Origin of the sequence: Pseudomonas sp. B1(2018), from assembly GCF_003097365.1 — a bacterium.
In the GTDB taxonomy this organism is placed as follows: domain Bacteria; phylum Pseudomonadota; class Gammaproteobacteria; order Pseudomonadales; family Pseudomonadaceae; genus Aquipseudomonas; species Aquipseudomonas laurylsulfatiphila.
In genome coordinates this window covers 114,370-172,040 of sequence record NZ_PYUK01000009.1, presented here as the reverse complement: position 1 = coordinate 172,040, position 57,671 = coordinate 114,370, and the positions used below count along the sequence as shown (strand labels likewise).

At 60.1% G+C, this 57,671-nt stretch carries 51 protein-coding genes (2 of these 51 only partly in view); 28 read left to right on the top strand and 23 right to left on the bottom strand.

Annotated elements, in window-relative coordinates:
- The 7 genes from nuoM to C9422_RS16320 form a co-directional block, all read left to right on the top strand.
- Positions 1-347, top strand: partial view of an NADH-quinone oxidoreductase subunit M gene (gene nuoM, locus C9422_RS16350; RefSeq protein ID WP_104447789.1) — the 3' end only. 1,186 nt of this gene lie to the left of the window's left edge; only the last 347 of its 1,533 coding nucleotides appear in the window; its start codon lies beyond the left edge, outside the window; it ends in the stop codon at positions 345-347.
- A 7-nt stretch (positions 348-354) separates the two neighbouring features.
- Positions 355-1,818: an NADH-quinone oxidoreductase subunit NuoN gene (gene nuoN / locus C9422_RS16345; protein ID WP_116581349.1), complete on the top strand. Its 1,464-nt coding sequence runs from the start codon at positions 355-357 to the stop codon at positions 1,816-1,818.
- 262 nt (positions 1,819-2,080) lie between these two features.
- Positions 2,081-2,404, top strand: a complete 324-nt coding sequence (locus tag C9422_RS16340) for a type II toxin-antitoxin system Phd/YefM family antitoxin (protein WP_371924780.1) — start codon at positions 2,081-2,083, stop codon at positions 2,402-2,404.
- On the top strand, positions 2,401-2,778 hold the full coding sequence (locus tag C9422_RS16335) for a type II toxin-antitoxin system VapC family toxin (RefSeq protein WP_116581348.1): 378 nt from the start codon (positions 2,401-2,403) through the stop codon (positions 2,776-2,778). Before C9422_RS16340 ends, C9422_RS16335 begins: the two co-directional genes overlap by 4 nt.
- A 543-nt stretch (positions 2,779-3,321) precedes the next feature.
- Positions 3,322-4,020 (top strand): glutamine amidotransferase, encoded by a 699-nt coding sequence (locus tag C9422_RS16330; protein ID WP_116581347.1) that lies wholly within the window; start codon positions 3,322-3,324, stop codon positions 4,018-4,020.
- A gap of 43 nt (positions 4,021-4,063) precedes the next feature.
- On the top strand, positions 4,064-4,975 hold the full coding sequence (locus tag C9422_RS16325) for a diiron oxygenase (protein WP_116581346.1): 912 nt from the start codon (positions 4,064-4,066) through the stop codon (positions 4,973-4,975).
- 63 nt (positions 4,976-5,038) lie between these two features.
- Complete coding sequence (locus tag C9422_RS16320) at positions 5,039-6,073, top strand: 2Fe-2S iron-sulfur cluster-binding protein (RefSeq protein WP_165824783.1); 1,035 nt, start codon at positions 5,039-5,041, stop codon at positions 6,071-6,073.
- Between the two features lie 90 nt (positions 6,074-6,163).
- On the opposite strand, the gene C9422_RS16315 is transcribed toward C9422_RS16320, so the two are convergent.
- The 6 genes from C9422_RS16315 to C9422_RS16290 are packed head-to-tail and all read right to left on the bottom strand — an operon-like array spanning position 6,164 to position 12,120.
- On the bottom strand, positions 6,164-7,906 hold the full coding sequence (locus tag C9422_RS16315) for an ABC transporter substrate-binding protein (RefSeq protein ID WP_116581344.1): 1,743 nt from the start codon (positions 7,904-7,906) through the stop codon (positions 6,164-6,166).
- Positions 7,907-7,953: 47 nt separating this feature from the next.
- Entirely contained in the window at positions 7,954-8,226 is a 273-nt protein-coding gene (locus C9422_RS16310; RefSeq protein WP_007970457.1) for a DUF2160 domain-containing protein, read from the bottom strand.
- Between the two features lie 10 nt (positions 8,227-8,236).
- A complete protein-coding gene (locus tag C9422_RS16305; protein WP_007970460.1) occupies positions 8,237-9,037 on the bottom strand; it encodes a carbohydrate ABC transporter permease in 801 nt (266 codons plus the stop codon).
- A 10-nt stretch (positions 9,038-9,047) separates the two neighbouring features.
- Positions 9,048-9,914, bottom strand: coding sequence for a carbohydrate ABC transporter permease (locus C9422_RS16300; protein WP_007970461.1), 867 nt, complete (start codon positions 9,912-9,914; stop codon positions 9,048-9,050).
- A complete protein-coding gene (locus C9422_RS16295; protein ID WP_116581343.1) occupies positions 9,911-11,026 on the bottom strand; it encodes an ABC transporter ATP-binding protein in 1,116 nt (371 codons plus the stop codon). The genes C9422_RS16300 and C9422_RS16295 overlap by 4 nt, the downstream gene beginning before the upstream one ends.
- Positions 11,026-12,120, bottom strand: a complete 1,095-nt coding sequence (locus tag C9422_RS16290; protein WP_116581342.1) for an ABC transporter ATP-binding protein — start codon at positions 12,118-12,120, stop codon at positions 11,026-11,028. The genes C9422_RS16295 and C9422_RS16290 overlap by 1 nt, the downstream gene beginning before the upstream one ends.
- A 359-nt stretch (positions 12,121-12,479) precedes the next feature.
- Here C9422_RS16290 and C9422_RS16280 point away from each other — a divergent pair, with 359 nt between their 5' ends.
- Positions 12,480-14,315, top strand: coding sequence for a sigma-54-dependent Fis family transcriptional regulator (locus C9422_RS16280; RefSeq protein ID WP_116581437.1), 1,836 nt, complete (start codon positions 12,480-12,482; stop codon positions 14,313-14,315).
- 135 nt (positions 14,316-14,450) lie between these two features.
- On the opposite strand, the gene cysS is transcribed toward C9422_RS16280, so the two are convergent.
- Both cysS and C9422_RS16270 read right to left on the bottom strand, forming a co-directional pair.
- The gene (gene cysS, locus C9422_RS16275; protein WP_007970481.1) at positions 14,451-15,833 is read right to left on the bottom strand and encodes a cysteine--tRNA ligase; all 1,383 of its coding nucleotides are present in this window, start codon (positions 15,831-15,833) and stop codon (positions 14,451-14,453) included.
- Positions 15,834-15,848: 15 nt separating this feature from the next.
- Positions 15,849-17,546, bottom strand: coding sequence for a glutamine--tRNA ligase/YqeY domain fusion protein (locus C9422_RS16270; RefSeq protein WP_104447796.1), 1,698 nt, complete (start codon positions 17,544-17,546; stop codon positions 15,849-15,851).
- A 251-nt stretch (positions 17,547-17,797) separates the two neighbouring features.
- On the opposite strand from C9422_RS16270, the gene C9422_RS16265 reads away from it, so the two are divergent.
- Positions 17,798-18,301 (top strand): peptidylprolyl isomerase, encoded by a 504-nt coding sequence (locus C9422_RS16265; RefSeq protein WP_007970485.1) that lies wholly within the window; start codon positions 17,798-17,800, stop codon positions 18,299-18,301.
- Positions 18,298-19,026, top strand: coding sequence for a UDP-2,3-diacylglucosamine diphosphatase (gene lpxH / locus C9422_RS16260; protein ID WP_116581341.1), 729 nt, complete (start codon positions 18,298-18,300; stop codon positions 19,024-19,026). Before C9422_RS16265 ends, lpxH begins: the two co-directional genes overlap by 4 nt.
- 83 nt (positions 19,027-19,109) lie before the next feature.
- Here the strand turns inward: lpxH and C9422_RS16255 are convergent, their stop codons facing one another.
- The 7 genes from C9422_RS16255 to C9422_RS16225 all read right to left on the bottom strand — a co-directional run bounded on the left by C9422_RS16255 (position 19,110) and on the right by C9422_RS16225 (position 30,301).
- Positions 19,110-20,642, bottom strand: a complete 1,533-nt coding sequence (locus tag C9422_RS16255; RefSeq protein WP_116581340.1) for a DHA2 family efflux MFS transporter permease subunit — start codon at positions 20,640-20,642, stop codon at positions 19,110-19,112.
- 164 nt (positions 20,643-20,806) lie between these two features.
- On the bottom strand, positions 20,807-22,009 hold the full coding sequence (locus tag C9422_RS16250; protein WP_116581339.1) for an efflux RND transporter periplasmic adaptor subunit: 1,203 nt from the start codon (positions 22,007-22,009) through the stop codon (positions 20,807-20,809).
- 15 nt (positions 22,010-22,024) lie between these two features.
- Positions 22,025-23,494, bottom strand: a complete 1,470-nt coding sequence (locus C9422_RS16245; RefSeq protein ID WP_116581338.1) for an efflux transporter outer membrane subunit — start codon at positions 23,492-23,494, stop codon at positions 22,025-22,027.
- A complete protein-coding gene (locus C9422_RS16240) occupies positions 23,491-23,964 on the bottom strand; it encodes a MarR family winged helix-turn-helix transcriptional regulator (protein WP_007970494.1) in 474 nt (157 codons plus the stop codon). The genes C9422_RS16245 and C9422_RS16240 overlap by 4 nt, the downstream gene beginning before the upstream one ends.
- A gap of 212 nt (positions 23,965-24,176) precedes the next feature.
- Positions 24,177-27,848: a translocation/assembly module TamB domain-containing protein gene (locus C9422_RS16235; protein WP_116581337.1), complete on the bottom strand. Its 3,672-nt coding sequence runs from the start codon at positions 27,846-27,848 to the stop codon at positions 24,177-24,179.
- Complete coding sequence (locus tag C9422_RS16230) at positions 27,845-29,572, bottom strand: autotransporter assembly complex family protein (protein ID WP_116581336.1); 1,728 nt, start codon at positions 29,570-29,572, stop codon at positions 27,845-27,847. Before C9422_RS16230 ends, C9422_RS16235 begins: the two co-directional genes overlap by 4 nt.
- A 78-nt stretch (positions 29,573-29,650) precedes the next feature.
- Positions 29,651-30,301: an N-acetyltransferase gene (locus C9422_RS16225; RefSeq protein WP_104447805.1), complete on the bottom strand. Its 651-nt coding sequence runs from the start codon at positions 30,299-30,301 to the stop codon at positions 29,651-29,653.
- Positions 30,302-30,597: 296 nt separating this feature from the next.
- On the opposite strand from C9422_RS16225, the gene xthA reads away from it, so the two are divergent.
- Positions 30,598-31,410, top strand: a complete 813-nt coding sequence (gene xthA / locus C9422_RS16215; RefSeq protein WP_007970500.1) for an exodeoxyribonuclease III — start codon at positions 30,598-30,600, stop codon at positions 31,408-31,410.
- 197 nt (positions 31,411-31,607) lie between these two features.
- A complete protein-coding gene (locus C9422_RS16205) occupies positions 31,608-32,948 on the top strand; it encodes a substrate-binding domain-containing protein (protein WP_116581333.1) in 1,341 nt (446 codons plus the stop codon).
- A 113-nt stretch (positions 32,949-33,061) separates the two neighbouring features.
- Here C9422_RS16205 and C9422_RS16200 read toward each other — a convergent pair whose 3' ends face one another.
- On the bottom strand, positions 33,062-34,291 hold the full coding sequence (locus C9422_RS16200; protein WP_095966522.1) for an acyl-CoA dehydrogenase: 1,230 nt from the start codon (positions 34,289-34,291) through the stop codon (positions 33,062-33,064).
- Positions 34,292-34,456: 165 nt separating this feature from the next.
- Here C9422_RS16200 and C9422_RS16195 point away from each other — a divergent pair, with 165 nt between their 5' ends.
- From C9422_RS16195 to C9422_RS16185, 3 genes are all read left to right on the top strand, one after another.
- Positions 34,457-35,392: a LysR family transcriptional regulator gene (locus C9422_RS16195; RefSeq protein WP_116581332.1), complete on the top strand. Its 936-nt coding sequence runs from the start codon at positions 34,457-34,459 to the stop codon at positions 35,390-35,392.
- Positions 35,393-35,541: 149 nt separating this feature from the next.
- Positions 35,542-35,943 carry a MerR family DNA-binding transcriptional regulator gene (locus tag C9422_RS16190; protein WP_007980992.1) on the top strand — a complete coding sequence of 134 codons (402 nt, stop codon included), beginning with the start codon at positions 35,542-35,544 and terminating at the stop codon, positions 35,941-35,943.
- A gap of 149 nt (positions 35,944-36,092) precedes the next feature.
- On the top strand, positions 36,093-36,992 hold the full coding sequence (locus tag C9422_RS16185; protein WP_116581331.1) for a hydroxymethylglutaryl-CoA lyase: 900 nt from the start codon (positions 36,093-36,095) through the stop codon (positions 36,990-36,992).
- Positions 36,993-37,616: 624 nt separating this feature from the next.
- On the opposite strand, the gene C9422_RS32400 is transcribed toward C9422_RS16185, so the two are convergent.
- The 3 genes from C9422_RS32400 to C9422_RS16170 all read right to left on the bottom strand — a co-directional run bounded on the left by C9422_RS32400 (position 37,617) and on the right by C9422_RS16170 (position 40,354).
- Complete coding sequence (locus C9422_RS32400; RefSeq protein WP_218279151.1) at positions 37,617-38,108, bottom strand: M15 family metallopeptidase; 492 nt, start codon at positions 38,106-38,108, stop codon at positions 37,617-37,619.
- A gap of 10 nt (positions 38,109-38,118) precedes the next feature.
- Positions 38,119-38,451 (bottom strand): hypothetical protein, encoded by a 333-nt coding sequence (locus tag C9422_RS32395; protein WP_218279150.1) that lies wholly within the window; start codon positions 38,449-38,451, stop codon positions 38,119-38,121.
- A gap of 208 nt (positions 38,452-38,659) precedes the next feature.
- Positions 38,660-40,354 carry an AMP-binding protein gene (locus tag C9422_RS16170; RefSeq protein WP_116581330.1) on the bottom strand — a complete coding sequence of 565 codons (1,695 nt, stop codon included), beginning with the start codon at positions 40,352-40,354 and terminating at the stop codon, positions 38,660-38,662.
- 294 nt (positions 40,355-40,648) lie between these two features.
- On the opposite strand from C9422_RS16170, the gene C9422_RS16165 reads away from it, so the two are divergent.
- The 4 genes from C9422_RS16165 (at position 40,649) to C9422_RS16150 (ending at position 46,399) form a co-directional block, all read left to right on the top strand.
- Positions 40,649-41,812 (top strand): isovaleryl-CoA dehydrogenase, encoded by a 1,164-nt coding sequence (locus C9422_RS16165; RefSeq protein ID WP_102674656.1) that lies wholly within the window; start codon positions 40,649-40,651, stop codon positions 41,810-41,812.
- A 97-nt stretch (positions 41,813-41,909) separates the two neighbouring features.
- Positions 41,910-43,514, top strand: a complete 1,605-nt coding sequence (locus C9422_RS16160; protein WP_116581329.1) for a carboxyl transferase domain-containing protein — start codon at positions 41,910-41,912, stop codon at positions 43,512-43,514.
- A gap of 117 nt (positions 43,515-43,631) precedes the next feature.
- Complete coding sequence (locus C9422_RS16155; protein WP_116581328.1) at positions 43,632-44,444, top strand: gamma-carboxygeranoyl-CoA hydratase; 813 nt, start codon at positions 43,632-43,634, stop codon at positions 44,442-44,444.
- A complete protein-coding gene (locus C9422_RS16150) occupies positions 44,444-46,399 on the top strand; it encodes an acetyl/propionyl/methylcrotonyl-CoA carboxylase subunit alpha (RefSeq protein ID WP_116581327.1) in 1,956 nt (651 codons plus the stop codon). The genes C9422_RS16155 and C9422_RS16150 overlap by 1 nt, the downstream gene beginning before the upstream one ends.
- A 39-nt stretch (positions 46,400-46,438) precedes the next feature.
- Here the strand turns inward: C9422_RS16150 and C9422_RS16145 are convergent, their stop codons facing one another.
- Positions 46,439-47,086 carry a LexA family transcriptional regulator gene (locus C9422_RS16145; protein ID WP_116581326.1) on the bottom strand — a complete coding sequence of 216 codons (648 nt, stop codon included), beginning with the start codon at positions 47,084-47,086 and terminating at the stop codon, positions 46,439-46,441.
- A 129-nt stretch (positions 47,087-47,215) separates the two neighbouring features.
- Here C9422_RS16145 and C9422_RS16140 point away from each other — a divergent pair, with 129 nt between their 5' ends.
- On the top strand, positions 47,216-47,557 hold the full coding sequence (locus C9422_RS16140; RefSeq protein WP_007981011.1) for a DUF6124 family protein: 342 nt from the start codon (positions 47,216-47,218) through the stop codon (positions 47,555-47,557).
- Between the two features lie 486 nt (positions 47,558-48,043).
- Entirely contained in the window at positions 48,044-49,195 is a 1,152-nt protein-coding gene (locus C9422_RS16135; protein ID WP_116581325.1) for a M14-type cytosolic carboxypeptidase, read from the top strand.
- 102 nt (positions 49,196-49,297) lie between these two features.
- Here C9422_RS16135 and C9422_RS16130 read toward each other — a convergent pair whose 3' ends face one another.
- Both C9422_RS16130 and C9422_RS16125 read right to left on the bottom strand, forming a co-directional pair.
- Entirely contained in the window at positions 49,298-49,843 is a 546-nt protein-coding gene (locus C9422_RS16130) for a cytochrome b (protein ID WP_116581324.1), read from the bottom strand.
- Entirely contained in the window at positions 49,840-50,925 is a 1,086-nt protein-coding gene (locus tag C9422_RS16125) for a catalase family peroxidase (protein WP_116581323.1), read from the bottom strand. Before C9422_RS16125 ends, C9422_RS16130 begins: the two co-directional genes overlap by 4 nt.
- Positions 50,926-51,083: 158 nt before the next feature.
- Here C9422_RS16125 and C9422_RS16120 point away from each other — a divergent pair, with 158 nt between their 5' ends.
- Both C9422_RS16120 and C9422_RS16115 read left to right on the top strand, forming a co-directional pair.
- Entirely contained in the window at positions 51,084-51,590 is a 507-nt protein-coding gene (locus tag C9422_RS16120; RefSeq protein WP_116581322.1) for a sigma-70 family RNA polymerase sigma factor, read from the top strand.
- Positions 51,587-52,339, top strand: a complete 753-nt coding sequence (locus C9422_RS16115) for an anti-sigma factor (protein WP_116581321.1) — start codon at positions 51,587-51,589, stop codon at positions 52,337-52,339. Before C9422_RS16120 ends, C9422_RS16115 begins: the two co-directional genes overlap by 4 nt.
- A gap of 80 nt (positions 52,340-52,419) precedes the next feature.
- On the opposite strand, the gene C9422_RS16110 is transcribed toward C9422_RS16115, so the two are convergent.
- Positions 52,420-53,256 carry an IclR family transcriptional regulator gene (locus tag C9422_RS16110; protein WP_116581320.1) on the bottom strand — a complete coding sequence of 279 codons (837 nt, stop codon included), beginning with the start codon at positions 53,254-53,256 and terminating at the stop codon, positions 52,420-52,422.
- A 247-nt stretch (positions 53,257-53,503) separates the two neighbouring features.
- Between C9422_RS16110 and C9422_RS16100 the strand changes: the two genes are divergently transcribed.
- From C9422_RS16100 to C9422_RS16080, 5 genes are all read left to right on the top strand, one after another.
- Positions 53,504-54,529: an ABC transporter ATP-binding protein gene (locus C9422_RS16100; RefSeq protein WP_116581318.1), complete on the top strand. Its 1,026-nt coding sequence runs from the start codon at positions 53,504-53,506 to the stop codon at positions 54,527-54,529.
- Entirely contained in the window at positions 54,526-55,395 is an 870-nt protein-coding gene (locus C9422_RS16095; protein WP_007992817.1) for an ABC transporter permease, read from the top strand. The genes C9422_RS16100 and C9422_RS16095 overlap by 4 nt, the downstream gene beginning before the upstream one ends.
- A 6-nt stretch (positions 55,396-55,401) precedes the next feature.
- Complete coding sequence (locus C9422_RS16090) at positions 55,402-56,196, top strand: ABC transporter permease (RefSeq protein ID WP_116581317.1); 795 nt, start codon at positions 55,402-55,404, stop codon at positions 56,194-56,196.
- A gap of 7 nt (positions 56,197-56,203) precedes the next feature.
- On the top strand, positions 56,204-56,494 hold the full coding sequence (locus C9422_RS16085; protein ID WP_116581316.1) for a (2Fe-2S)-binding protein: 291 nt from the start codon (positions 56,204-56,206) through the stop codon (positions 56,492-56,494).
- Positions 56,495-56,639: 145 nt separating this feature from the next.
- Positions 56,640-57,671, top strand: partial view of an NAD(P)/FAD-dependent oxidoreductase gene (locus tag C9422_RS16080; protein WP_116581315.1) — the 5' portion only. 324 nt of this gene lie beyond the right edge of the window; only the first 1,032 of its 1,356 coding nucleotides appear in the window; it begins with the start codon at positions 56,640-56,642; its stop codon lies beyond the right edge, outside the window.

Here is a 57,671-nt window from a genome sequence, read left to right as displayed (position 1 = left end):
CGTCCCTGGGCTTGCCGGGTACCGGTAACTTCGTCGGTGAGTTCCTGATCCTGATCGGCACCTTCCCGATCGCCCCATGGGTCACCATCATCGCGACGTCCGGCCTGGTGTTCGGTTCGGTCTATTCGCTGATCATGATCCATCGCGCCTACTTCGGCCCGGCCAAATCGGACGCGGTGCTGCATGGCATGGACGGTCGCGAAATGATCATGGTGGTCGGTCTGGCTGCACTGCTGATCTACATCGGCGTGTACCCACAACCGTTCCTCGATACCTCTGCCGCTACGATGCATGGCGTGCAGCAGTGGCTCGGTACCGCCTTCACTCAACTCGCTTCGGCCCGGTAAGAGCGCTATGGAATTCACGACTCAACACTTTATCGCGCTAGCGCCGCTGTTGATTACCAGCGCCACGATCATCGTGGTGATGCTGGCGATCGCCTGGCGCCGCAACCACTCCCAGACCTTCCTGCTGTCGGTGGCCGGTCTGAACCTGGCATTGCTGTCGATCCTGCCTGCCTTGAAAGTCGCGCCCCTGGCCGTGACCCCATTGCTGCAGATCGACACCTTCGCCTGCCTGTACATGGCGCTGATCCTGGTCGCCACCCTCGCCTGTGTGACCCTCGCCCACGCCTACCTTGGCGATGGCGGTTCGGGTTACCCGGGCAACCGTGAAGAACTGTACCTGCTGATCCTGATGGCCGCCGCCGGTGGCCTGGTGCTGGTCAGCGCGCAGCACCTGGCCGGGTTGTTCATCGGTCTGGAACTGCTGTCGGTGCCGGTCTACGGTCTGGTGGCCTATGCCTTCTTCAACAAGCGCTCGCTGGAAGCCGGCATCAAGTACATGGTGCTGTCGGCAGCCGGTTCCGCGTTCCTGTTGTTCGGTATGGCCCTGCTCTACGCTGACGCCGGTTCCCTGAGCTTTGTCGGAATCGGCCAGGCGCTGGCGGCTACTGGCCTGCCAAGTTCGCTGGCGCAACTGGGCCTGGGCATGATGCTGATCGGCCTGGCGTTCAAACTGTCGCTGGTACCCTTCCACCTCTGGACCCCGGACGTCTACGAAGGTGCTCCGGCACCGGTTGCAGCATTCCTGGCCACCGCGTCGAAAGTGGCGGTGTTCGCAGTGATGGTGCGTCTGTTCCAGATCTCGCCAGCGGCGAGCAGCGGCGTGCTGAGCAACGTGCTGACCATCATCGCCATCGCGTCGATCCTGTTCGGTAACCTGCTGGCTCTGACCCAGAGCAACCTCAAGCGTCTGCTGGGTTACTCGTCCATCGCCCACTTCGGCTACCTGCTGATCGCCCTGGTGGCGAGCAAGGGCCTGGCCGTGGAAGCCATCGGCGTGTACCTGGTCACCTACGTGATCACCAGCCTCGGCGCCTTCGGCGTGATCACCCTGATGTCCTCGCCGTACAACGGCCGTGACGCGGATGCCCTGTACGAATACCGCGGCCTGTTCTGGCGCCGTCCGTACCTGACTGCCGTACTGACCGTGATGATGCTGTCCCTGGCCGGTATCCCGCTGACCGCCGGCTTCATCGGCAAGTTCTACATCATCGCCACCGGCGTCGAGTCGCATCAGTGGTGGCTGGTCGCCTCCCTGGTACTGGGCAGCGCCATCGGCGTGTTCTACTACCTGCGTGTGATGGTCACCCTGTACCTGATCGAACCGAACCTGCGTCGCCACGATGCGCAACTGCACTGGGAACAACGTGCAGGCGGCGTAATGCTGCTGGCCATCGCGGTATTGGCCTTCTTCCTCGGCCTGTACCCACAACCGCTGCTGAACCTGGTTCAACAGTCGGGTCTGGCGGGTTGATCGCTTAGGCGACTCTCGGCAACAAACAGAAACGGCACCTTCGGGTGCCGTTTTTGCGTTTTTGGGGGGGCAAAGTCAAAAGATCGCAGCCTGCGGCAGCTCCTACGCGCCTGTGGGCGCCGCCGCAGGCTGCGATCTTTTAATCATCATTGCGATCAGCAATTGATGACATCCGGCGATTGCTCCCGAACACTAATGTGAGCGACGGGCTTACAGGAGTATTCAAATGAAACAAGAACCGATGGTGATGATGTGCAATGAAATGGCGAAACCGACCTATGGTTCGCTTGCCTTTGCCGCCCCGAAAAATCTGGCTATTTTTTTTCCAGAATATGGGAGAGAAATCATGATCGTCGTTCCGTTGGCCGAAGCAAAAAACAATCTGTCCAAACTCGTCGATGATGCGGCGGCGGGCCAGATCATAACGATTGCCAAGCATGGTCGAGCCTTGGCCCGCCTTGTTCCCGTAGGAAAAACCAGCGGAAAGCGTATCGGTGCGATGAAAGGCAAACTGGTTCTGGCTGAAGACTTCGATGCACTACTGCCGGACGACATGCTGGATGCTTTTGCAGGAACCCACGAATAAGGGTTCTACTGGACACTCATGTTTTGCTTTGGGCTCTCAGCGATGACCCCAAACTATCCGGCAAGGCCAGAAAACTCATTGAATGCGCTGCCGACATATACATCAGCGCAGCGACATTCTGGGAAATGGCGATCAAGGTCGGGTTGGGAAAGCTGAATGTTGATCTGGAAGAAATCCGCCAATACTGCCTCGAAAGCAGTTTCTTTGAATTGCCTGTGACCTCAGAACACGCCATTGCCGTGAGAGACCTCGAACATCACCATCGTGACCCGTTCGACCGTTTAATTATTGCAACGGCCATTACAGAACCCATGAAACTCCTCAGCGCCGACTCCGTGATTGCCCAGTACACGGATTTGGCTATTTGGGTCTGATTGATACAAGGAAATTGACGGTTTGCCTATAAGGGCCTCTTCGTCGGGTCGCGTTTTTTCAAAGTATGCCAAATAGCTGCCCCCCCCTGTTGGGGCTGCCATTAGCGTCAATGATGACTCAGTCGGCTTGACGTTATCCAAGACCGCCTGTTTCACCACCAACTCCCCCAGCATGACCATTTACTCGATGCGCAGCAGGGGCTCGCGGTGCGCGCCTTCCAACAGCGCGGCAAAATCACCGAGCATGACTGTGGCTGAGGCCAGGGATTCACAAGTAACCACTGATTCAGGTGTCCGAAGAGACGCTTCCCTACGTGAACGCAGACTCTTGTCACATATGTTCAATCTTTATTCCATGTTTGCATCACACCTCATAAATACCGCAGCAAAAAACCTTGAATTCATAGTGAGTTGAAGCCGGCACCGGGTAAAAAACCGGACAAACAATAATGTCATTGCATATTTCTTACACTTTGCGATTCGACAGCACTTGAGTACCGAGCTTAATTTATCGCCCAGACCAACTACAAGAAACGGCCTACGATGAAAAATGCACTCGTAATTCGACATTTGAACTTTGAAGATCTCGGCACACTCGAACAGCTGTTGCTTCACCGCAGTTACAATATTCATATTGTCGATGCCACTTCTGAAGAGCTGCACACAATTGATCCCATAACACCTGATCTGATGGTGATATTGGGAGGACCGATCGGTGCCTATGATGAAAAAAAATACCCATTTATAGAAGGTGAAATTTCTCTTATCAGCACACGCCTGCAAAACAATAAGAAAACGTTGGGAATTTGCCTGGGCGCACAACTGATAGCGAGGGTGTTGGGAGCCTCCGTTTATCCAATGGGGCACCTGGAAATTGGCTTCAGCCCTTTGCAACTGAGTGATGACGCACGCCATTCCTGCCTTGACCTGTTGAACGATGATATCGGTGTGTTGCACTGGCACGGAGATCAATTCGATATTCCCAAGGGGGCTGATCATCTGGCCAGCAGCGAATTTTGTGCCAATCAGGCGTTTAGTGTCGGCAATAACATACTGGCTCTGCAGTTCCATCTGGAAGTTGACCCTGACCGCATTGAACAATGGCTGGTCGGTCACGCAGCGGAATTGAACATGGCCTCAATTGACCCTCGCGATTTGCGTCGACAGGCATACTTACATGGCAAGTCATTGAAAGCCATTGCACCGAAAATCATTTCAAGCTGGCTCGACCTGCCACTCTAACAAAGCTCATTGCGCAGACTACTTAGAATAAAAGGTAACTACCATGAACACTCACGACATTCAAACTTACTCGGTTGCACAGATGCTCGAAAAGCTTTCCCTGCTTTGGAGTACACGAGCCGCTGTCAACAACAAACAACCTTCTTATTCGGAGCTGGCGTTCGACCCCGGCAAAAATGACTTCTGTGAGAGCTTGCTCCCGTTCAGAAATCATCCTGCCTGGATTGAAGCCTCACCCGAAATGAAATCAACCTGCCTGTCCTATGCATGGATTATCTACAACCTTAAAACCATTTACATCGAATGCGACATTGTCACGCCGGCCTGCGAGGACATCATCAAAACGCCACCCAGCGCTACCAGGAATCGAGCATTGCTTCAGGAGTCCATTTCCGAAGCACTGCTGGATGAGGCACTGCACACCAAGATGTCAGTCACTGCCTGCAACTACATCTATCACCACCGAGATCTTGCACACCTGAATTTCACAGACTTCAACTTGATCAAATGGAAAAATTGGGTGCTATCGTCCTGTTCTGCCGAATGGGAGCGCAGACTCACTCGCTTCGGTATCGCCTGCGCCAGTGAAACGCTGATTACGGACTATCTTAAAACGCTGGCGGAAGACAGTTCCGTTCAAAGCATATGTCATCAAGTCACCAAGACCCATGCTATGGATGAATGGAGCCACTCCAGTGTGTTCAGCTATGTAGCAGCAGATCTCATATCGACGCTATCTCAACGTGAAAAAACGCATTTAAAGACCATCATTAAAAAAACAGTATCAATGTTTGCGAACAATGAGATGGGAGCGTGGGAAATGGCTTTCTCTCATGCTCGCCTGCCTCGCTATGCAGACATCATTCATGACACGGCGACACTCGGCGAAGTAAACGTCTATACCGAATCGGTCGAAAAATTGCTGAACCGAATAGGGCTCGAAGAAACTCACTGATAGCTGACGCCCCTGAACAATTTATAAAAACGTACTTCTCTCTTTACCATGAAGGGGACAACCATGGAACGGCTTGCGTTCTTGAGTTGCGAGAAAACCTCAGATGCGGCAACCCACACGAAGACTTACCTGCTGCGATTACCCCAATGCATTGCAACCGACGAACTAAAACCGGGACGTTATATTGTGATCAATCACCCCGACCGTTTTGGTACGGCGCAACAACGTAATTACTCGATTACGGCGTTGAGGGATAACAATCAGATTGAAATCACGGTCAAGAGCACGGGTAACAAAGGAGTGTCGGATAGTTTGTATTCGAACGTCAGCTGTGGATCACTCCTTTGTGTTTCCCAAGTAGGTGGAAATATCACTTCGGACAGTATTATCGCCTATCGACATGTCTTGATGCTGGCAGGCGGTATCGGCATCACGTTGCCGGTAGCGCTGATCCGTAGCCTTGTCGAGCTTGAAAAAAAAGATAAAACCATCCCCCGAGTCACGCTCCTGGTGAGTTCCCCTACGATTGCAAGCATCCCGTTCCTCGCGGAACTCCTCGCATTGGCGTTCCGATCGGACTGGTTCAACGTTCGTTTCTTTATTACTCGAGAAGCAGTCAAAACGCACTCTCAGCACTTTACCGGGGGACGCCTGGATAAACTTTCCTTACTGGATTCAGTCCCCGTCGACGCGGCGGTCATTTGCGGTAGTCATGGTTTTTCCGTTGCCCAGCAGGTGCTGGTCAAGGAGCTGAATCACAACATCCCCTGTTACATCGAAGCGTTCAGCAGCTTGGAACCGTCAGAACCGACAGCCGAACACAGCCCACTGACCACGGTCTGCGCTCGATCAAACCAGAACGACTACCGCTTCCAGGTCAGCACAGGAAAAACGTTGCTTGATGCATTGGAAGCCAACCAGGTCCCCATCCGCAGTCAGTGCCGCTCAGGCATTTGCGGCAGTTGCAGAATCAAGGTTATTTCCGGGGCATGCAAAAGAGCACCTGATTTCTCGCTCAGCACTGCGGAACGGGAGTCGGGCTATGCGTTGGCTTGCTGCACCTATGCCGAGGGTGGTGAGCTCTCAATTGAAGTCTGACCGTGCATGCAGGGACTGAGCGTTAAGGAGTACGCTCACGACGAAAAACGGCACCTTTCGGTGCCGTTCGCCTTTCACACTCCCAAACACTTACTTACGCGCATCCGCCCACGATTTCAGCAGCTCGCTGTAGCTCACGGTTTCGCCTTTCGGCTTCTCGTTTTCCAGTTTCGGCTTCGGCGCGCCCGGCTGATCGAACCAGTACTGAGCATCGCGCTCAGGGTTCATTTTCGGTGCGCAGGTGGCTTGTGCCTTAGAACGCTCCAGGCGGGTCATGATCGCGTCCTGATCCTTGGCCAGGCCGTCGAGTGCCTGTTGCGGGGTTTTGTCGCCGCTGGCCGCTTCGGCGATGTGGCTCCACCACAACTGCGCGAGGCGAGGATAATCAGGCACGTTGGTCCCGGTCGGGGTCCATTGCACGCGGGCCGGGCTGCGGTAGAACTCCACCAGGCCGCCGAGTTTCGGTGCCAGGTCGGTCATCGCCTGCGAGTTGATGTCCGATTCGCGGATTGGCGTCAGGCCGACGATGGTTTTCTTCAGCGACACGGTTTTCGAGGTCACGAACTGCGCATAGAGCCAGGCCGCCAGTTTCTGCTTCTCAGGCGTGGACTTCATGAAGGTCCAGGACCCCACGTCCTGATAGCCCAGCTTCATGCCCTCCTCCCAGTACGGTCCCCGCGGTGACGGCGCCATGCGCCATTTCGGCGTGCCATCGGCGTTCATCACCGCCAGGCCTGGCTTGGTCATGTCGGCGGTGAAGGCGGTGTACCAGAAAATCTGCTGGGCGATGCTGCCCTGGGACGGCACCGGGCCGGATTCGGAAAAGGTCATGCCCGCCGCTTCCGGTGGCGCGTATTTTTTCAGCCAGTCGACGTACTTGGTGGTGGCGAACACCGCCGCCGGGCCGTTGGTGTCGCCGCCGCGGGTCACGCTGGAACCCACCGGGTGGCAGTCCTCGACACGAATGCCCCACTCGTCCACCGGCAAGCCATTGGGGATGCCCTTGTCGCCGCCACCGGCCATGGAGAACCAGGCATCGGTGAAACGCCAGCCCAGGGACGGGTCCTTCTTGCCGTAGTCCATGTGCCCGTAGACGCGTTTGCCGTCGATTTCCTTGACGTCTTCGCTGAAGAACTTGGCAATGTCTTCATAGGCGGACCAGTTCACCGGGACGCCCAGCTCGTAACCGTACTTTTCCTTGAACTTGGCCTTGAGGTCCGCGCGTTCGAACCAGTCGGCGCGGAACCAGTACAGGTTGGCGAACTGCTGGTCAGGCAACTGGTAGATCTTGCCGTCCGGAGCGGTGGTGAAGGAAATGCCGATGAAGTCCTTGAGGTCGAGGGTCGGCGAGGTGAAGTCCTTGCCTTCGTTCGCCATCAGGTCGGTGATCGATTCGGTCTTGCCGTACCGAAAGTGCGTACCGATCAAGTCCGAGTCGTTGACCCAGCCGTCATAGATGCTCTTGTCCGATTGCATCACGGTCTGCAGCTTTTCCACCACGTCGCCTTCCTGCAGCAGGTCGTGGGTCAGCTTGATTCCGGTGATCTCGGTAAAGGCCTTGGCCAGCACCTTGGACTCGTACTCGTGGGTGGCGATGGTTTCCGACACCACCTTGATGCTCATTCCGCGGAAGGGCTCCGCCGCCTTGATGAACCACTTCAATTCTTCCAGCTGCTGATCGGCCGTCAGTGTGGATGGCTTGAATTCACTGCCGATCCATTTTTTTGCGGCATCTTCGTAGGCATCGGCCCAGGCCGAAGCGCTCAAACCGCTGAGTGCCAGCATGGCTGCCAATGAAATGCTATGTCGCAGCTTATTGTTTTTGTCGAACATAGAGACCTCCTTATTGAGTTTCGGAGCAACAGTGCCGAGCAATTCGACTAGCCCCAACGCATCACAGCCAACAGCCACACCAGGGACAACGCGAACGCCACCCAGATGCTCCAGTCGGTGACGCCGATTACCAGCAAATGCAGGTAGGCGCTGCCGAGAAGACCGATGAACAAGCGATCGCCACGGGTGGTGGCAATCGGTAGCAAACCTCGCCGAAGCACGCTCGGCGAACGCAACTCCCAGGTGGTCATGCCCACCAGGATCAAGGCAATGACGCCGAAGAACGCCGCCGTAGGGACGGTCCAACTCATCCATTCCATCATCAGCTCCTCATACCCGGCCCAGGGCAAAGCCCTTGGCCACGTGGTTGCGAACAAACCAGATCACCAGCATGCCCGGCAGGATGGTCAACACCCCCGCCGCCGCCAGTACGCCCCAGTCGATACCGGATGCCGAAACCGTACGCGTCATCACCGCCGCGATGGGTTTGGCGTTCACCGAGGTGAGGGTTCGTGCCAGCAGCAGTTCGACCCAGGAAAACATGAAGCAGAAGAACGCCGTTACGCCGATGCCGGAGCCGATCAGCGGGATGAAAATCTTCACGAAGAACTTGGGGAAACTGTAGCCATCGATGTAGGCGGTTTCGTCAATTTCCTTGGGTACGCCGGACATGAACCCTTCGAGAATCCACACCGCCAGCGGCACGTTGAACAGGCAGTGAGCCAGGGCCACGGCAATATGGGTGTCGAACAACCCGATCGACGAATACAGCTGGAAAAATGGCAACAGGAACACCGCCGGCGGCGCCATGCGGTTGGTCAGCAGCCAGAAGAACAGGTGCTTGTCGCCCAGGAAGCGATAGCGCGAGAAGGCATAGGCCGCCGGCAGTGCCACGGTCAGGGAAATGATCGTGTTCAGGCTCACGTAATACGCAGAGTTGATGTAGCCGGTATACCAGCTTGGGTCGGTGAAGATCACCTTGTAGTTGGCCAGGGTGAAATCCTGCGGAAACAGCGTCAGGCCGCCGAGGATTTCGCTGTTGCTCTTGAAGGACATGTTCAGCAGCCAGTAGATCGGCACCAGCAGGAACAGGATGTAGAGCAGCAAAGGGATAAGCTTTCTTTTGCTCATGGCGCGGGCCTCAACGGTTGGCGTCAGAGTGAGTCATGGCGGTGTAGAACAGCCAGGACACCAACAGGATGATCAGGAAGTACACCAGCGAGAACGCCGCGGCCGGCCCTAGGTCAAATTGCCCTACGGCCATCTGCGTCAGGGTCTGGCTGAGGAACGTCGTGGCATTGCCCGGGCCGCCGCCGGTGAGCACGAAGGGCTCGGTGTAGATCATGAAACTGTCCATGAAGCGCAGCATCACGGCGATCAACAGCACGCTCTTGAGCTTGGGCAACTGGATATGGCGAAACACCGCCCAGGCCGAGGCACGGTCGATCCGCGCCGCCTGGTAATACACATCCGGAATCGCCCGCAACCCGGAAAAGCACAACAGCGCCACCAGCGAGGTCCAGTGCCAGACGTCCATCACCAGCACGGTGACCCAGGCGTCCGCGGTGTTCGCTGCATAGTTGTAGCTGATGCCCATGGCATTGAGGCTCGAACCGAGCAGGCCGATGTCGGCGCGGCCGAAGATCTGCCAGATGGTGCCGACCACGTTCCACGGGATCAGTAGGGGGATCGCCAACACGATCAGCACCACCGACGACCAACGGCCCTTGGTCGGCATGGTCAGGGCGATGGCGATGCCCAGCGGAATTTCGATCAGCAGCACGCAGGCGGAATAGATGAACTGGCGCAACAGCGAGTCGTGCAGCCGAGGGTCGAGCAGTACCTGCTTGTACCAATCGGCACCGACGAAATAGCGGCTGGACTGGTCGAAAATGTCCTGCACCGAATAGTTGACCACGGTCATCATCGGGATCACCGCACTGAACGCCACCAGCAGGAACACCGGCAGCACCAGCCACCAGGCCTTGTTGTTCTGCACCTTGTTCATGGCTGCGCCTCCTGGTTGGCATGGGCTTCGAGCAGGAAATCATCGGCGTACACCATCAACCACTGCGCCGGAAAGCTGATGTAGGCCGTGCCTTGCGGCACCGGTTTGTCTTCGGCCAGGCGCACTTTCAGGGTCGCGCCGTCGAGGTTGAGAGTCATGATCTTGTAGGTGCCCAGGTCCTCGACGTGTACGACCTGTGCCCGCAGCGCGTCATCAAAGGCTTCGTCCCACACATGGACGAACTCCGGGCGAATGCCGACCTTGAGGGTTTTCCATTCGGATTCAGCGATGCGTTGCTGCATGGCCTCGGACAGCGGCAGGTGGGTCGAGGCGAACCCGACGCCACCCGGTTGCGGCTGCACCTCGATCAGGTTCATCCCCGGGCTGCCGATGAAGTAGCCGACAAAGGTGTGGCTCGGGCGCTCGAACAATTCCCGTGGTGTGCCGAATTGCACGATCTGCCCGCCGTACATCACCGCAATCTTGTCGGCGAAGGTCGAGGCCTCCAGTTGATCGTGGGTGACGTAAACCATGGTGATGTTGAACTGTTCGTGGATCTGCTTGAGCTTGCGTCGCAGCTTCCACTTCAGGTGCGGGTCGATCACTGTCAGCGGCTCGTCGAACAGGATCGCCGACACATCGTCGCGCACCAGCCCGCGGCCCATGGAGACTTTCTGTTTTTCGTCGGCGGTGAGGTTGCGCGCCTTTTTGTTCAGCAGGTTCTGCAGGTCGAGGACTTCGGCGATTTCCTGCACCTTGGTATGAATTCTTGCCTCGGCCATGCCCTGGTTGCGCAGCGGGAAGGCCAGGTTGTCGAACACCGTCATGGTGTCGTAGACCACCGGGAACTGGAAAACCTGGGCGATGTTGCGCTTCTCCGGCGTCAGGTCGTTGACCGCTTTGCCGTCGAACAAGACATGCCCCTGGGACGGGCTGAGCAGCCCGGAAATAATGTTGAGCAAGGTTGATTTGCCACAGCCCGACGGACCGAGCAACGCATAGGCGCCGCCCTGCTCCCAGATGTGGTCCATCTCGCGGATCGCGTAGTCCTCGGGTCCCACCGGGGTTTTGGTGTAGCTGTGGGCGAGGTTCTGCAAACGGATTTCGGCCATCAGGCTACCCTCGCGACACGCTGGCCCGGCGCCTGCACCAGCCGGCCCTGCGTATCGAACACAAACAGTTTATGGGTCGGGATGTAGATACGGATCGGCGCGTCGACGTCGTACTCGTGAACACCCGGCAAGTGCAGCACCAGCAGGAAATGCTCGTTGCGCACGTGCAGGAAAGTTTCCGAGCCACTGATCTCGGCCACCTCGACGGTCACCGCCAGTTCGAGGTCATCGTCATTGCTCGGCACCAGCGAGATATGGCTGGGTCGCACGCCGAAACGGAACTCGCCCTCGCCCACCGGGCGCAAATCGACGTTCAGCGGAAAGTGCACGAAGTTGGCGAAACTCACTTCGTTGCCGGCAATGCGCCCCGGCATCAGGTTGATCGGCGGCTCGGAGAACAGCTCCGCCGCCAGCACGGTTTGCGGCTGGTGATAGACCGAGGACGACTGGCCGCTCTGGATCACCCGGCCTTCATGAAGAATGGTGGCGGTACCGCCCAGGGCCAGGGCTTCGTTGGGTTCGGTGGTGGCATAAATCGCGATGGTATGGCGCGCCTTGAACAGCTCGCGCATTTCCTGGCGCAGTTCCTCGCGCAACTTGTAGTCGAGGTTGACCAGCGGCTCGTCGAACAGGATCAACTCGGCATCCTTGACCAGCGCCCGGGCCATGGCCGTGCGTTGTTGCTGGCCACCGGAAAGCTCCAGTGGATAACGCTTCAGAAACTTTTCGATGCGCAGCATCTTCGCGGTTTCCAGCACCTTGCTCTGGATCAGCTCGCTGGATACACCGGCCTGGCGCAGCGGCGAGGCGATGTTGTCGAACACCGTCATGGTCGGGTAATTGATGAACTGCTGATAGACCATCGACACATTGCGCAAGCGCACCGGCCGTTGGGTAACGTCGACGCCGTTCATCAGGATGCGGCCGCTGTCGGGCTTGTCCAGACCGGCCATCAGGCGCATCAGGCTGGTTTTGCCGGACAGGGTGCGCCCCAGCAAGACGTTGAAGGAACCGGGTTCAAAACTCAGGTTGGCATCGTCGATCCAGGTCTGGCCCTCGACGGTGCGGCTGACGTGCTCCAGGGTGAGTGACATGGCTCGGCCTTTTATTATTGGAGTCAAGCGACCGGAGCGATAAAGCGACATCCGTGCCAAAAATCCCAAGCCATTGATTCAGCTAGAAATGAGTGAAAACCACAGCCCGTCGACGTTCGTTGCTGAACACAAATGAACAATCTGAAATGAACAATTGAACAGTTCACCCATTGACAGTGAACAATAGTGAACAACACTCTACGGACTGTTCACGGCCCCTGTAGGAGCTGCCGAAGGCTGCGATCTCTTGATCTTGCTCTTCAAAGACAAGATCAAAAGATCGCAGCCTGCGGCAGCTCCTACAGAGAGGCGCATGTAGCCATAACAACAATAAAATGCTGATTCAGAGACTGACTGCCATGCCCGCACCCGCATCGCCGCTGTCCCACGACGCCATCATCCAGGACTCCTGGTCGCGTTGCCGCGCGTTCGGCCTCAGTCATCAGAGCGCGCCGGCATTCGATCAATTGCCGGCCGCAGGCATCGCGCAACTGCTGGAGAGCCAGCATTCACTGGTGCAAACCACCCATCAGGAAGTGCTGCCCTACTACGAGAACATCCTGAGCAATTCCAATTGCCTGATCATGCTCGCCGACCATCAGGGCCAGGTGCTTACGTCCTGGGGCACCCAGCGCTTTATCGAGCCGAAGCTGGCCCGGGGTTTCAGCGCCGGCGCCAGCTGGATGGAACGTTGCACCGGCACCAACGCCATTGGCACCGCCTTGGCCTGTGAGCAAGCCGTGCACATCGAGCACGATGAACATTTCCTCAAGGCCAACCGCTTCATGACCGGTTCCGCCGCGCCGATTTTCGATGCCGAGCGCAAGGTGATCGCGGTGCTGGACGTGTCCAGCGACAGCTACCTGCCGCCATCGCACACCCTGGGCATGGTCAAGATGATGAGCCAGACCGTGGAAAACCGGCTGATCCTCAACCTGTTCCATGGCCAGCATTTCCAATTGACCTTCAACACCGGCCTGAACAACCTCGACAGCCAATGGGCCGGCTTGCTGATTTTCGATGAAAGTGGCCAAGTGCTGTCGGCCAATCGCCGGGCCGACAATCTGCTGGGCATCAGCCTGTCGCGGGTCAGTGTCGAGAGCCTGTTCAAGGTCTCGCTGCTGGAACTGCTCAATCAGCCCGAAGGCCTGCCCTTCGCCTTGCAAACCTCAGGACGCAACCGCTTCCAGTGCCTGCTGAAGCGGCCGAAACAGGCATCCATTCAACCCCGAGTGTTCACCGAGCCGGTTGTCGCTACACCCGCGGCCATCAGCCTCAACACCCTGCATTTCGGCGACAGCCGCGTGGAAAAAGCCGTGCGCCAGGCCGAACGCTTGCTGGAAAAAGACATTCCACTGCTGATCCACGGTGAAACCGGGGTCGGCAAGGAAGTCTTCGTCAAGGCCCTGCACCACGCAAGCTCACGCAGCAAACAAGCGCTCATCGCCGTCAACTGTGCGGCGATTCCCGCCGAACTGGTGGAATCCGAGTTATTCGGCTATGAGAAAGGCGCGTTCACCGGCGCCAACCAGAAAGGCAGCATCGGGCTGATCCGCAAGGCTGACAAAGGCACGCTGTTTCTCGACGAAATCGGTGACATGCCGCTGCCGACTCAGGCGCGGCTGTTGCGGGTGTTGCAGGAGCGTTGCGTGCAGCCAGTGGGCAGCAGCGAATTGTTCCCTGTGGACTTGCGCATCATTTCAGCGACCAATCGCTCGCTGCGCGAACAAGTACAACTGGGGCGGTTTCGTGAAGACTTGTACTACCGCATCGGCGGCCTGACCCTGGAACTTCCGCCCCTGCGTGAGCGCAGCGATAAGGAGGCACTGTTCAAACGCCTGTGGGAGCAGCACCGCGAACCGGCGCAATGGGCCGGTTTGAGCCAGGAAGTGATGGCGTTGTTCGGCCGCCACCCGTGGCCGGGCAACTTGCGCCAGGTCAGCAGCGTGATCCAGGTGGCCCTGGCCATGGCCGAGGAACAACCGGTGCGGGCAGAGCACTTGCCGGATGATTTTTTTGTCGACCTGGAGATGGAACCGGTGGAGACGCCGGAGCCGCTGGGCATCGACTTGAACGATGTGGAAGCACTGAATCGGCAGTTGCAGGCGGTCGGTGGGAATATTTCGTATCTGGCGCGGTTGTTGGGGGTTAGCCGCAATACACTTTACAAGCGGTTGCGGCAGTTGGACGGTTGAAAAAGATCGCAGCCTTCGGCAGCTCCTACAAGGTGTACGCAATCCACGTGTAGGAGCTGCCGCAGGCTGCGATCTTTTGATTCTAAAAAACAAAAACCCGCACAAGGCGGGTTTTGTCTGTAACGCAAGCAGCAATCAGTCAGCCAGACGCCAGGTCGTGCCACCCTTGCCGTCTTCCAGCACCACGCCCATGGCGGTGAGCTGGTCGCGGATGCGGTCGGATTCGGCCCAGTCCTTGCCGGCACGTGCCGCCAGGCGAGCGGCAATCAGCGCCTCGACTTCGGCTGCATCCACGCGGCCTTCGGCACCGGCCTGCAGGAAGTCATCGGCTTCGAGCTGCAACACACCCAGCACGCTGGCCAGTTCTTTCAGACGCGCCGCTAGGCCGGCCGCTGCATTGAGATCGCTCTCGCGCAGACGGTTGATCTCGCGGACCATCTCGAACAGCACCGCGCAAGCTTCCGGCGTGCCGAAGTCGTCGTTCATCACCTGGGTGAAACGCTCGACGAAGGCTTCGCCGCCGGCAGGTGCCACGTTCGGCAGGCCTTTCAACGCGTGGTAGAAACGCTCCAGGGCGCCCTTGGCGTCCTTGAGGTTGTCTTCCGAATAGTTGATCGCGCTGCGGTAGTGGCTCGATACCAGCAGGTAACGCACGACTTCCGGGTGGTACTTGTCGAGCACGTCGCGGATGGTGAAGAAGTTGTTCAAGGACTTGGACATCTTCTCGCCATTGATACGGATCATGCCGCAATGCATCCACGCGTTGGCGTAGGTCTTGCCGGTGGCCGCTTCGCTCTGGGCGATTTCGTTTTCGTGGTGCGGGAACTCGAGATCGCTGCCGCCGCCATGAATGTCGAAGGTCTCACCGAGGCAGCAGGTCGACATCACCGAGCATTCGATGTGCCAGCCCGGACGCCCGGCGCCCCACGGCGATTCCCAGCTCGGTTCGCCCGGCTTGGCGGCTTTCCACAGCACGAAGTCCAGCGGGTCCTGCTTGGACTCGTCGACTTCGATGCGTGCGCCGATGCGCAGGTCTTCGATCTTCTTGCGCGACAGCTTGCCGTAGCCCATGAACTTGCCGACGCGGTAGTACACGTCGCCATTGCCCGGGGCATAGGCGTAGCCCTTGTCGATCAGGGTCTGGATCATCGCGTGCATGCCCGGGATGTGATCGGTGGCACGCGGCTCCATGTCCGGCTTCTTGATGTTCAGGCGCGCTTCGTCTTCGTGCATCGCCGCGATCATGCGCTCGGTCAAGGCTTCGAACGACTCGCCGTTCTCGTTGGCCCGGTTGATGATCTTGTCGTCAATGTCGGTGATGTTGCGCACATAAGTCAGGTCGTAGCCGCTGAAACGCAACCAGCGGGTTACCAGGTCGAACGCAACCATGCTGCGGCCGTGGCCCAGGTGGCAGTAGTCGTACACGGTCATGCCGCACACGTACATGCGCACCTTGTTGCCATCGAGCGGCTTGAAGACTTCTTTGCTCTTGGTGAGCGTGTTGTAGATCGTTAGCACGTTAACTTCCTTGAATCACTGGCCCCACGAATCACGCAGGGTCACGGTACGGTTGAATACCGGCTGACCTGGTTTCGAGTCCTTGAGATCGGCGACGAAGTAACCTTCGCGCTCGAACTGGAAACGGTCTTCCGGCTGTGCATTGCCCAGCGAGGGTTCAGCACGACAACCGGTGAGCACCTGCAGCGAGTCAGGGTTGATGTTGTCCAGGAAACTGGCGCTGTCTTCGGCCTTCTCCGGGTTCGGAGAACGGAACAGCCGATCGTACAGGCGCACTTCGCACTCGACGCTGGCCGCGGCCGGCACCCAGTGGATCACGCCTTTGACCTTGCGGCCTTCCGGGTTCTTGCCCAGGGTGTCCGGATCGTACGAGCAACGCAGTTCGACGATGTTGCCATCGGCGTCCTTGATCGCTTCGTCGGCGCGGATCACGTAGCTGCCACGCAGACGCACTTCACCGGCCGGTTCCAGGCGCTTGTAGCCCTTCGGCGGCTCTTCCATGAAGTCTTCACGGTCGATGTAGATTTCACGGGCGAACGGCAAGGCGCGCACGCCCATGTCTTCCTTCGGATGACGCGGCAGTTCGAGGTTCTCGACCTGGCCTTCCGGGTAGTTGGTGATCACGACTTTCAGCGGACGCAGCACGCACATGGCACGCGGGGCGCTCTGGTCGAGGTCGTCACGGATGCTGAACTCGAGCATGCCGAAGTCGACCACGCCGTCGGAACGGTTGGTGCCGATCATTTCGCAGAAGTTGCGGATCGATTTCGGCGTGTAGCCACGGCGGCGGAAACCCGACAGCGTGGACATGCGCGGGTCGTCCCAGCCGTTGACGTGCTTTTCATCGACCAACTGCTTGAGCTTGCGCTTGCTGGTGATGGTGTAGTTCAGGTTCAGGCGGCTGAACTCGTACTGGCGCGGGTTGGCCGGTACCGGCAGATGCTCGAGGAACCACTCGTACAGCGGACGGTGGCTTTCGAACTCCAGGGTGCAGATCGAGTGGGTGATGCCTTCGATGGCGTCCGACTGACCGTGGGTGAAGTCGTAGTTCGGGTAGATGCACCACTTGTCACCGGTCTGGTGGTGGTGAGCGTGGCGGATGCGATACATGATCGGATCACGCAGGTTCATGTTCGGCGAGGCCATGTCGATCTTGGCCCGCAGCACGCGTGCGCCGTCCTTGAACTCGCCGGCCTTCATGCGGGCGAACAGGTCCAGGTTCTCTTCGACGCTGCGGTCGCGGAACGGGCTGTTCTTGCCAGGTTCCGTCAGGCTGCCACGGTATTCCTTGGCTTGCTCCGGAGTCAGGTCATCGACGTAGGCATTGCCGGATTTGATCAACTCCACTGCCCAGTCGTGCAACTGGTCGAAATACTGCGAGGCGTAGCGCACTTCACCGGACCACTCGAAGCCCAGCCATTTGACGTCGCTTTCGATCGCGTCGATGTATTCCTGGTCTTCCTTGGCCGGGTTGGTGTCGTCGAAACGCAGGTGCGTGACGCCGCCGAACTCCTGGGCCAGGCCGAAGTTCACACAGATCGACTTGGCATGGCCGATGTGCAGGTAGCCGTTGGGCTCGGGCGGGAAACGGGTGACGATCTGCGTGTGCTTGCCCGAGTCCAGGTCTGCCTGGATGATCGGCCGCAGGAAGTTGACCGGCACGGCTGGGCCGGTCTTGGCATTCGAGGTAGGGTCGACAGTGGGCTTGCTCATAGGATCCTTGAACGTACAAGTGCGTGGCCGTAATGAAGGCCGGACAAAACAAAGCCGCTATCATAGCCGATGCCGTCAAGTACCTGACAGAGCGCACTCTGTAAACCGTCGCATTTAATGGGCCGCAAATGAAAAAACTGCCTCGAAATTCGTGCCTGTCACGCTAAACTGCGCACCTTGGCCGAGACAGGCTGAACCGGTTACGGGATGGAATGTCCCAAAACCACGAATTCCCTTAGTGAGTAACGATCATGACCCAAGTCAAACTGACTACCAATTTCGGCGACATCGTCATCGAACTGAACGCCGACAAAGCCCCGATCACCGTGGCCAACTTCGTCGAGTACGTTAAAGCCGGTCACTACGAAAACACCGTTTTCCACCGTGTCATCGGTAACTTCATGATCCAGGGCGGCGGTTTCGAGCCAGGCATGAAAGAAAAGAAAGACAAGCGCCCAAGCATCCAGAACGAAGCCGACAACGGTCTTTCCAACGACAAGTACACCATCGCCATGGCCCGCACCATGGAGCCGCATTCGGCTTCCGCACAGTTCTTCATCAACGTGGCGGACAACAGCTTCCTCAACCACAGCGGCAAGAACGTTCAAGGCTGGGGCTACGCGGTATTCGGTAAAGTGACCGCAGGCACCGACGTTGTCGACAAGATCAAAGGCGTGGCCACCACTTCCAAGGCCGGCCACCAGGACGTACCGGCAGACGACGTGATCATCGAGAAAGCCGAGATCATTGAGTGATATTGCTGATTTCAGATTTACATCTGGAAGAGGAGCGCCCGGACATTACCCGGGCGTTTCTGGATTTGCTCGCCGGACGCGCCCGCTCGGCGAGTGCGTTGTACATCCTGGGCGACTTTTTCGAGGTGTGGATTGGCGACGACGCCATGACGCCCTTCCAGCGTTCCATCTGCCAGGCCCTGCGCGACCTCAGCGACAGCGGCACGGCCATTTTCCTGATGCACGGCAATCGTGATTTCATGCTCGGCAAGGCCTTCTGCAAGCAGGCCGGCTGCACCCTGCTGAAAGACCCGAGTGTCGTGCAATTCAACGGCGAGCCGGTGCTGCTGATGCACGGCGACAGCCTGTGCACCCGCGACGAAGGCTATATGAAGCTGCGCCGCTATCTGCGCAACCCGATTACCCTGTTCATCCTGCGTAACCTGCCCTTGCGCACCCGGCACAAGCTGGCGCGCAAACTGCGCAGTGAAAGCCGTGCCCAGGTGCGGATGAAGGCCAATGACATCGTCGACGTCACGCCCGAAGAGATTCCGCGGATCATGCAGGAGTTCGGGGTGAAGACCTTGATCCATGGGCATACCCATCGTCCGGCCATCCACAAGCTGCAGTTGGGCGACCAGGCCGCCCGGCGCATCGTGCTGGGGGATTGGGATCGTCAGGGTTGGGCGTTGCAGGTCGACGAACAAGGGTTTGCACTGGCGCCGTTTGACTTCACCGCGTCTTGAAGATCAAGAGATCGCAGCCTTCGGCAGCTCCTACAGATGTGCACATGCCTGTGTAGGAGCTGCCGAAGGCTGCGATCTTTTAATCAATGTCCGGCGGAGGCCGCAGGCCCGGCCTTGGCCGTAAACGGCGGCTTGGCCAGCCACACGATCAGGATCAGCCCCATGAACATCCAGCCCAGCAAGGTGAAGTAATCCACCGTGGACATGATGTAGGCCTGGCTGATCACCATCTGATCCAGTTGCGTGTAGGCCTTGGCCCCCGCCCCGCCCAGGTTGCTCAGTGCTTCGCGGGTCGCCGGGTCGAACGGGGTGATGCTTTCGGTCAGGTAGGCATGGTGCTGGTCGGCACGGCGAATCCAGATCCAGGTGGTCAGCGACGCCGCGAAACTACCGCCCAGGGTCCGCAGGAATGTCGCCAACCCGGAGCCGTCGGCAATCTGGCTCGGCGGCAGATCCGAGAGCAGGATGGTCAGGGTCGGCATGAAGAACAGCGCCACGCCGATCCCCATGAATAGCTGCACCATGGCGATGTGCTGGAAATCCACTTCATTGGTGAACCCGGCGCGCATGAAGCAACTGAGGCCGATGGCCAGGAACGCCCCGCCCGCCAGTAACCGCATGTCGAATTTCGGTGCATATTTGCCAACAAAGGGTGCCAGCAACACCGGCAGGATCCCCAGCGGTGCCACGGCAAAACCGGCCCAGGTCGCGGTGTAACCCAGTCGCGTTTGCAGCCACTGCGGCAGGATCAGGTTGATCCCGAAGAACCCGGCATAGCCCAGGATCAGCACGATGGTGCCGTAGCGGAAGTTGCGGTGGGCGAACAGGCGCAGGTTGACCACCGGGTGTTCGTCGGTCATTTCCCAGATGATGAAGAAGGCCAGGGCTACCACTGAAATCACACTGCCGATCACGATAAAGCTGGATTCGAACCAGTCGGCATCGTTGCCCTTGTCGAGCACGATCTGCAGCGCCCCGACACCGATGATCAGCGCGATCAGACCGATGTAATCCATCGGCTGGCGGCTGGTGACCACCGGGCGCTTTTTCATCTGCTGAGTGACCACCCATGCCGCGAACAGGCCGATCGGCACGTTGATGAAGAAAATCCACGGCCAGCTGTAGCTGTCGGTGATCCAGCCGCCGAGGATCGGCCCGGCAATGGGCGCGACCACCGTGACCATCGCCAGCAACGCCAGGGCCAGCCCCCGTTTCGCCGGCGGATAGACCGCGATCAGCAACGTCTGGGTCATCGGATACAACGGCCCCGCCACCACCCCTTGCAGCACCCGGAAGCCCACCAGCTCGGGCATCGAGGTGGATATCCCGCACAGGAACGAGGCCAGCACGAACAGCAGCGTAGCCCAGACAAACAGCTTCACCTCACCAAAACGCCGACTGAGCCAACCGGTCAGCGGCAAGGCGATGGCATTGCTCACCGCAAACGAGGTGATGACCCAGGTGCCCTGCTCCGAACTCACGCCCAGGTTGCCGGAAATCGTCGGCAACGCCACGTTGGCGATGGTGGTGTCGAGCACCTGCATGAAGGTCGCCAGCGACAGGCCGATGGTGCTGAGCAGCAGGCTGGGGGGCGTGAAAGAGGCGTTATTGCTCATCGCGAATCCTTGGAAGCCTGATTGGTGCTGCGTCCGTTACGGACGCAGCCAACCCTGTGGGAGCGGGCTTGCCCGCGAAGAGGTCGGCACATTCAACATGGATGTCGCCTGACGCTCCGCCTTCGCGAGCAAGCCCGCTCCCACAGGGGCGGTGTAGTGGCGAATCAGCGTTGCGCGGTTTTACTGACTGCGGCGCTGTTGTCGTGGATCAACTGGGTGATCATCGCGTCAGCCTCGGCCAACTGACGGTCGTAGACGTTGGTGCTGAACGACGCCTTCTGCGGCGGCTGTTGTGCCAGCACCGGCCCGCTCTGGTCGTGCAGGTCCACGTCGACCATGGTCGACAGGCCGACCCGCAGCGGATGCCTGGCCAGTTCCTCGGCGTTGGCGTGGACTCGCACCGGTACGCGCTGCACGATCTTGATCCAGTTGCCGGTGGCGTTCTGCGCCGGCAGCAGGGCAAAGGCGCTGCCGGTCCCGGCGCCGAGGCTGTCGATGGTGCCGCTGTATTTCACGCTGCTGCCGTACAGGTCCGTCTCGATCTCCACCGGTTGGCCAATGCGCATGTCACGCAATTGGGTTTCCTTGAAGTTGGCGTCGATCCACAGTTGATCCAGCGGAATCACCGCCATCAGCGCGGTACCCGGTTGCACGCGCTGGCCCAGTTGCACCGAGCGCTTGGCCACGTAACCGGTGACCGGTGCAATCAGGACGCTGCGTGAGTTGTTCAGGTAGGCCTGACGCAGTTGTGCGGCGGCGGCCATCACGTCCGGGTGCGAAGAAACCACGGTGTCATCGACCAGCGCGCTGGTGGTCTTGAGCTTTTGTTCGGCATTGGCCAGGGCGTTTTGCGCCGAGGTCAGGTCGTCGCGGGCGTGGGACAGCTCTTCCTGGGAAATCGCCCCGCCGGCGGCGAGGTTCTTGCGCCGGCTGAAGTTGTCCTGGGCCTTTTGCACTTCGGCTTTCTGCGCATTGACCTGGGCTTTCATGCCATCTACATCACTGTACAGGCCACGCACCTGACGCACGGTACGGGCCAGATTGGCCTGGGCGTTTTGCAGACCGATTTCGGCGTCGTTCGGGTCGAAGTTCACCAGCACCTGGCCTTCATGCACCAGATCACCATCGTCGGCGCCGATGCTGACCACGGTGCCCGTGACCAGCGGGGTGATTTCCACCACGTTGCCGTTCACATAGGCGTCGTCGGTGCTTTCGCTCCAGCGTCCGTAGAACTCGTGATAAGCCCAGACGCCCGCGCCACTCAGCACGACGGCGACAGCGAGGATCAACAACATGAACTTGCGCTTGCCCGAATTGGGGTTGCCTTGGGTGTTTTCCGGAGATTGAGTTGTATCGGCAGTGGCCATGACAAGTACCTTGAATTAGTGGGTCAGCGTGGCTGGCGTGGCGTTGGCCGAGGCGATGGCCTCAGGCTGGAAACCGCCCCCCAGCGCCTGCATCAGTTGGATCGACAGGTCGATCTGCTCGGCATTCAGGTTGGCCAGCTGACGCTGAGCCTGGAGTAATTGCTGCTCGATGCTGAGCACGTCCAGGTAGTTGCCGATGCCGGAACCGTAACGCTGGACCACGGTGTTGTAGGAATCCTGGGCGATGTCGGTGGCGTGCTGCTGGGCAGCAATCTGCCGGCCGATATCGCGCAGCTGGTTGATGCTGTCACTGACATCCCCCAGCGCCTTCACCAGGCTTTTGTTGTACTGCGCCACTGCGAGGTCGTAGTCGGCGTCGCGGGAATCGAGGTCGGCGCGCAAGCGGCCACCGTCGAAAATCGGCACAGAAATCGTCGGAGCAATGCTGAAGAAGCGGCTGGCCGATCCAAACATCGCATCGCCCAACAAGGACTCGGCACCGGCAGCGGCGCTGAGGTTCAGGTTGGGGTAGAACCGGGTCTTGCCGGCATCGATGCTTTTGCTCGCCGCCTCGACCCGCCAGCGCGCGGCGACCAGGTCCGGGCGACGCCCGAGCAGCTCGGCCGGCAACACCGAAGGTAGCGCTACCGCACTCGGCTGAAGAATGTTCGGCCGGGCAATTTCATTACCGCGGTCCGGACCTTTGCCGAGCAGCACCGCAAGAGCGATCTTCGCGCTGTTCAGGCGCTTTTCAGCGTCGATCAAATTGGCCTGGGAGGTGGCTTCCAGGCTTTCGGTCTGCTGGAACTGGTACTGGCTGTCGATCCCGGCCGTCAGGCGCCGCTGGCTCAGTTCGAGCATTTGCCGGGTGCGCTTGAGGTCTTCGCTGGACAGGTCATACACGATGTGCGCCTGACCGAGATCGCTGTAGGCCCGGGCGACGTCGGCAGCCAGGGTCAACTGCGCGGCCTGCTGGTCGACTTCGGCGGCACGGGCCTGGCCGAGGGCCGCTTCCCAGGCATCGCGCTGGCCGCCCCACAGGTCGAAGTTGTAGTTGAAGCTGGTGCTGATATTGCGAATGGTGGCGTACGCGTCGCCCTGCCCGAGCGGGTCCTGGTCCCGGGCCAGGCGCGAGCGGCTGACACCGGCGCTGGCATCCAGGGTCGGCATCCGCGCGGCGTCGGCGGCGTAAGCGGCAGCACTGGCCTGATGGGCACGGGCGTCGGCGATCTGCATGTCCGGGCTGTCGCGCAGGGCCTCGCGGATCAGGCCGTCGAGTTGCGGGTCGCCGAGGCTTTTCCACCAGTCGCTTTTCGGCCAGGCGGCCGGCGACAGGGTCACGCCGCCGAGGGATTGCCCGGCCTTGAAGTTTTTCGCGTCGAGGCTGACACCTTCGGTTTTCAGGCCGCTGTAACTGGCGCAACCGGCCAGGCTCATGGCCAACAAAACCAGGCTCAGGCCGGCACGCAAGGGTTTACTGCTCATTTGTCACCTACTCGCAGCAGGGTGATCGAGTCACCGGCTGCTACCAAAATCTTCTTCAGAATCATCTCCAGGGTTTTCAGCTCATCTGGAGTGATGGCACCGGCCAGTTCATTCATGGCTTCGGCACCGATGTGCGGCAACAGCCCGGCGAGCTTCTGGCCGTCGTCCGTGAGTACCAGCTGCACCTGACGGCGATCCGCCTCGGAGCGTTGGCGGGCGAGGAAGCCCTTCTGTTCCAGACGATCGAGCATGCGAGTCATCGAGCCGCTGTCCAGGGACAGGTGACGGCACAACTCGCCCGGCGAATCGACGCCGTACTGGGCCATGATGATCAACACCTTGAACTGCGCGGCGGTGATGCCGTGGGGTTCCATGTGGGTGTCGATGATCCGGTCCTTGAGCAGCGCGGCGCGTCCGAGCAGCAGGCCGAGATGGCAATTGTGGAAATCGTCTGGAGAGAAATGTTTCATCTGACCACCGGTTAGCTGCCTAGGCAGTGAATGTATGTCGAGATGTTACTGCCTAGGCAGCGAATGTCAACGCAATAGTTAGCATGCTTGGTAATTAGTTGATAAATGGTGTCGGATAAAGCGAAAAGATCGCAGCCTTCGGCAGCGCCTACAGGTGTACACAAAACCCTGTAGGAGCTGCCGCAGGCTGCGATCTTTTGATTCAGGCGGGCCTAGAAATCCCGCTTGTAGAAGATGTCCAGAGAACTGGCCACGCCGCTGGCAGCTTCGAGGTAGACCTTTTTGCTCAGCTTGTAGCGCAAGGCAATGGTGTTGGCCGGTTCGAACACGCCGACGCCATAGCGCAGGCTGAGCTTCTCGGAAATATTGCCGCTGGCCACCACGCTGGTGGTGTTGCCGCTGCCCTGGGTGTCGAGCTGGAAGTCCTGGATGCCCAGGTTCTTGGCGATGCCGCTGGTCACACCGGAACTGCCCATCAAGCCCAACCCGAGGGCCGCCTGGGCGAGCATATTGTTGTCTTCGCCATTGCTGCTCAGTGGACGCCCGAGCACCAGATAGGACAAGGCCTGCTCCTGGCTCATCGCCGGTTCTGAAAAGATTTGCGTGGTCGGTTGTTCGGCGCTGCCACTCAAACGAATGCCGGCGATGATGTCGTCGGTCTTGCGAATGGCTTCGATGTCCAGGTACGGCTGATCGATGGGCCCGGCAAACAGCAAACGTGCCCGGCGCACCGAAAGCCGCTGGCCGTAGGCGCGGTAACGCCCGTCGTTGAGCCAGAGCTCGCCACGGGTGTCCATGTTGTCGCCGATGTGCACATGCCCCTGCACATTCGCCGTCAGGCCAAACCCGGCAAAGCTCAGCTTGTCCTCGCCGACCAGCACTTCGATGTCCATCTTCATCGCCAGCGGTGGCTTGCCCTCCTCGGTCTGCTGACCGACGATCACCGTGTCATCGGAGACCTTGACCGTCGACGGCGGCAATTCACGAATGGTGATTTCACCCCTGGGCACCAGCACTTTACCGGCGATGGCCAGCTCATCGCCCTTCATCGAAATCTTCAGGTCCGGTGCGACTTCAAGCTTGGCGTAAGGCTCGACGGTGACCGGCAACTGCGAGCCCTTGAGTGCCAGATCCACCACCAGCGCCTGACCCCAGGCGATGTTGCCGTTCAAGCTGCCCTGCCCGGCCTTGCCGCTGTTCCAGCCACCGTTCAATTGCACACTTTCACCGGCGATGAGCGCCTGAACGTGCAGGTTTTGCAGCTCCATCGGCAATTCAGGCCCGGCCGCCACGCCGTCACTGAGTTGCAGACTGCCATTGACCTGCGGCGCCAAAAGCCCGCCGGAAATCGTACCGCTGCCATTCAGGCGCCCGGCCAGCTTCTCGACCATCGGCACGAACGGTCGCGCCACCGACAGGTCCAGCCCGCTCAAGCGGAACGAGCCGCTCAACGGTTTGTTCTTCGGCAACGGATTGAGCTGCGCCTGCACCATCAGTTCGCCGAGTTTGCCGCCGACGAAATTGAGGTCGGTGTCGATACGTTTGGGCGTGAGTTTGCTGGTGAGTTTCAGGGTCTGGTACGGGAAGTCCAGCCACTGGTCCTTTTCCTTGATGCGCAACGTGCCGCCGCCGGCATCGACACTGACCTGGCCGTTGGGGCCACTGGCCGGCAGGTCCAGTTGCAGGTCGGCATTGAGCCGGCCCTGCCAGGCAAAATCCTTCGGCAACCACTGCGCGAGGCTGTCGATCGGGAACTGCTTGAGGTGATAACGCAGCTTCGGCTCGGGCATCAGGCGCGAGTCTTCCCCGCACAGGCTGGCCTGGCCGGATGCCCAGCAATGGGCACCGAAGTTGATTTTGCCGTCCGCCAGGCGTTCGAGTTTCGCCGGCCCTTGCAGCTTCCAGTCCTGGCCACCGGCCTGGATATCACCGCTGGCCAGGCGTCCGCGCCAATTGCCTTTATCCAGCGCGCCGTCCAGGCCCAGCGCCAGTTTCAGCTTCGGCCCTTGCAGATCGAGGCTCAACTTCTGGTTCTTGATGTCGCCCTGGCCGCTGGCGGTCAGCGTTCCCAGCGAGGTGTCGCCGGCCTGGATTCCGCTGCCCTTGAGATCGACTTTCGCCCGTTGCGCACTGTCCAGCGTGGCGTCCAGGTTCAGGCTTTGCAGGCGATTGTCCTGGAAAACCAATTGCGAGCCTTGCAGGTCAAGCTTGCCTTGGGGCGCCTTGAGCGTGCCGGCGACATCCACGCGGCCATTGAGTTGGCCGCGCAGCTCTGGCCAGAGCTGCGCCAGGCGTGGCAGCTTGAGATCGATCTGCCCGGCGAGTTTCTGTTGCAGGCTGCCCTTGCCGCTGATGCTGTTCTCGCCCAGGCGAACCTGCAGGGCGTTGAGGTTCCATTGCTCACCACGGCCATCGGCCTTGGCCTGGATCACCGCCGGCTGGCCGCGCAGTTTGCCCTTGAGGTCCAGGTCGGCATTGAGGCTGAGCATTTCGTTTTTCAGTTCGCCCGTGCTGCGCAACGGCCCCGCCAGCGTGCCCGGCAGCTCCGCGACCCAGTACGCCGGGTTGATCGCCGACAGGTCCAGCGCGATGTCCCAGGCAATACCGTCGGCGAACTGCAGGTTCAAGTGCCCTTCAGCCTTGCCCTGCCCGGCCTGGAGTTGAATCTGTTGCAGGTAGATTTTCGTCAGGTCGCCGGCGAACGGACTGGCCAGGGTGAAGGCGCCGGCCGGACCATCCGCCACGGCTTCAAAATGACCGAGGTACTTGCCGTCGGTGTAGGACACCTCACCGGTGAAGCGGTGCAACACCACCTCCGGCTCGTCGATCAATGGATAGAGACGGTGCCAGGGGAAGTCCAGCCAGTCGACCTTCGCTTCGGCGCTCAGGCCTTTACTCCAATCCACAAGCCCTGTGAGCTTGAGGCTTTGCTTGTCGTTGGCGGTCAGGTCGAGCGCGGCGATCTGCGCGCCGCTGGCGTCGACCTTGCCTTGCAGCGCCAGGGCGACCGGCCCTTGCTCGGCGGGCAGCGTGGCTTTGCCGAGCAGCGCGTAGCCGTTCTTCAAGTCGCCAGCGCCGGTGAGCTCAAGCTGATTGAGTTGCAGGGTGTCCGGCAGATCGGCAGCGGGTTTGAAACCATCGGCGGTGATCCGCACCTTGGCCGGCAGATTGTCCACCAGGGGTTGCAGCTCGCCGGTCAGTTGCCCGTTGAGGTAACCGCTGCTGTCGGCTTTCAGGTTCAGGGTCTTGAGCAGGTCGCCGTCGACCTTCAACGCCAGCACCAAGGGTTCAGGCGTCGACAACAGGGTCAGTTTGCCTTCGGCGCCGAGCGGCCAGTTGCCGCTGGGTTGCAGCAGCCCGGACAGGTTCAGGGTCAGGTCCTCGCGCTGTAACGATACCGAATCGATCTTCAAACCGGCCGCGGTCCAGTGCGCCGCCAGTTGCAAACCCTTGAGCTCTTCACTGCCGTTGAACAACAGGCTGCCGACCTTGATTTCCCCCAGTTCGATAGCCAAGGGTAACTTGAGCTCCGGGAGCGTGATCGGGCCGCTGTCCGGCGCTTCGCCACCCGGCGGAAACGTCAGGCTGACCTGCTCGGCCTGCAATTGCTCGATGCACAAGGTCATGCGGGTCAGGCACAACGGCGACCAGGCGAAAATCACCTGGCTCAGTTCAACCCGGTTGTTGTCCTGCTGCCACACAACCCGATCGGCACTCCACTGCCCGCCCAGCCGGCCCTGGAAATTGTCCAGGGTCAAATCCGGTACGAAACCCAAGGCCCAGCGGCTGCCCGTCGCCGTGCCGAGCACCGTGGCCAGGGTCAGGACAACCAGCATCAACAGTGCGGCTATCGCCAGCAGCGTTACTTTCAAACCACGCTTCACAGCTCAGGCCCCATGGAAAAGTGCAGTCGAATGCCGCCATCGTCGTCCAGCGCATGGGCCAGATCCAGGCGGATCGGCCCCACCGGCGAGACCCAGCGCACGCCGATACCGACCCCGGTCTTGAGGCTCGGCAGCTCGAGGGTGTTGAAGGCGTTGCCCTGGTCGACAAAGGTCGCGATTCGCCATTTTTCGGCGACCGAATACTGATACTCCGCGCTGGCGGCCACCATGTAGCGGCCACCGATGCGGTCGCCGTCGGAGTTTTCCGGCGACAGGCTCTGATAGTCGTAGCCGCGCACGCTCTGATCGCCACCGGCGAAGAAGCGCAGCGATGGCGGCACCGATTTGAAGCCGTTGGTGGCACTGCCGCCGACCTGCACCCGCCCGAGGAAGCGGTGTTTATCGAACACCGTGGTCAGGCCTTTGACCAACGCCGTGCCGTAGAGCAGGTTGCTGTCGGAACCCAGACCTTCCTTGGCCACCTTGGATTCGAATTGCAGGCGATAGCCGTTGTGCGGGTCGATGCGGTTGTCGCTTTTGAGGTACGAATAGCTCACACCGGGCATCAGCAAGGTACTGAGTCCCGAGTCATCGCCCAGTTGGTAATCCTCGCGCTGCCACTTCAGCGATACCACCCGTTGCCAGCCGCTGGGCAGTTTGCTGTGCCATTCGGGGCCGAGGGTCAACAGTTTGCTATGGGTGTCGGTGCCGGCGATGTCTTCATTCTGATAGCCGCCGGCAAAACGCAGTTTGTCCGTCAGCGGCGGATCCAGTGGAATGTCGTAGAACAACCCGACGTTCTGCCGAGGCGCCGAGACTTCGGCCTCCCAGCCGTAACTGTGCCCTTGCGCATTGACCCAGTGCCGGGTCCAGTTGGCCTTGGCCCGTGGGCCGACGTCGGTGGAGAAACCCAGGCCCAGGCCCATGGTCCGTGGCTTGCGGGTTTCGAGCTTGACGTCCACCGGGATCGCATTTTCTTTTGACGCCGCAGGTGCCGCGTCCACGCGCACGCCTTCGAAGTAGCCACTCGATTGCAGGTTCTGATTGAGTTCGGCAATCAGCTCCGAGTCATAGGGTGTACCGGCCTTGAATGGCACCATGCGTTGCAGCAAGTCGTCATCGAACGGCGTATCGCCCTCGAAACTGACCTTGCCCAAGGTATAGCGCGGACCGCTTTCATAGATCAGTTCGATATCGGCAACGCCGGCCCGCGGGTCGACCGACAGTTTCGAACGGGTGAAGTGGCCGCTGAAAAAGCCATACCGCGAAGCCTGGTTCTGGATCAGGCGCTTGGCGTCCTCGTAATGCCCATGGTTGAGCACGGCACCGGGCTTGAGCGCGTCGCTTTTGGGGATTCGAAAGGATTTGAGGGACGCTGCGGGCCCTTCGACTCGCACCGTGACATTGCGCAGGTGCACCGGCTCGCCGGGGTCGACCTTCAACACCAGGCGCGGTTTTTCGCCGCCCTTCACTTCGCTGTCGATGTGCGGCTGGTAATAACCCAAGGCCTGGGCGGCCTTGCGCGCCTGCTCCTCGGCGCCACGACTGAAGCGCTGCAAGGCTTCTTCGTCACGATCGCCGAGGCTGCCGATATAGCCCTCTATATTGGCCTTCAGTTCATCGTTGGACGGTTTGATCCGCACATCCAATTCACTTTGCGCCAGCGCCGTGCAGCTGGATAACAGCATGAGCACGCCACTGGTAAATCTTCCTGGAAACTTCATAGGCGCGGATGCTATCACGAGCATGGTTCATGAACATGGACGCGTGATAGAGCCTGACATGCAAAGAAAGTTCGTGGTCTAAGCCGTTGCTGTTTGTAACACCTGGGGATTGGGGTGAAAAAACACGTGCTCACGAACCGGCCCTACGGCGACTTCACCGATTTCCTCATAGCCCTGACGCTTATAGAACTCCAGATAACGAGGATTCCCGGTGTCGAGGATCACGCCCTGTGAGTTTTCATCCACCGCGCACCAGTTGTGCACGGCTTGCAACAGTTGCTCGCCGAAATGCTGCCCCTGGAACTGCGGGTGAACCCCCAGCAACGGCAAGACGTGTACCGAGTCGTTCGGCACGCAGGCCTCCACGGCAGCGTGATACTCCAGATAGCGACGGGTGCAGCGAAATCCCGTACTGAGCACCATGCGCAGGCGCCACGCCCAGCTTTCGGTGACCCCAAGTCGACGCTGCGGCGGCGCGATCAGGGCGATGCCGATCAGGCGGTCGTTGACCAGCAGACCGATGGCCGGCAGGTCCTGGAGAAAATGCTGGGTCACCAGTTCGCGCACCGTGGCGCGAACCCGCTGTTCGTAACCGGGGCGTTCAGCTTCGAACAGATAGCCGAAGGTCGGTTCGTGTCGATAAGCCTGGTACAGCAGCGAACGGGCTTCACGGGCGTAGCCGCTGTCGAGCATGTGAATATCGGCGATGGCGGTCGAGGTTTCGGGCATGACGGTTGATCTCCCCGGCACAGCTCGGATGGCTGCGCTCTTGTTGTTACGAGCGGATCGGCGCTGACACAGTTCCTTACAGATCCGCAATCAGTGTAGGCAATGAAATAGCCTTCGCGAGCAAGCCCGCTCCCACAAAAGCAAAGTCAGGCACATAACCTGTGGGAGCGGGCTTGCTCGCGAAGAGGCCATCACTGCCCACACAAGGCTGACTGGCAAAACTCAAACCCCTCACCCCGCACTGGCCCGATTCCCCCATGTCAGCTAGCATCGCCCTTTTGCCAGGACTGCCGACCATGAAGATCGTCTCCTTCAACATCAACGGGCTGCGCGCCCGTCCCCATCAGCTGGCGGCGCTGATCGAAAAGCACCAGCCCGATGTGATCGGCTTGCAGGAAACCAAGGTCCACGACGAGCAATTCCCGCTGGCCGAGGTGCAGGCGCTGGGCTACCATGTGTATTTCCACGGGCAAAAAGGCCATTACGGCGTCGCCCTGCTCTCGCGCCAGGAGCCGCTGGCCCTGCATAAAGGTTTCGCCACCGACGAAGAAGATGCCCAGCGGCGTTTCATCTGGGGCACCTTCGCCGACGCCAACGGTGTCCCGGTCACCATCATGAACGGTTATTTCCCACAGGGCGAAAGCCGCGACCACCCGACCAAATTCCCGGCCAAGGAGCGTTTCTACGGCGACTTGCAGCAATTGCTGGAAAGCCAGTTCAAGAACGACCAGCCGCTGGTGGTGATGGGCGATGTGAACATTTCCCCGGAAGACTGCGACATCGGCATCGGCCCGGACAACATGAAGCGCTGGCTGAAGACCGGCAAATGCAGCTTCCTGCCGGAAGAGCGCGAGTGGATGGCCCGCCTGAAGAACTGGGGCCTGGTCGACAGTTTCCGTCACCTGAACCCGGACGTGACCGACACCTTCAGCTGGTTCGACTACCGCAGCCGTGGCTTCGAAGACGAACCCAAGCGCGGCCTGCGCATCGATCTGATCCTCGCCTCCCACGGCCTGCTACCGCGGGTGAAGGCCGCCGGTGTGGACTACGAACTGCGCGGCATGGAAAAACCTTCGGACCATGCGCCGATCTGGCTTGAGTTGAGCTGATCCAGGACCAACCACAATCCCCTGTGGGAGCGAGCTTGCTCGCGATGAGGGAGTGTCAGTCGACATCATTGTCACTGAACCACCGCTATCGCGAGCAAGCTCGCTCCCACAAGGGACCATCACTGCAACCTGTCATTTTTCGGAAACCTTACTGACTTAATCTCCCGGCACCTCCTTTGGCTATATAAGGTGCCGGCATGATGCTGCGCGTGTTGTTCCTGTTGATGCTATGCCTCGGCTTGCCACACCTGGCGGCTGCCGGCAATTTGCCGACATCCGGACAAAGCCCGGTGCTGCGCATTCAGGGCTCCAACACCATCGGCGCGGCCCTGGGACCGGCGCTGGTCGAGGGCCTGCTGGGCGAACAGGGCCTGCGCAGGATTCACCGCGAAACCCTGGCCACCGCCAACGAACTGCGCATCGTGGGTGAAACCGATCAGGGCAGCCGGGTTGTCGTAGAAGTCGCAGCCCACGGTTCGAGCACTGGTTTTGCCGCCCTGAAAACCGCCAATGCCGACCTCGCCGCCTCTTCGCGCCCGATCAAGGACAGCGAACGGGTGAGCCTTGCATTCCTGGGCGATCTGAAAAGCCCGGGGGCTGAACAAGTCATCGCCATCGATGGCCTGGCGATCATCCTTCACCCGGACAATCCGCTGACTCAACTCGGTACCGAGCAACTGGCGCGCATTTTCAGTGGCGAAGTCAGAACCTGGGAAGACATCGGCGGCCGCGGCGGGCCGATTCACCTGTATGCGCGGGATGATCAGTCCGGTACCTACGACACCTTCAAGGAACTGGTCCTGAGTGATCGCGGGAAAAATCTCAGCAGCACGGCGAAACGTTTTGAATCCAGTGAACAACTGTCCGACGCCGTGAGTGCAGACCCACAAGGCATTGGTTTTATCGGCCTGCCCTACGTGCGCCAGGCCAAAGCCGTGGCGATTGTCGATGGGCAATCACAAGCCATGCCGCCACTGAACAACCTGATTGCCACGGAAGACTATCCGCTGTCCCGCCGACTGTTTTTCTATCTGCCGCCGAGCGCAAAGAACCCTTGGGCCGATGCGCTGGTGGCGTTCGCCCAAAGCAGTAAAGGGCAAGCGATTGTCGCCGCCAACGGTTTCATCGCCCAGACCGTCCAGGCCATGAGCGTGACACCCAATGCGTTGATGCCCGAGGGTTATCAGGCCCTCAGCCGTCATGCGCAGCGTTTGTCGGTCAACTTTCGTTTCGAGGAAGGCAGCGCAACGCTGGACAACAAGGCGCAACAAGACTTGTCCCGGGTGCTCGACTATATAAAGCAGCACGACAAAACCAATGGCCAGGTAACACTGGTGGGCTTTGGCGATGCCAAGAGCGACCCGGCGCGAGCCGATCTGTTGTCGAAGCTGCGGGCCATGGCAGTGCGGCGGGAGTTGGTGAAAAGCGGTGTGGTGTTTCGCGAGATTCGCGGGTTTGGAGCGCAGATGCCGGTGGCGGCCAATAGCGCCGATGAGGGGAGGATCAAGAATCGGCGGGTTGAGGTTTGGGTGTATTGAATCTGATGTTGCTGCGTTGAATGGAATGACGCCTTCGCGAGCAAGCCCGCTCCCACAGGGATCACACTGAGCCTGTGGGAGCGGGCTTGCTCGCGAAGAACGATGACGCGGTATTACTGCCCGCTACGCATCATCTCTTTCGGCACATACTTGCCGATTTCGAATTTGCCGATCGCCGCACGGTGCACTTCGTCCGGGCCGTCGGCCAGGCGCAGGGTGCGTTGCATGGCGTACATGTAGGCCAGCGGGAAATCGTTGGAAACCCCTGCCCCGCCATGGATCTGGATCGCCCGGTCGATCACCCGCAATGCAACGTTCGGCGCAACGACCTTGATCTGCGCGATCTCGCTGCGGGCCACTTTATTGCCAACGGTGTCCATCATGTACGCCGCCTTCAGTGTCAGCAGGCGTGCCATGTCGATTTCCATCCGCGAATCGGCGATCTTGTCGACGTTGCCGCCCAGGCGTGCCAGGGGCTTGCCGAATGCCGTACGGCTCACCGAGCGCTTGCACATCAGTTCCAGTGCGCGCTCGGCCATGCCGATCGAACGCATGCAGTGGTGAATCCGGCCCGGGCCAAGGCGACCTTGAGCGATTTCGAAGCCGCGTCCTTCGCCCAGCAGGACGTTTTCGTACGGCACCCGGACGTTTTCGAACAGCACTTCGGCGTGACCATGGGGCGCATCGTCGTAACCGAACACCGGCAGCGGGCGCACAATCTTCACGCCTGGGGTATCGACCGGCACCAGAATCATCGAGTGCTGGGCGTGGCGTGGCGCGTCCGGATTGCTCAGTCCCATGAAAATCAGGATTTTGCAGCGTGGGTCGCAAGCACCCGAGGTCCACCATTTCTTGCCGTTGATCACCCACTCGTCGCCATCGCGCACCGCACGGGCGGCCATGTTGGTGGCGTCCGAGGACGCCACGTCCGGTTCGGTCATGGCGAATGCCGAACGGATCTCGCCGCGCAGCAAGGGTTCGAGCCAGCGTTGCTTCTGCTCTTCGTTGGCGTAACGCACCAGCACTTCCATGTTGCCGGTGTCCGGTGCCGAGCAGTTGAACGGCTCTGGCCCCAGCAACGAGCGGCCCATGATTTCCGCCAGCGGCGCGTACTCGAGGTTGGTCAGACCGGCACCGAGCTCAGACTCAGGCAGAAACAAATTCCACAGCCCTTCAGCCTTGGCCTTGAGTTTGAGTTCTTCCATGATCGCGGTCGGCTGCCAGCGGTCGCCCTCGGCGACCTGGCGCTCGAACACGGCTTCGGCGGGATAAACGTAGGTGTCCATGAACGCTGTTACGCGCTCACGCAGTTCCTGAACCTTGGGCGAATAAGCGAAATCCATGAGCGAGATACCTTCTTGGGGGAGGTTGTTTAGATCATGCAATCGATGCTAGAACAGCCATGAAAATTTACCTAGCCTATTCTCGGCGTGTATAAACATTCATCACCGATATATGATCGGCTGATCGTCAAGGTCAGCCCGCCCACACAATAAGAGAGCCGCGTAATGAATCTGAGCAAGGTCGATCTCAACCTTTTCATCGTCTTCGACGCGATCTATACCGAAGCCAACCTGACCCGCGCCGGGCAGATTGTCGGCATCACTCAACCGGCGGTGTCGAACGCTCTGGCCCGCCTGCGCGAGACCTTCAACGACCCGCTGTTCGTACGCACGGCCCAGGGCATGGTGCCGACGCCCATGGCGCAGAACATCATCGGCCCGGTGCGCAATGCGCTCTCGCTGCTGCGGGTGTCGGTGCAGGAAAGCCGCATTTTCAACCCGCAGCAAGCGGTCAAGACCTATCGCATCAGCATGACCGACCTCACAGAAGCGGTAATCCTGCCGCCGCTGTTCCAGCGTCTGCGCCGCCTGGCACCGACGGTGATCATCGAGAGTTTTCTGTCCAAACGCCGCGAGACCACCAAGGAACTGGCGGCCGGCCGCCTGGACTTTGCCGTCGATGCGCCGCTCAACACCGACCCGCAGGTGCGTCACGTCAAGTTGATGGAAGACCGCTACGTGTGCGCCATGCGCAAAGGGCATCCGCTGGCGGGCAAGGAAAAACTCACGCTGGATGATTACCTCAGCCTGACCCACATCCATATTTCCAGTCGCCGCAGCGGCCTCGGCTATGTCGACCTGGCGCTGGGCAAGGTGGGCATCCAGCGCAAGATCGCCCTGCGTTCCCAACATTACCTGATGGCCTCGCAGGTGTTGCAGCAGACGGACATGGTCATGACCGTGCCGGAACGCTTCGCCCGCCGCAACGACCTGCACGCCTTTTATCTGCCGGTCAACGATGTGCCGCCGGTGGAAACCCACCTTTACTGGCACGAAAGCACTGACCAGGACCCGGCGAACCGCTGGATGCGCGAGCAGATGATCGAGCTGTGCCAACAGGTGACGGCGCAGGAGAAGAAGCTGGACAAGCAGCCGGTTTGAGAAAAATCAAAAGATCGCAGCCTGCGGCAGCTCCTACAGGGTGAATACAAATCCGAGGTAGGAGCTGCCGCAGGCTGTGATCTTTTCTCCCTTGACGTAAACGTCAACCTGCCATTAGCTTAGCGCCATGACCTTTTGCGAGCGCTTCCATGAGCAGCCAGACCTACAGCATTTCCGACCTCGCCCGCGAGCTCGACATCACCACCCGCGCCATTCGCTTTTATGAGGAGCAAGGCCTGCTCAGCCCCGAGCGCCGTGGCCAGGAACGCATTTACTCGCCCCGGGACAAAGTCAGCCTGAAGCTGATCCTGCGGGGCAAACGCATCGGTTTCTCGCTGGCTGAATGCCGCGAGCTGATCGAGCTTTACGATCCGTCCAGCGGTAACACCAAACAGTTGCACAGCATGCTGGCGAAAATCAGCGAGCGCCGTGAGCAGCTTGAACAACAGTTGCTGGACATCGAACAGATGAAACTGGAACTGGATACTGCCGAAGAGCGCTGCGTACAGGCGCTGGAGCAGACGCTCAAAAGCCAGGAATCAATTCAGTAAATCCACACCGCCCCCTGTAGGAGCGAGCCTGCTCGCGATGGTCGTTAACGATAACGCGTGTTTGCTGGATAAACGCGGTGCCTGAGAACCCATCGCGAGCAGGCTCGCTCCTACAGGGTTCTCCGAACAATCAGCACAGGTCGAAGCCCATGTCCCTCCCCTCCCACGTACGCATTGTCGAAGTCGGCCCGCGCGACGGCCTGCAAAACGAAGCCCAACCCATCAGTGTTGCCGACAAGGTGCAACTGGTCGATGCACTGACCGCAGCCGGGCTCGGCTATATAGAAGTCGGCAGTTTCGTGTCGCCCAAGTGGGTGCCGCAGATGGCCGGCTCCGCCGAGGTTTTCGCGCAGATCCAGCGCAAACCGGGTGTGGTCTATGGCGCGCTCGCTCCCAACCTGCGCGGTTTCGAAGATGCCCTCGCCGCCGGGGTGAAGGAAGTGGCCGTGTTCGCCGCAGCGTCCGAGGCGTTTTCCCAGCGCAATATCAATTGCTCGATCAGCGAAAGCCTGGAGCGTTTCGCGCCGATCATGGAGGCCGCCAGACAACAGGGGGTGACCGTGCGCGGGTACGTGTCCTGCGTGCTGGGGTGCCCCTATGAAGGTCACGTCCCCCCGGAACAAGTCGCTTTGGTCGCTCGCGAACTCTATGCCATGGGCTGCTACGAGGTCTCGCTGGGGGACACCATCGGTACCGGCACCGCTGGCGCGACCCGGAAAATGTTCGAAGTGGTAGCAAAGGATGTACCCCGTGAAAAGCTCGCCGGGCACTTCCACGACACCTACGGCCAGGCCGTGGCCAACATCTACGCCAGCCTGCTGGAAGGTATCTCGGTGTTCGACAGCTCCATCGCCGGTCTCGGCGGCTGCCCCTATGCCAAGGGCGCCAGCGGCAACGTCGCAACCGAGGATGTGGTTTACCTGCTGAACGGCCTGGGTATCGACACCGGAATCGACCTCGACGCCCTGATGCTCGCCGGTCAACAGATTTGCACCGTGTTGGGTCGCCCTACCGGTTCCCGCGTGGCCAGGGCCCGCAGCGCCCAGTGAGTGGGTTGAGTGTGTCAGGGTGTTACCGCGCCGACTCAAACGTGGGCACAAGCGAGTAACACGGAAACAAAATGTAGGGTTTTGCCTGAGGCGAAAAACCCTACAAAACCGCAAAGCATTGATTTTAAAGGCTTTTAAAAAGTTGGCACGTCTCCTGCTATATCTATCGCATAACAAGAATAAAAAAATTGCGGCAACCCTAATAAAAACAAGACGTAACGACTCTGACATAACAAAAACAACACGGCAGAGACGCAGCTAACAGATTTTTTTGGAGAAGATGTGCTTTTCAGGGTGCTTTTCGAAGTGACCCGCGGCCAGACAGAGAATAATAAAACTACCTTCAGGTAGCTCCCGTACTGGTTGGATCGCTCAGCGAAAAAGCAGATCAGCGCTCAAAAAAATACGTTTGCTCTTGATCCCGGATGGGGATCGCCAAAAACAGCGGTAAAGGGCAACGGTTGCCAAAAACAAAAACAGACCGACCCTCAATAATAAAAAAAGAGCACGCGCAACGACAAATTAAAGGGGAGCTTCGGCTCCCCTTTGTGCTTCCCGGGATTCGGTTTCAGCGCCCATCGTTCGCACCCCCCCCCATCCAACAGAAATCACCAAAAGCAACGTCTACGCCTGGCGGTATGCCTCCATTGTCTGACCCACGCATCGAGCCCGACGCGCCTCTGGATCCTGCTCGTCCGAACTCTGCATGCAGTTGCGGAAGTAGGCAACATAGCCGTCGAAGTCTTTTTCCGCCTGCTCTGGAGAGACCTTTGTCAGGTGCTCGATGAAACGACGCGGTGAGACTTCGAAATGCTGATAATCAATCGGATAGTTGAAGTAACCTCCCCAATTGATAAAACCATAGTTGGCAAACACATTGACTACCGGCTCAGCAAGACCAAATCGCTCCGGTTTCTCGGGTCGAAACTGCATTCGGTTGACATAAGCACGCGCGGAAACAACCGGGTCGATCATTGCCTGAGCAGTAGGCTGGATATTAATGTAGGGATTCTGGATCGGGTTAAGATCAATCGCGGCACCGTATGCATGAAGTGACCAACTACTACCCCCGGTAATCGCCCGCCCATTGAAAGCCGAAGTATTATTATCGGCCATGGAGGCGCCATCATTCCCCATGTAATGTTCGAGACCGCGCTATTTTCAATGGGAACGCCATATGATGAAGATCGTTGAAAATGCTTTGCACATAAGGGGCAAAGGCATCCAGCACAGTTATCGAGCCTTGTTCGACCCGGCCTTCGAAATTGGTGAAATCGAAGGAAACCACGCGCAATCTGTCACAGCCAACCGGGTTTTTGTCGGTAATGACATTGGTCGTCTTCATTAACTCGCACAGCTCAGGGGTGACCGGAGAAATATTGGCCTGTGCCACCTCGCTCAGTCCCACGAGCACTGCTGAACACAAAAACCCGGCCATTAATAAGTTTCTTACTTCCATGTCAGTTTTAACTCCTGTAATGACTCACACCACTTCATGTGGGCGTATCGAAACCTTACAGGGAATCCAGCAACAGGATCATCCGATCAAGTGTATGCCAACGTAAACTTGACTTTTAAAACGCAGACACTAAAAAGCCGATACGGGTATCGGCTTTATTCAGCACAGCTCTGAAACGCGTTTTTGCCCTGCGGCAACTAAACGGAGCCTACCGATTTACCTTGAGCTCCTCGATACTGATCTCGCGCATCCGGAATTTCTGGATCTTGCCGGTCACGGTCATTGGAAACTCTTCCACGAACCTGAAGTAACGCGGTGTCTTGAAGTGCGCGATGCGCTCCTTGCACCAGGCTTGCAGCTCTTGTTCGGTAGCGCTGTGACCGGGGTGGAACTTGATCCAGGCGACGATTTCTTCGCCGTAGCGCGAGCATGGAATGCCGATCACCTGAACATCCGCGACGGCCGGATGCGTGAAGAAAAACTCTTCCAGCTCCCGCGGGTAAATATTCTCACCGCCACGGATGATCATGTCCTTGTTGCGCCCGGCAATGCACACGTAGCCCTCATCGTTCATGCTCGCCAGATCACCGGTGTGCATCCAGCCTGCCTGGTCGATGGCTTCTGCGGTGCCTTCGGGGTTGTTCCAGTAACCCAGCATCACGCTGTAACCGCGAGTGCACAGCTCACCGATGGTGCCCCGCGGCACCAGGTTACCCGCTTCGTCGATGATCTTGCTTTCAAGCTGCGGCTGGGTGCGACCGACAGTGGTCACGCGCAATTCCAGGTCGTCTGAAGGACCGGTCTGCAATGACACCGGACTGGTTTCCGTCATGCCGTAGGCAATCTGCACTTCGCTCATGTGCATGTCGCTGATGACCCGGCGCATCACTTCGATAGGACAGGTTGCCCCTGCCATGATCCCCGTGCGCAGGCTCGACAGATCGAATTCGGCACGTTGCGGTTGATCGAGCATGGCGATGAACATGGTCGGCACGCCGTACAGCGCCGTGGCTTTTTCGTCAGCCACAGTGCCGAGGGTCAGTAACGGATCGAACGCGTCGTTCGGATAAATCATCGTGCTGCCATGGGTGATGCAGCCGAGGTTGCCCATGACCATGCCGAAGCAGTGATACAAGGGCACCGGGATTACCAGGCGATCGGCCGCCGTCAGGCCCAGGCTTTCACCGACCATGTAACCGTTGTTGAGAATGTTGTAGTGACTGAGGGTCGCGCCCTTGGGAAAACCGGTGGTGCCAGAGGTGTACTGGATATTCACCGGCTGATCGAAATGCAGGCTGTTCTGGCGCTCATGCAGTTGCTCGACTGTCACGCTGCCCGCCAGACCGGTCAATTGCGACCAGGGCAGGAACCCCGACGGCGGCTCGGCATCCAGGCTGATAACGCCACGCAGCTCCGGCAACCGCTCGCTTTGCAGTTTGCCGATGGATTGCTCGGCCAGCTCGGGTACCAGGCCCTGCAGCATCGCGTGATAGTTCGACGACTTGAAGGCGCCGGCACACACCAGCCATTGGCAGCCGGATTGCTTGAGTACGTATTCGAGTTCGGAACTGCGATACGCCGGATTGATATTGACCAGGATCACGCCGATTTTCGCGGTGGCAACCTGGCTGATGCACCACTGCGCACAGTTCGGCGCCCAGATACCAAGGCGGTCCCCGGCTTGCAGCCCCAGCGCCAGAAGTGCCCTGGCGTGCAGGTCCGCGGCCTCGGCCAACTGTCGCCACGTGTAACGCAGCTGTTGATGGCGCACCACCAGCGCCTCCCCGTCCGGGTACTGCGCGACCGTGTTGTCGAACGCCTGGCCGATGGTCATCGCCAGCAAGGCTTTGTCCTGGGAACCACGGGTGTAACTGCGTTGCGGGCTTGCACTGGGTTGATCCATGACGACCCCTATTGTCTTTATTTATGGGCTACCGGCGGTCCCTTGTGGGAGCGGGCTTGCTCGCGAATGCGGTGTATCAGACAACATGAATGTCGACTGACAGGACGCCTTCGCGAGCAAGCCCGCTCCCACAGGATGGGTCCGCGTTCTATCTTGAACTGGCTCTACTCTCGCTCAAGTTGACGTTAACGTAAAGGGTGATTGACAGCCATTCGTCACAGGCTTACGTTAACGTAAAGGTGAGAACCCAATCACGGCCCTCCCCCGCCCCATAAAAAAGCCAAAAGGTGACCCATGAGCTATCCATCCCTGAACTTTGCCCTCGGTGAAACCATCGACATGCTGCGCGATCAGGTCCAGTCCTTCGTCGCCAAGGAGATCGCCCCGCGCGCTGCTCAGATCGACATCGACAACCTGTTCCCCGCCGACCTGTGGCGCAAGTTCGGCGACATGGGCCTGCTGGGCATTACCGTGCCGGAAGAGTACGGCGGTGCTGGCCTGGGTTACCTGGCCCACGTGGTTGCGATGGAAGAAATCAGTCGTGGCTCGGCCTCGGTGGCCCTGTCCTATGGCGCTCACTCCAACCTCTGCGTCAACCAGATCAACCGCAACGGCAACCACGAACAGAAATCCAAATACCTGCCGAAGCTGATCAGCGGCGAGCACATCGGCGCGCTGGCCATGAGTGAGCCGAATGCCGGTTCCGACGTGGTCTCGATGAAACTGCGCGCCGACAAGCGTGGCGACCACTACGTGCTCAACGGCAGCAAGACCTGGATCACCAACGGTCCGGACGCCAATACCTACGTGATCTACGCCAAGACCGACCTGGAAAAGGGCCCCCACGGCATCACCGCCTTCATCGTCGAGCGCGACTGGAAAGGTTTCAGCCGCAGCAACAAGTTCGACAAGCTCGGCATGCGCGGTTCGAACACCTGCGAGCTGTTCTTCGATGACGTCGAAGTGCCGGAAGAAAACATCCTCGGCGTACTCAACGGCGGCGTGAAAGTGCTGATGAGCGGCCTCGACTACGAGCGCGTCGTCCTTTCCGGCGGCCCGACCGGGATCATGCAGGCGTGCATGGACCTGATCGTGCCGTACATCCACGACCGCAAGCAGTTCGGCCAAAGCATCGGCGAATTCCAGCTGATCCAGGGCAAGGTCGCCGACATGTACACCCAGCTCAACGCCAGCCGCGCCTACTTGTACGCCGTGGCCCAGGCTTGCGAGCGCGGCGAAACCACGCGCAAGGACGCCGCCGGCGTGATCCTCTACAGCGCCGAACGTGCCACGCAAATGGCCCTGGACGCGATCCAGATTCTCGGTGGCAACGGCTACATCAATGAATTCCCGGCCGGCCGCCTGTTGCGTGACGCCAAGCTGTACGAAATCGGCGCGGGCACCAGTGAGATCCGTCGCATGCTGATCGGTCGCGAACTGTTTAACGAGACGAAATGAATTTCGTCAGCTGCAAGCGGCAAGCTTCAAGCGACAAGCAGAAGCGATCCTCTTGCAGCTTGAAGCTTGCCGCTTAAAGCTGCTTACGGAGTAAGCCATGATTCTGCATACCCAGCTCAACCCCCGCTCAGCGGAGTTCGCCACCAACAGCGCGGCGATGCTCAAGCAGGTCGACGCGTTGCACACCCTGCTCGCCCAAGTGGCGCAAGGTGGCGGCCCGAAGGCTCAGGAACGCCACACCTCACGGGGCAAACTGCTGCCTCGCGAGCGCATCAACCGTTTGCTCGATCCGGGCTCGCCGTTTCTGGAGATCAGCCAACTGGCGGCGTATGAGGTGTATGGCGAAGACGTCCCCGCTGCGGGCGTGATCGCCGGGATCGGTCGTGTGGAAGGCGTCGAGTGCATGATCGTCGCCAACGACGCCACGGTGAAAGGTGGCTCGTATTACCCGCTGACCGTGAAAAAACACCTGCGCGCCCAGACCATTGCCCAGCAGAACCGTCTGCCGTGCATCTACCTGGTGGACTCCGGCGGCGCCAACCTGCCGCGTCAGGATGAAGTGTTCCCGGACCGCGAGCACTTCGGCCGGATCTTCTTCAACCAGGCCAACATGAGCGCCATGGGCATTCCGCAGATTGCCGTGGTCATGGGCTCCTGCACCGCTGGCGGCGCCTACGTGCCGGCGATGGCCGACGAAGCGATCATGGTCCGCGAACAAGCGACGATCTTCCTCGCCGGCCCGCCGCTGGTGAAGGCCGCGACCGGTGAAGTGGTCAGCGCCGAAGATCTCGGCGGGGCCGATGTGCACTGCAAGATTTCCGGGGTTGCCGACCACTACGCCGAGAGCGATGAGCATGCTTTGGCGTTGGCGCGCCGCAGTGTGGCCAACCTCAACTGGCGCAAACAAGGCGAAGTTCAGCAACGCACGCCGATCGCCCCGCTCTACGGCAGCGACGAGTTGTATGGTGTGGTGCCGGCCGATGCCAAGCAGCCGTTCGACGTACGCGAAGTCATCGCGCGTCTGGTGGATGGGTCGGTGTTCGACGAGTTCAAGGCGCTGTTCGGGACAACCCTGGTCTGCGGTTTTGCTTACCTGCACGGTTACCCGATCGCGATCCTCGCCAACAACGGCATTCTTTTCGCCGAAGCGGCGCAGAAAGGCGCGCACTTCATTGAACTGGCGTGCCAGCGCGGCATTCCGTTGTTGTTCCTGCAAAACATCACCGGCTTCATGGTCGGCCAGAAATACGAAGCCGGCGGTATTGCCAAGCACGGCGCGAAACTGGTGACGGCGGTGGCGTGCGCCAAGGTGCCGAAGTTCACGGTGATCATCGGCGGCAGCTTCGGTGCCGGCAACTACGGCATGTGCGGTCGCGCCTACGATCCGCGCTTCTTGTGGATGTGGCCAAACGCACGCATCGGTGTGATGGGCGCCGAACAGGCGGCCGGCGTTCTGGTGCAGGTCAAGCGTGAACAGGCCGAACGCAGCGGCCATGCTTTCAGTGCCGAGCAGGAAGCCGAGATCAAGCAACCGATCCTCGATCAGTACGAAGAGCAGGGTCACCCCTACTACTCCAGCGCGCGTCTGTGGGACGACGGTGTTATCGACCCGGCCCAGACCCGCGACGTACTGGCCCTGGCCTTGTCCGCGTCGTTGAACGCGCCAATCGAACCGAGCCGCTTCGGCGTGTTCCGGATGTGATTTTCTGTGGGAGCGGGCTTGTGTGGCGAGGGAGCTTGCTCCCGTTCGATTGCGCAGCAATCGTAAAATCGTTTCGCGAGCAAGCCCGCTCCCACAAGGACCGTGGAGACGGACAACATGAGCGACTTCAACACCCTCGAACTGCTGAGCGATCCAAGGGGTTTTGCGACTCTCTGGCTAAGCCGTGAAGAAAAGAACAACGCCTTCAACGCCGAAATGATCCGCGAACTGATCATCGCCCTCGACAAAGTCGCGAGCGATCCCACCCTGCGCTTCCTGATCGTGCGCGGCCGTGGCAAGCATTTCAGCGCCGGTGCCGACCTTGCCTGGATGCAGCAATCGGCCGAACTCGATTACGCTACCAACCTCGACGACGCCCGGGAACTGGCGGAGTTGATGTACAACCTGGCCAAACTGAAAGTGCCGACCCTGGCCGTGGTGCAAGGCGCAGCCTTCGGCGGAGCGCTGGGCCTGATCAGTTGCTGCGACATGGCCATCGGTGCCGATGACGCGCAGTTCTGCCTGTCGGAAGTGCGCATCGGCCTGGCACCGGCGGTGATCAGCCCATTCGTGGTGCAAGCCATCGGCGAGCGCGCGACCCGGCGTTATGCCCTGACGGCCGAGCGTTTTGGCGGGCAACGGGCACGGGAAATCGGCCTGTTGTCGGAGAGCTATGCCAGTGCCGAACTGGAGCAGAAAGTCGAACAGTGGATCGACAACCTGCTGCTCAACAGCCCGGCCGCCATGCGCGCCAGCAAGGATCTTTTGCGCGAAGTCGGCGACGGCTCATTGACCCCGGCATTGCGCCGCTACACCGAAAACGCCATCGCCCGCATCCGCGTCAGCCCCGAAGGTCAGGAAGGCCTGCGCGCCTTCCTGCAAAAACGTCCACCAAGCTGGCAAGCCGAAACCACCAAGGAGCCCCGTTGATGAGCGTACCTGTCCTCACTACTCTGCTGGTGGCCAACCGTGGCGAAATCGCTTGCCGGGTGATGCGCACCGCCAAGGCCCTGGGCCTGACCACCGTGGCCGTGCACAGCGCCACCGACCGTGACGCCCGGCACAGCCGCGAAGCCGATATTCGCGTTGACCTGGGTGGCAGCAAAGCCGCCGACAGCTATCTGCAGATCGACAAACTGATCTCCGCCGCCAAGGCCAGCGGCGCCCAGGCGATTCACCCCGGCTATGGTTTTCTGTCGGAGAACGCCGGATTCGCCCGCGCCATCGAAAACGCCGGCCTGATTTTCCTCGGCCCACCGGCCTCGGCCATCGACGCCATGGGCAGCAAGTCCGCGGCCAAAGCCCTGATGGAAACCGCCGGCGTGCCACTGGTGCCTGGTTATCACGGCGAAGCCCAGGACCTGGAAACCTTCCGCGCCGCCTGCGAACGCATCGGCTACCCGGTGCTGCTCAAGGCCACCGCGGGTGGGGGCGGCAAAGGCATGAAAGTGGTCGAGGACATCAGCCAACTGGCCGAAGCCCTGGCCTCGGCCCAGCGCGAGGCGCAATCGTCGTTCGGCGATTCGCGGATGCTGGTGGAGAAATACCTGCTCAAGCCACGTCACGTGGAAATCCAGGTGTTCGCCGACCAACACGGCAACTGCCTGTACCTCAACGAGCGTGACTGCTCGATTCAGCGCCGGCACCAGAAAGTCGTCGAAGAAGCCCCGGCACCGGGCCTGAGCCCGGAACTGCGGCGCGCCATGGGTGAAGCGGCTGTGCGCTCGGCGCAGGCCATCGGCTACGTCGGCGCCGGCACCGTCGAGTTTTTGCTGGATGCACGCGGCGAATTCTTCTTCATGGAGATGAACACCCGCCTGCAAGTCGAACACCCCGTCACCGAAGCCATCACCGGCCTCGACCTGGTGGCCTGGCAGATTCGCGTGGCGCGTGGTGAAGCGCTGCCGATGACTCAGGATCAGGTGCCGCTGGTGGGTCACGCGATCGAAGTGCGGCTGTACGCCGAAGATCCGGGCAATGACTTCCTGCCAGCGACCGGTCGTCTGGAGTTGTATCGCGAATCCGCCCCGGGGCCTGGGCGCCGGGTGGACAGCGGCGTCGAAGAAGGCGATGAGATTTCGCCGTTCTACGACCCGATGCTCGGCAAGCTGATTGCCTGGGGCGAGGATCGTGAACAGGCACGGTTGCGCCTGCTGAGCATGCTCGACGAGTTCGCCATCGGCGGCTTGAAGACCAACATCAATTTCCTGCGGCGCATCATCGGTCACCCGGCGTTCGCCGCTGCCGAACTCGATACCGGCTTCATTCCGCGCTATCAGGAACAGTTGCTGCCGGCGCCAGCGGAACTCGGCGATGAATTCTGGCATGCCGCCGCCCAGGCATTTGCCCAGAGCCAGCCGCACGCCACCCGTGCCGATGACCCGGCTTCACCGTGGGCGGCGCCTGATGGTCTGCGTGCCGGTTTGCCGAGAGAAATCACTCTGCACTTGAGTTGTGAAGGCCAGGACCGTGCGCTGACGCTGGGCGATATCAATGCCCACAGCGCGCAGCTCAGGGGCGAGCATCTGTTGACCGAGCAGTCTGGCGTGCGCCGTCAACACCGCGCGATACGCCGTGGCGAGCAGGTGTATTTGCAGTGGGATGGCGAATTGCACCGCATCGAGGCCTACGACCCGATCAGCGCCGTCGAGGCCAGCCACAGCCATCAGGGCGGGCTGACCGCACCGATGAACGGCAGCATCGTCCGCGTGCTGGTGGAGGCCGGGCAATCGGTCGAGGCCGGGGCGCAGTTGGTAGTACTGGAAGCAATGAAGATGGAGCACAGCATTCGCGCGCCCCATGCCGGGGTGATCAAGGCGCTGTATTGCCAGGAAGGCGAGATGGTCAGCGAAGGCAGCGCGCTGGTCGAACTGGAAGAAGCGTGAAATGAAGATCGGTCCTGCGCATTGCCAGGACCGATCCGATCAGAACCTGGCTATTGCCTGAACCACTACGCCGATGATTCGACATTCGTCGGCGTACAAGGCTTTCGGATACGTGGGATTGAGCGGGACCAGATAACGCTGACCGCCCTCTTCGATCAGCTTGCGGAACGTGGCTTCGGCGCTGTCCGGCCACTGGGCGATGACCAGTTTGCCAGGCACGGCTTCCACGGCCGGGTCCACCAGAATCAACATGCCTTCCGGGATGCTGATGCCATTGGGCGCGGTCATCGCGTCGCCCGCCACTCTCAACCAGAATGCCGGCCCCCGGGCGTGGTAATCGGACAGCTCATAGCGCTCCTTGCCGTACACCGGAACCTCGCCGTCGCGCACTTCGGCAGGCTCGTGCCAGTCACTGATCGGGTAGCGAAAGTACGGATTGTACTTGTGGGTCAGGGGGATCTCGTCGTCGGTTGACGCCTGCGGTTCCCGGATTACCAGCGCCACTTCGAGAAACTCCAGGCCCAGCGCCTGCAGCACCCGGTTCATGTCTTCGATGCCGGGTTCACGACGTTTGTTGAGCCAGTGGCCAATGCCGCCCTGGGACATCCCGAGGCGCTCGGCGAGTATCTCTTGAGTGATTTTGAGTTCACTCATCTTGGCCTTGACCAATTCAATCCATTTATCCATGTGCGGCACGATACGTGGGCGCCTCCGACCATCAAAACACAAATTGTAGTATTTAAATCCTCGTCACAAATACAGTACGTATTAGGATCGACTCACGGATCTGAATCTAACACGGAGCTTGCCATCGCCATGAACCCACCCGCCAATGACCTGCCGGACGTGCAAATCGACACCACCCTCACCTCATCCCTGGACTCGGCGGCGGCACAACGCGCGCTGGACTATTACTTGAAACCTGCTGTTTCGGAGGAAGTGGCCGAATCGCGTTTTTTTGATGTGAACCGCAACATCAGCGGCGAAGAGGCACTGGTCCATGCCTTGGACCTGTTGCGCTGTGCTGCCGCCACCGCGTACGAATCAGCCAGTCACCTGCAAGGCGTAAACCGTGACCTGGCGTTTTCGACGGTGCACATGATCGACATGGCCAAGGCGATGGTTGATAGATCGCTGGAAAAGTATGAAAACGCTTGAAGTGGAAGGGTAAATCGAGAGGACAGGAAAGAATTTTCCTGTCGAGCAGGCAAAAACGCTTGACCTGCAAACGAGAATGATTATTATTGCAGCAACTGGTCGCGAGATCAGTCGATGGACCAGGTGACCTTAGGTCGGTCTCCTGGACTATCTCCTCATCAGGCTAATCACGGTTTTTGACCCGGCTTTTTGCCGGGTCTTTTTTTTGCCAGTTTTTTCTGGCTTTGGCTTCAGGCTAATGAAGTCTTTGGGTGCCGCAAATTCGATGGCGCGGATGATATCAAAAGAATTCCAGTTGGCAAGAGAAGCCCGGCATCATGGGTTCAAACCAGCGACAGATAGCACTTGAGAATCAATCGCATAATCTCTAAGCTGCGTCAGCGTCAGGGAGGACGCCCCCACCTCTGCACCCCGCAATTTCCCTCGGTTTCACCCCTCTCTTGCGTGTAAAGTAGCCGCGATAAAAATCATATTCAGGACCCGATTATGACCGTGGCCAAATCCTCTTTCGACATCAGTGCCAACTTCGACAGCGGCAACATCCAAGTCATCGACATCAGCGATCCGCTCAAACCGCTTCTGGCCATTCGTCCGGACACCCGCAGTGCCCATTTCCAGTGGTTCCACTTCAAGGCCAGCGGCCTGCATGTCGGCCAGGACCACTGGTTTCGCCTGAACAATGCCAGCCAGTCCTCCTATAACAAGGCCTGGACCGGCTATCAGGCGGTGGCATCCTACGATCACGTCAACTGGTTCCGCGTACCCACCATTTTCGAAGGCGACTGCCTGCGTTTCAGCCTCGAAGCCGAACAGACCCACGCCTGGTTCGCCTACTTCGAACCCTACAGCCGCGGCCGCCACGACTGGCTGATCGAGCAGGCGCTGAGCAAGGCTGGAACCGAACTGCTGGCCACCGGCAAGAGCGTCGAAGGCCGTGACATCCAGCTGTTGCGCAAAGGCACCGGGGCCGAAGGTCGACGCAAGGTGTGGATGATTGCCCAGCAACATCCGGGCGAACACATGGCCGAGTGGTTCATGGAAGGCGTGATCGAACGCCTGGAAAAACACGACGACCCTGTGCTGAACAAACTGCTGGCCAGCGCCGACCTGTACCTGGTGCCGAACATGAACCCGGACGGCGCTTTCCACGGTCACCTGCGCACCAACGCCATGGGCCAGGACCTCAATCGTGCCTGGCAGAGCGCCAGCCAGGAAATCAGCCCGGAAGTGCTGTTCGTTCAGCAGCAGATGGAAAAGCATGGCGTCGATATGTTTCTCGACGTCCATGGTGACGAGGAAATCCCTCACGTGTTCACCGCCGGCTGCGAAGGCAATCCAGGCTACACGCCACGGATCGAAAAGCTCGAGGAGCACTTCCGCAGTCACCTGAAGCACACCACCAAAGACTTCCAGACCAAGTACGGCTACACCCGCGACGAACCGGGCCAGGCCAACATGACGCTGGCCTGCAACAGTGTCGGCCAGAAGTACGACTGCCTGTCACTGACCCTGGAAATGCCGTTCAAGGATCATGACGACCATCCGAATCCGTTGACGGGCTGGTCGGGCAAGCGGTCGAAGCAGTTGGGCAAGGATGTGCTGACCACGCTTGCCGATATGGTCGACACCTTGCGCTGATCACCCTTCAAGATCAAAAGATCGCAGCCTGCGGCAGCTCCTACATGGGAACGCGTACCCTGTAGGAGCTGCCGCAGGCTGCGATCTTTTTTCAGGAGGCGATTAACCGCGATCCTTACCCCGCAACATACTGTCCAGCACTTCATCTCGCCGCACCCAACCGTGAAACAACGCCGCCGCCAGATGCAGCAACACGGTCAGAAACAGCAGGTACGCCAGATAGCCATGCGCCTTGCGCAAAAACGCAAACACCTGCGCGTTCGTGGGCACAATCGACGGCAGCTGCAACGAACTGCTGAGCATCACCGGTTCGCCCGATGCCGAAATCATCGCCCAGCCCAGCAGCGGCAAGACCAGCATCAGTGCATACAACAAGACATGCGAAGCCTTGGCCGCCAGCGCTTGCCAACCCGGCAGGTCCGCCGGCAGCGGAGGCTGTGCGGTGGAGAAGCGCACCACCAAACGCACGATCACCAACAGCAAAATCGCGACCCCCAAGGGTTTGTGCAAATGGATCAGCCATTCATGCCGCTCGGACACCGAGGCGACCATGCCGGCACCGATAAACAGCATGGCGATGATCATCAGCGCCATCAGCCAGTGCAGCAGGCGCGCCAGCGGCGCGAAATGGTTCGGTTGGGTGCTCATTGCTGGACCTCCTGCTTGGCGGCGGGCAACTGGCTGACTTCGCTGGTGCGACGCAGGTAGGAATTGGCGTACCCGGCTGAACGAGCGGCGAGCAACGGGTCGTCGGAACCTTCGATCCCGGCAGGCAACACCAGCGGGTCGTAGTTGATGTCACGGCATTCGCCGTTGAGTTGCGGCTGAGTCTTTTCAAGCACCAGCGTGCCAGCATTCAACACCTTGCGTCCTTCGGGCCAGGCCTTGCTGGCGTCGTTCACCGGATCGCCGGGGTTGGCCAGGGTGATGTTCAGTTGCCAGCGCAACGGGCCTGCGGCGATTCGCTGGACCAGGTCTTTCTCCAGGAAATCACTGCCCTCCGGTGCCGTGGCCCCGGGTGCGTCCTGGGCCAGAGGCACCATGTTCCAGCGCACAGCCTGGCGTTGACCCGCCGCGTTGACCAGGTAGAACGCATTGACGCTGTTGTAGTTTTCGGTCACGTAACTGGCCGACGGCTTGGCGGTTTTGATCCAGGCCAGGAAAGGTGCCGCTTCCGGGTGCGAAGCAAAGAATGCGGGCACTGCCTTGGGGTCCGGCTTGCCGGTGGCCGGGTCTGGCGATTGGGCGCTTTGCAATTGGTAGAACGCCTCGGGCGTGCCCACCGGGAACACCGGCATGCTGTTCATCCCGGTGCGCCACTGCTGGCCGTTGGCCTGAGTGAAGCGCAAGGCCATGCTGCGGATCGGTACGGCACTGTCCGGCGCGTAGGGGTTACCGGCCGGCAAGGCGAAACGCCCGACCACCGGCGTCTGCGCCTCATTGAAGACCTGAGCGGTGGAATAACTGCGCGCCTCACCACTGCTTTCGAAATGCCCGATCACGCACACGCCCTTGGAATGGTTGCGGCGGAAACCCGGATGCACACCGTTGTTGGTTTCCAGCACGTTGATCAGTTTCTTCGGGGTCAGGCGCTGTGGGTCGAAGGTGCCGTTGACGTAGGCAAACGCCCCGGCCAGTGCGGCAACGACCACGGCAATGCCAGCCAGACGCAACGTCAGGCTCGCCGCACTCAAGGGTGGCCGGGTGGGCGGTGATGATCGATCTACCATGAAAGACTCCAGGGCCATCGGCCACAAGTGAGAAGAATCAAGCAGACGAACCGCACACAGGTTTATTCCAGCGCGCGGTATTTATTTTTTCAGGCGTGGAATAACCTCGGGTGCCGGGCGTCTTCCTAGTCCCAAGCGTAGTGACTAGCCAGAACTTCATGAACGATATCGACGAACAACTGAGAGAAATTATTCCCAGATTGCGGCGATTTGCTGTGTCGTTGACACGCAACTCCAGCAGCGCCGACGATCTGGTGCAGGCGAGCCTGGAGCGTGCGCTGTCGAGTTGGGGCGACAAACGTGCCGACGGTGATTTGCGCGCCTGGCTGTTCTCGATTCTCTATCGGCAGTTTCTCGATGCGCACCGCCGCACCCGGCGCTATGCGCGAATGCTCGATTTCTTTACCGGACGCGACGATGCGCAGCCTTCCGTGGAGCGCACCGTGATTGCCCAATCGACCCTCAATGCCTTCGATCAACTGCCCACCGAACAACGCGCACTGCTGCTCTGGGTCTCGGTAGAAGGTTTGAGTTACAAAGAGGTCGCCGAGATTCTCAACGTCCCCACCGGCACCGTGATGTCCCGCCTGTCCCGGGCTCGCCAGGCCCTGCGCCAACTCAGCGATGGCGAAATCAACCGCCCCTCCCTGCGGAGACTCAAATGATCAGCATGCCCCCCAGCGAGCGAGACCTGCACGCCTACGTCGACCACCAACTGAGCGACGCCGACCGACGCCTGGTGGAGACTTTTCTCACAAGCAATCCGGAGGTTGCCGACCAAGTGCGGGCCTGGCAGCAAGATGCCCAGCAACTGCGCGCGGCCCTGAGTGGCGTATTGCAACAACCGACCAATCCTGAACTCGATCCGGCCATGATTCGCCAACGCCTGAAACGCCAATCGCGGCGACATCTGGCCAGCGCGGCCGCATTGCTGATCGCGGTCAGCATCGGCGGCTTCAGTGGCTGGCAGGCCCGTGAGATGACTTTCACTGGCGCACAGCTGCCGATGACCGATGCGCTGCAGGCCTATCGTCTGATTGCCCAGCAAGGGATCCTGCCAGCCGACTACAAGGCCAGCGACGACGGCGACATGCAGAGCTGGCTCGACCATTATTTCACCCGGGCCAATCGCCTGCCCGACCTCTCGGGTGCCGGATTCAAGCCGGCCAGCGGGCGTTTGCTGAGTACCGAGCAAGGCCCGGCAGCCATGGTGCTCTACGAGAATCAGGGCGGGCAGAAAATCAGCTTCTACGTGCGCCCACCGGGACCGAAAAACTTCATGCTGCCAAGAGGCAGTCGCAGTGATGGCGACTTGCAGGCCGAGTATTGGTCGGGGGGCGGTTACAACTATGCAATGGTCAGCCCGGCGGATACGCCGGCGGCGCAGATGCTGAGGCAGACCGTGCAGTTTTAGCAGATCAAAGATCGCAGCCTGCGGCAGCTCCTACAGGTGTACACAAAACCCTGTAGGAGCTGCCGCAGGCTGCGATCTTTTCAGCTTTGTCCAAATACTTGAGAAGGCCGGCGCAGCAGCGGATCGAACGGATTGATCCGCGGCCCGATCAGCGCCGCTTCACGCTTGAGCATTTCCACCACCGTCGGCAATCGATCCGGCCCCAGGCGGTCACTCACGGTCGCCACGCTCAACGCCGCCACCGCCCGCCCCTCACGATCGAGAATCGGCACCGCCACACCGGCCATACCCTGCAGCACACCGGTGTTGCGCCCGGCGTAACCGAGTTTGCGCACGCTCTCGACTTCCGAGCGCAGGAACACCTCGTCATACAGATGGAAGTCCTTCAGCCGCGGCAAGTTGTAGTGGATCACCGTGTCGCGCTCTTCCGGCGGCAGAAACGCCAGGATCGCCAGGCTGCCCTGCCCAACGCCCAGAGCCACGCGTCCGCCGATATCGCCGGTGAAGGTCCGAATCGGAAACGGCCCTTCACTGCGATCCAGGCAGATTGCATCAAAGCCGCTGCGCGCCAGCAGAAACAACGAATCCCCCAGCGATGCCGAAAGCCGCAGCAGTGCCGGGCGCACCAGTTCGCGCAGGTTGCCGCTGTTGCCCGCACGGGCGGCCAGGGCGAAAAAGTCCAGGCTCAGGCGGTAGCGCTTGCTGCGCGCGTCCTGCTCGACCATGCCCTCGTCCATCAGGTTGCGCAGCAAGCGGTGGGTGGTCGGCTGCGACAAACCGATGTGCTGGGCCAATTGCGTCACGCGCTCGCCACCCTCGACGGTATCGCCCAACGCCCGCAGCACCGCAAACAGTCGTGAGACGGCGCCAACACCGACATCATTTTTATTTTCATTCCGTTCAGTGGAATCAGACATGAGTTTTCTCAACGATTTATTTACTCACCGAATGAAACTGAAAATAGTCAGTGCTTCAGTGAAATAGGCCATTGAGCCCATCCTAGTCTTCGTCCTAATCTGCGTCCAGACAGGGGCGATTCGAACAACAGCGGCAGCCGACTCAAGTCGAGCGCCAACGCCCCCCGGAAACATTTTTTTCGTATCTGCCCATACAAAAAAGCGCGCCTTCGGGCGACGCATAACAATCTCAGGTGGAGGCGCAGTCATGGCTTTTTTGCAACTTGAAAAACTCGGCAAACGCTACGGTGAAATCGACGCCGTGGTCGCCACCGACCTCTCGGTGGAGAAAGGCGAATTCGTTTCCCTGCTCGGCCCTTCCGGATGCGGTAAAACCACCACCCTGCAAATGATCGCCGGGTTCGTTGAAGTCACCAGCGGGCGTATCGTCCTGGACGGTCGTGACATCACCCATGCCAAGCCCGCCAGCCGTGGCCTGGGCGTGGTGTTCCAGAGTTACGCGCTGTTCCCGCACATGACCGTCAAGGACAACGTCGCCTTCGGCCTGCGCATGCGCAAGGTGCCGAATGCCGAGATCCGGCAGCGGGTTGAGCGGGTTCTGAAACTGGTTCGCCTGCACCAGCACGCAGAGCGCTACCCACGGGAGCTGTCCGGCGGCCAGCGTCAGCGTGTAGCTCTGGCTCGGGCTTTGGTGATCCAGCCACCGGTGCTGCTGCTCGATGAACCGCTGTCCAACCTCGACGCCAATCTGCGCGAAGAGATGCAGTTCGAGATCCGCCGCATCCAGCGCGAGGTCGGCATCACCACGCTGATGGTCACCCACGACCAGTCCGAAGCCCTGTCGATCAGCGACCGCGTGGTGGTGATGCAGGCCGGACGCATCACCCAGATCGACGCGCCCTACACCCTCTACGAACACCCGCGTACCGAGTTCATTTCCGGGTTCGTCGGCAAGGCCAACCTGCTGCCCGGTGAACGCGATACGGCCGGTGTGGTTCAGGTGTGCGGACGTGGCGATGGCGACCTGACCCTGAGCCTGCGTCCGGAGAAAATCGATCTGCGCGAGGCTGGCGTTGGTCGCCTGCAAGGCAAGGTCAGCAGCCGTTTCTTCCTCGGCAGCCAATGGCTGTACGGCGTGTCGACGACCCTGGGCGAACTCTGCGTGGTGCGCCGCAACGACGGCTCGGCACCATTGAGCGAAGGCACGGCGGTCGGCCTTGACTGGGACGCGGCGCTGTTGCGGGTGCTGAGTGTCGACGAGGTGACGGCATGAGTGCCCTGGCCGCCATTCGCCTGGGGCGTCAGGGTTACCTGCTGTCGGCACCTGCCCTGGCGTTGTATGTCAGCCTGCTGGTGATCCCGCTGATGCTGACGCTGTTGCTGTCGTTCAACGTCTTCGACTACGGCTCGGGGATCAAGGGCGACGCCTACACCGTCGAACACTACGGCAGCCTGCTGGGCGATCCGTACTTCTACGAGATCTTTCTTCGCACCCTGTGGATCAGCGCCCTCACCACCTTGCTCTGCGTGCTGATCGGGGTTCCCGAGGCGTACATCCTCAGCCGCATGGGTGCGCCGTGGCGCTCGATTTTTTTGATCCTGATCCTCACTCCGCTGCTGATCTCGGTCGTAGTACGCGCCTTCGGCTGGAGCCTGCTGCTCGGCGCCGACGGCCTGGTCAACCAGACCCTGCAAGCCTTCGGCGGCTCGCCGATGAAGCTGCTCTACACGCCGTTCGCGGTGGTGATTGCGTTGGTTCACGTGATGCTGCCGTTCATGATCATTCCGGTGTGGACCTCGCTGCAGAAACTCGACCCGGCCGCCGAACAAGCCGCGCTGTCGCTGGGCGCCGGTCACTTCACGGTGATTCGCCAGGTGGTATTGCCGCAGATCATGCCCGGCATCCTGTCCGGCACCCTGATCGTGTTCGGCCTCGCCGCCAGCTCCTTCGCCATTCCCGGCCTGCTCGGCGGACGTCGCCTGAAGATGGTCGCCACGCTGATCTACGACCAGTACCTGTCGGAACTCAACTGGCCCATGGGCGCGGCCATCGCCGTGGCTCTGCTGCTCATCAACCTGCTGATCATGCTGTCGTGGAACCGCATGATCGAAGGCCGCTACAAGAAGTCATTGGGATAATTCGTCATGTCCAGGAACGGTTCTTTCGCCCTGCTGTTTCACACCCTGGTGGTGCTGTTCATGCTCGCTCCGTTGGTGGTGGTGTGCCTGGTGGCCTTCACTCCGGAGAACACCCTGAGCCTGCCGACCACCGAGTTTTCCCTGCGCTGGTTCCGGGCCGTGTTCGAGCGCGCCGACTTTGTCGATGCCTTCTATAACAGCCTGATTCTGGCGTTCAGCGCGGCCAGTCTGGCGACACTGATTGCCGTGCCGGCGGCGCTGGCGATCACCCGCTTCGAATTCCCTGGCCGGGACTTTTTCAATGGGCTGTTTCTGTCGCCAATCATCATTCCGCACCTGGTACTGGGTGTGGCGCTGCTGCGTTTGTTTGCGCTGATAGGGGTCAACGGCAGCTTCGCCTGGCTGATATTCGCTCACGTGCTGGTGATCACACCCTATGTGCTGCGCCTGGTGCTGGCCTCGGCCATCGGCCTGGATCGCAGCGCCGAACACGCCGCGCAATCCTTGGGTGCCGGGCGTTTCACGCTGTTCCGGCAGATCACTTTGCCGATGATCCTGCCGGGGGTCGCCGGTGGCTGGCTGCTGGCATTCATCAACAGTTTCGACGAAGTCACCCTGTCGATCTTCGTCACCTCGCCGGCCACGCAAACCCTGCCGGTACGCATGTACGTCTACGCCACCGAATCCATCGATCCGATGATGGCGGTGGTGTCGGCACTGGTCATCGCGCTGACCGCGCTGACCATGATTCTGCTCGACCGGGTCTATGGCCTGGATCGGGTTCTGGTGGGCAAACAATGAGGACGCCATGGCGCTGCTGAAACGACTGGCCGAAGGCGACCGCCCGGTCCTGGACTTTACTCTCGACGGCCAACCGGCCAGCGGCCTGCTCGGCGACACCGTGCTGACTGCGGTGCTGACCTGCAGCGATCACCTGCGCGGCAGCGACTTCAGCGCCGAACCCCGTGCCGGCTTCTGCCTGATGGGCGCCTGTCAGGACTGCTGGGTGCGCCTGGGCGATGGTCGCCGGGTACGTGCGTGCTCGACGTTGCTGGAAGCCGGGCAACACATCAACCGCGAATCGGGGCGATCGATATGAACACCCATTCCCACTACAGAAACCGAATCCCCTGTGGGAGCGCGCTTGCTCGCGAAAACGGCCTGCCAGCCAACATCTCGGCTGCCTGTGTCGCCGTCTTCGCGAGCAAGCCCGCTCCCACAAAAGCACAGCAGCCGAGGTGCGCATGAAACCCATCGTCATCATCGGCGCCGGACCTGCCGGCATTCGCGCGGCGCAAGCCCTGGTCGCCCACGGCGTTCGCCCGGTGCTGCTCGACGAAGCTGCACGCGGTGGCGGACAGGTTTATCGACGTCAGCCGGTCAACTTCAAGCGTTCGCCAGTCAAGCTGTATGGCTTCGAAGCGCCCAAGGCCAGTGCGTTGCACCAGACCATCGACGAGTTGCGCGAACAGCTCGATTACCGCCCTGAAACCCTGGTGTGGAATGCCGAGGACGGCGCCCTCGACACCTTGCAGGACGGACGTGCCGCACGACTGGAATTTTCCCGGGTGATCGTCGCCACCGGCGCCACCGACCGGATTTTGCCGGTGCCGGGCTGGACGCTACCCGGGGTCTACAGCCTCGGCGCGGCGCAGATCGCCTTGAAGTTTCAGGGTTGCGCCATCGGCGAGCGCGTGGTGTTCGCCGGCAGTGGCCCGTTGCTGTACCTGGTCGCGTATCAATACGCCAAGGCTGGCGCCAAGGTGGTCGCGGTACTCGACAGCTCACCCTTCAGCGCCCAGGCTCGCGCCCTGCCCGGCCTGCTGTCGCAACCGGCCACGCTGGTCAAAGGCATCTACTACCGTGGCTGGCTGACCGCCCACGGCATCCCGGTGCATCAGGGTGCAACCTTGAAGCATGTCGACGGAGATCAACGGGTGCAGGTGCTGATCTGGTCCGACGCAAAAGGCGAACATCGACTGAACTGCGATGCCGTAGCGTTCGCCCACGGCCTGCGCAGCGAAACCCAGCTCGCCGACCTGCTCGGCTGCGAATTTGCCTGGAACCCGCTCAATCGCGCCTGGCTCCCACAACGCGATCGCGCCGGGCGCAGCAGCGTCGCCGAGGTGTACCTGGCCGGTGACGGCGCCGGGATCATGGGCGCCGACGCCGCGGAAATGGCCGGCGAACGCGCCGCATTGGCGTTGCTCGAAGACATCGGCTACCTGATCCCGACGCAACGCACCACACAGCTTGAACAGGTGCTGGAACGCATC

Bases quoted from the DNA above. Each gene is read 5' to 3' on its own strand.
- C9422_RS16145 (WP_116581326.1), bottom strand. From the start codon at position 47,086: ATGGATAAATGGATTGAATTGGTCAAGGCCAAGATGAGTGAACTCAAA.
- C9422_RS16165 (WP_102674656.1), top strand. From the start codon at position 40,649: ATGAGCTATCCATCCCTGAACTTTGCCCTCGGTGAAACCATCGACATG.
- C9422_RS16115 (WP_116581321.1), top strand. From the start codon at position 51,587: ATGATCAGCATGCCCCCCAGCGAGCGAGACCTGCACGCCTACGTCGAC.
- C9422_RS16295 (WP_116581343.1), bottom strand. From the start codon at position 11,026: ATGGCCGAAATCCGTTTGCAGAACCTCGCCCACAGCTACACCAAAACC.
- C9422_RS16190 (WP_007980992.1), top strand. From the start codon at position 35,542: ATGAGCAGCCAGACCTACAGCATTTCCGACCTCGCCCGCGAGCTCGAC.
- C9422_RS16185 (WP_116581331.1), top strand. From the start codon at position 36,093: ATGTCCCTCCCCTCCCACGTACGCATTGTCGAAGTCGGCCCGCGCGAC.
- C9422_RS16170 (WP_116581330.1), bottom strand. From the start codon at position 40,354: ATGGATCAACCCAGTGCAAGCCCGCAACGCAGTTACACCCGTGGTTCC.
- C9422_RS32395 (WP_218279150.1), bottom strand. From the start codon at position 38,451: ATGGAAGTAAGAAACTTATTAATGGCCGGGTTTTTGTGTTCAGCAGTG.
- C9422_RS16130 (WP_116581324.1), bottom strand. From the start codon at position 49,843: ATGAGCACCCAACCGAACCATTTCGCGCCGCTGGCGCGCCTGCTGCAC.
- C9422_RS16110 (WP_116581320.1), bottom strand. From the start codon at position 53,256: ATGTCTGATTCCACTGAACGGAATGAAAATAAAAATGATGTCGGTGTT.
- C9422_RS16265 (WP_007970485.1), top strand. From the start codon at position 17,798: ATGACCCAAGTCAAACTGACTACCAATTTCGGCGACATCGTCATCGAA.
- C9422_RS16325 (WP_116581346.1), top strand. From the start codon at position 4,064: ATGAACACTCACGACATTCAAACTTACTCGGTTGCACAGATGCTCGAA.
- C9422_RS16205 (WP_116581333.1), top strand. From the start codon at position 31,608: ATGATGCTGCGCGTGTTGTTCCTGTTGATGCTATGCCTCGGCTTGCCA.
- C9422_RS16320 (WP_165824783.1), top strand. From the start codon at position 5,039: ATGGAACGGCTTGCGTTCTTGAGTTGCGAGAAAACCTCAGATGCGGCA.
- C9422_RS16330 (WP_116581347.1), top strand. From the start codon at position 3,322: ATGAAAAATGCACTCGTAATTCGACATTTGAACTTTGAAGATCTCGGC.
- C9422_RS16280 (WP_116581437.1), top strand. From the start codon at position 12,480: ATGCCCGCACCCGCATCGCCGCTGTCCCACGACGCCATCATCCAGGAC.
- C9422_RS16250 (WP_116581339.1), bottom strand. From the start codon at position 22,009: ATGGCCACTGCCGATACAACTCAATCTCCGGAAAACACCCAAGGCAAC.
- C9422_RS16085 (WP_116581316.1), top strand. From the start codon at position 56,204: ATGGCGCTGCTGAAACGACTGGCCGAAGGCGACCGCCCGGTCCTGGAC.
- C9422_RS16160 (WP_116581329.1), top strand. From the start codon at position 41,910: ATGATTCTGCATACCCAGCTCAACCCCCGCTCAGCGGAGTTCGCCACC.
- C9422_RS16125 (WP_116581323.1), bottom strand. From the start codon at position 50,925: ATGGTAGATCGATCATCACCGCCCACCCGGCCACCCTTGAGTGCGGCG.
- C9422_RS16090 (WP_116581317.1), top strand. From the start codon at position 55,402: ATGTCCAGGAACGGTTCTTTCGCCCTGCTGTTTCACACCCTGGTGGTG.
- C9422_RS16230 (WP_116581336.1), bottom strand. From the start codon at position 29,572: ATGAAGTTTCCAGGAAGATTTACCAGTGGCGTGCTCATGCTGTTATCC.
- C9422_RS16305 (WP_007970460.1), bottom strand. From the start codon at position 9,037: ATGAGCAAAAGAAAGCTTATCCCTTTGCTGCTCTACATCCTGTTCCTG.
- C9422_RS16150 (WP_116581327.1), top strand. From the start codon at position 44,444: ATGAGCGTACCTGTCCTCACTACTCTGCTGGTGGCCAACCGTGGCGAA.
- C9422_RS16300 (WP_007970461.1), bottom strand. From the start codon at position 9,914: ATGAACAAGGTGCAGAACAACAAGGCCTGGTGGCTGGTGCTGCCGGTG.
- C9422_RS16290 (WP_116581342.1), bottom strand. From the start codon at position 12,120: ATGTCACTCACCCTGGAGCACGTCAGCCGCACCGTCGAGGGCCAGACC.
- C9422_RS16100 (WP_116581318.1), top strand. From the start codon at position 53,504: ATGGCTTTTTTGCAACTTGAAAAACTCGGCAAACGCTACGGTGAAATC.
- nuoN (WP_116581349.1), top strand. From the start codon at position 355: ATGGAATTCACGACTCAACACTTTATCGCGCTAGCGCCGCTGTTGATT.
- C9422_RS16340 (WP_371924780.1), top strand. From the start codon at position 2,081: ATGGCGAAACCGACCTATGGTTCGCTTGCCTTTGCCGCCCCGAAAAAT.
- C9422_RS16120 (WP_116581322.1), top strand. From the start codon at position 51,084: ATGAACGATATCGACGAACAACTGAGAGAAATTATTCCCAGATTGCGG.
- C9422_RS16310 (WP_007970457.1), bottom strand. From the start codon at position 8,226: ATGGAATGGATGAGTTGGACCGTCCCTACGGCGGCGTTCTTCGGCGTC.
- C9422_RS16135 (WP_116581325.1), top strand. From the start codon at position 48,044: ATGACCGTGGCCAAATCCTCTTTCGACATCAGTGCCAACTTCGACAGC.
- C9422_RS16155 (WP_116581328.1), top strand. From the start codon at position 43,632: ATGAGCGACTTCAACACCCTCGAACTGCTGAGCGATCCAAGGGGTTTT.
- C9422_RS16200 (WP_095966522.1), bottom strand. From the start codon at position 34,291: ATGGATTTCGCTTATTCGCCCAAGGTTCAGGAACTGCGTGAGCGCGTA.
- C9422_RS16095 (WP_007992817.1), top strand. From the start codon at position 54,526: ATGAGTGCCCTGGCCGCCATTCGCCTGGGGCGTCAGGGTTACCTGCTG.
- C9422_RS32400 (WP_218279151.1), bottom strand. From the start codon at position 38,108: ATGGCCGATAATAATACTTCGGCTTTCAATGGGCGGGCGATTACCGGG.
- C9422_RS16270 (WP_104447796.1), bottom strand. From the start codon at position 17,546: ATGAGCAAGCCCACTGTCGACCCTACCTCGAATGCCAAGACCGGCCCA.
- C9422_RS16315 (WP_116581344.1), bottom strand. From the start codon at position 7,906: ATGTTCGACAAAAACAATAAGCTGCGACATAGCATTTCATTGGCAGCC.
- C9422_RS16225 (WP_104447805.1), bottom strand. From the start codon at position 30,301: ATGCCCGAAACCTCGACCGCCATCGCCGATATTCACATGCTCGACAGC.
- C9422_RS16240 (WP_007970494.1), bottom strand. From the start codon at position 23,964: ATGAAACATTTCTCTCCAGACGATTTCCACAATTGCCATCTCGGCCTG.
- C9422_RS16245 (WP_116581338.1), bottom strand. From the start codon at position 23,494: ATGAGCAGTAAACCCTTGCGTGCCGGCCTGAGCCTGGTTTTGTTGGCC.
- C9422_RS16195 (WP_116581332.1), top strand. From the start codon at position 34,457: ATGAATCTGAGCAAGGTCGATCTCAACCTTTTCATCGTCTTCGACGCG.
- C9422_RS16140 (WP_007981011.1), top strand. From the start codon at position 47,216: ATGAACCCACCCGCCAATGACCTGCCGGACGTGCAAATCGACACCACC.
- C9422_RS16255 (WP_116581340.1), bottom strand. From the start codon at position 20,642: ATGAGCAATAACGCCTCTTTCACGCCCCCCAGCCTGCTGCTCAGCACC.
- xthA (WP_007970500.1), top strand. From the start codon at position 30,598: ATGAAGATCGTCTCCTTCAACATCAACGGGCTGCGCGCCCGTCCCCAT.